Here is a 56,124-nt window from a genome sequence, read left to right as displayed (position 1 = left end):
ATTCACATCGGTCTTGATACGGTAAACCTTAAAGGCGAAGGCTTCGAGACGCACGTCACAGAAGGACAATCTGTCAAAGCAGGTGACCCGCTCGTCACGTTCGACCTCGACTTCATCAAAGCGAACGCTCCATCAACAATTACTCCGGTTATCATCACGAACCATGACAGCTTCGGCGTGAACAAACTTGTCGCAGAAGGCGATACAGTGACAGCTGGATCTTCAGAAGTCGTAGAATTGACGAAGAAATAAGAAAACGATTGATCACTCGGGAGCTCATGCTTCCGAGTATTTTTTTGTGAATACGGGAATTATAATAAAAGAGAGGAAAGGGGGAAATGAGATGGATGGAAAAAATGCACCGTACCGAGGATATGGGGACCGGATTCGAATATTGCGAGAGCGGGCCGGGTTGTCGATTGAAACGCTTGCGGAACGAATCGGCGTGGCACCTCACTTTATTCGTCGCACTGAACTGAGTGAAGTGTATCCGACCATGCCTTACATAGAGGCGCTCGCAGAAACTTTACAGATTGATTCGAATTATTTGGCTCGTCACATTTGGACGGGCGAGTCGCTCAAAGTGTTAATGCGGGGAAAAGTGCCGGAAGTTGAACAGATGAAGCTCGCCTATGAAGAGGCGATGCACGGCAATTCCGTCGAAGAGATGCAACGGCAGCTCGAGGAGCGGATGCGCATCTTTGACTTGATGCATGAAGAAGAGTTGCAGCGCCTCTTCGAAGAAGACGAAGAGCCGACGTCTCACCATGCGCTTGAGGCACTAGTTGATGCGGTACTCGACCTTGGACGTTCTCATGATTCGATGCGCCACATCGTCCCATTCGCCAGATATGTAGAGCGACTCGTTCCCGAACAATTCTCGGACAACTCGTTCCAATACGCAGAGTACGGTGTCGTGGACAAATCCTATAAATTGCAATGATCGGTAGGACATCTACAATTTTTGTGGCAACTAAAAAAGTGACCAGGACATTCCTGGTCACTTTTATGCATCAGCGCATCGGACGCGCTTCGTAGCGTACTTTCGGACGTGTGCCGGCTAGTAAGAAACCGAGCACGATATTCAAGATTGTGAGCACCCATCCGACGTAACCGAATGTGTAGGCAAGACTCGCCAGCATCGTCTGCCAGTCGAGCAATGCTGCTGCGTCCCCGCGGAATGTGAAGCGGATGACGGTGAAGCCAATGAGTGTCGTTGCAGTAATCATGATGCCGATCCATGCGCCACCGAAGCGGGACGTCTGTGAACGTCTGCTGACCGGATACCAAAACGCGAGCGTACCGATGAACGTACTGCCTGCATACGCAAGCAGGATTTGCCATAACGCATCCGCGTCTAAGAAAACGGTGTAACAGATGAACGTCGTGAGCGTCGTCATAAACGTAAAGATTAAGGCTGCGAGTAATCGTGATCGCATAGTTCGTTTTCCTCCTCATTTTGCACATTCTTTAGAGTAAACGAAAACGAATTTGCTGTAAACGTTATTGACGGTTTTGTAATATTTGTCGCCATTGTTTAATGGCGTTCGTACCGTAGAACAAGACACCGCCACGATAGAATTTCGAGCCGATCCACAATGTGACGCCGATTGTCCCAACCAGTAATCCGATGGAAAGCGCCACTTCCCAAACCGCCACATCGACGAGCATGACCCGAAGGAACATGAGCATCGGTGTGAAGAATGGGACGAACGAGAGGATTGTCACGATCGTCGCATCCGGATTGTTCAAACCGAACATTGCGACGAGGAATGCTGCGACGAGGAGCATGATGACCGGCATGACCATCTGTTGTGACTCTTCGACTCGACTGACGAGTGAACCGAGGACGGCGAAAAGCGATGCGTATAACAAGTACCCGAGCAAGAAGAAGACGAATAAATAGATGACGGCCCGTGCGTTCCCGGCGTTCTCGATGACGGTTGATGCCAGCTCACTGCCACTCGCACTCACATAACCGAATCCGAGGAAGATCCCGATTTGGATGAGGGCGAGCGTCCCGATGGCCGTCACTTTCGCAAGCATATGCGTCACCGGATGGGTCGTCGAGATGATGAGCTCCATGACACGTGACGACTTTTCTGTCGTCACCTCTGTCGCAATCATCGATCCATACGTGATGATGGAAATATAAAGGAGCATCAACATGACGTAGACGAGTGCAGAGGACGAGAGGAGCTCATCCGAATTTTCTCCACCGCGTCCGAGGTACGACTCGTCGAGTTGGATCGGTTCGCTGAGGGAAGCGATGACCGCGGGATCGACATCGGATGACTCAATTAGCTCCGCATTTCGCAACTGTTGCAACGACGTTTGCAAGAGGGCGGTGAATTCCTGCTCCGGACGTTCAGAGATGACGCGGGCATCGTATCCGTCAACAAAGGCGACGACACCGTATTCTCCGTCATTAATACCGGCGCGAGCCTCTTCCTCGGTGATGTCACTCGTGGCAACATCTTCATAGCCGAGGGACTGCATCGTATCAACGAGTTCCGTGTTCTCCGAAACGACGAGAGCGCTCGCCTGCTCGGAGTCCTCAAACGTAGACATGATGCGGTCGATGTTCGTGAACGCGAAAATGAACAGAATCGTCAACGCCGTCGAGATGAGGAATGCCTTCGAACGGACTCTAGATTTGAGTGTGAACGCATAGAGCGGTCCAAAATTATGAAACATGCTGCCCGACCTCCTTAATAAAGATGTCATTGAGCGATACGGGCTGACGCATGAACGTCTTCACATTCGCTTGATGTCGGACGAGTGTAGACAGGACGGCGTCGCTGTCTTCGAATGAATGCAGACGAACTAAGTGACCGGACTTGTATGGTTCGATCGCTTCGACGACAGGAAGCGATTCAAGTACTTGAATCTGGTCTGTCTCGATGAAAAGGGCCGGCTCAGCGTAGTGCGACTTGATGGTCGGAACGTCGCCACTCACGACGGCACGTCCGCCTTTTAAGATGCCGACATGTTGACACAGTTCTTCGACATGCTCCATTCGATGGCTCGAGAAGACGATGGTCGTCCCGGCGTCACGCAATGCGAGTACCTCACGCTTCAGAATCTCGACGTTGACCGGGTCAAGTCCGCTGAACGGTTCGTCTAAGATGACGAGTTCAGGGTTATGGAGCAGGGCGGCCACGAGCTGAATCTTCTGCTGATTCCCTTTTGAGAGTTGTTCAACGCGCATCGTCTCATACTGGGGAATCTCGAGGCGTTCAAGCCACGACTTGACCGCACGTTTGGCCTCACTTCCACGCATGCCTTTTAAGCTAGCGAGAAAGACGAGCTGTTCGCGCACCTGTGACTTCGGATATAATCCTCGTTCTTCGGGCAAATAGCCGACGATGCGGTGGTCGACCGCTTTGCCGTTCCACGTGATATTTCCATCGGTCGGCTTCAAGATGTCGAGAATCATGCGGAACGTCGTCGTCTTGCCGGCACCGTTCGCACCAAGCAATCCAAACATTTCACCTTGTGGGACACGAAAGGTGAGATTGTCGACTGCTGTATAGTCACCGAACTCTTTCGTGACTCGTTCGATATGTAATGCCATGTTCATTTACCTCCTTAGGATGTCTCTTCTCTTATCGTACGCCACTATGAGCAAAAAGTTTCACTTTTTCTGGCCAATGATTTATCTTGAAATCAAGATAATAAAAGGAGGATGACAATGAACACGCAGTCTACAGGGATCCATCACATCTCATCGATGGTACAAGACCCGCAACGCACGCTTGATTTTTATGGAGAAGTCCTCGGTCTCCGCTTCGTGAAACAGACCGTCAACTTTGATGACCCAGGCACGTATCATCTCTATTTTGGGGATGAGGTCGGCACGCCTGGTACGGTCATCACGTTCTTCCCAATCTCAGGGTTAGGGAAAGGGCAGGTTGGGAGCGGACAGGTCGGTGTGACGGCCTATCTCGTGCCGGCAGGAAGTTTACCGTTCTGGGAAGAAAGATTACAACAACACGGGATTGCGACCGTCGCCACAGAACGGTTTGAAGAGGCGTCTCTGTTGTTCGAGGACCCGGATGGACTCGTCGTTGAGCTCGTCGCGAGACCAAGCTCGAAACAGACACGTTGGGTCATCGAAGGAATCACGAAGGATGAGGCGATCGTCGGATTCGCCGGCGCGACGTTATTGTCAAAGGATCCGGACGAGACCGTTCGTCTGTTGATCGAACTGTTAGGTTTTGAACGGGTCGCAGAAGATGAGGAATGGGTCCGTCTGATCGGGTCAGCAGATTACGCGAACGTCATCGATGTGAAGAAGACGATTTTACCGAACGGGGTCCCAGGCACGGGAACGGTTCATCACATCGCTTGGCGCGTTGCGGACGGTGAACAGTATCCGACATGGCAAGATGCGATCTTTGACCTTGGGCTAAGACCGACCGAGGTGAAAGAACGTAACTATTTCCGCTCCGTCTATTTCCATGATGCCGGACACATCCTGCACGAACTTGCGACGGACGTACCTGGATTCACTGTGGACGAGTCGATTGATTCACTCGGTGAGACGCTTCGTTTGCCATCATGGCTAGAAGAAAAACGGGACCACATCTCTCGTACATTGCCAACCATTAAACTACCGAAAGGAGAACGAATATGATTCATCAATTCATTCAAGGAACGAAAGAGACGACGCTCGTCTTGTTGCACGGAACAGGAGGAAGCGAGCAAGATTTGATCCCACTCGCGAAAGAATTGTCGACAGAGGCGAACATTTTGACGCTTCGAGGAGATGTCATTGAAAACGGGATGTCCCGTTTCTTCCGTCGTCACGCAGAAGGGGTGCTCGACTTAGAAGATTTAAAGAAGCAAACAGAGCGCTTCTTAAGCTTTTTGGACGAGGCGGCGACAAAATATGGGATTGACCGGGACAAGATGATTCCAATCGGCTATTCAAATGGAGCGAACTTGATTGGCTCGGCACTTTACCGCGCCCCGGCGTTTACCGCATCTCTTTTGTTCCATCCGATGGTACCGGACCGCTCGTTGACGCTCCCTGACTTGACAGGGAGGAACGTATTCATCTCAGCGGGAGAGCGTGATCCGATTTGTCCGAAGGCAGAAACAGAAGAGCTGACAACGACGCTCCGTAGCGCGGGAGCAGACGTCGAGCTCTTCTATCACTCGGGTGGACATGAACTTCGCATGGAAGAAGTCGAGGCGGCACGGACGTGGATTGCCATTTACCTCGACTAAGTCGTTCAAGCCATTTTTTTCGGTTTGTTCGGACGAGAGTAGACGACGAGGACACCTCGGTCAATCAAATAGGCGGCGAATAAACGTTTCGCTTCCTCAGCACGTATGGTTCGGTCGATTTGGATATACAATCGGCCGAGCTTTTTTTGTGAAGTGCGCGTGAGTAGCCAAATCGAGTCGAGCGTATACTGCCAGCTTTGCAACGTGTCACCGCCGATGTATAAGTAGCGGTTTTGAGTGCGCTCAAGCAAATAATTGAGCCACCAAACGTCACGGACCAATTTGGCACAGACGCCGAGCACGAACGTGATCCCGAGGAAAGCCATGCTAGACAATACAGGATGAATGGCAGAGAACCCATTACGGACCGATTCAAAGGCGACAATGAGTAAGCCGACGGAAAAGATGCTGACGAACCACCAGAACCCGAAATTAGAGAATGAACGTTTCGGATCGTGTACCATATGATGTCGATTCCGGATAATCGAAGCCATTCTTTCCACCTCCTTTATTAGAATATTCCGAATATTTAGTAACACCACTATACTATACTGTACCCAATCCCGTCTATTTGAATACGCATACAACGTGTTGAATCTTGAGGATTTTTTGACGTTTCGGCTTGCATTCAGCTAATTGTGGGAATGATGACAGTGAAGACATGAAAATTTTGTTGAAACGTAATTTCACTCTGCGTAGGAATCGATTATGATAGGTGAGGGATTTTTCCATCTGACCTTCCATGCAGTCCGTGTGCGAATTGAACGTGAAAACATGAAGGTCAGCTTCATCGCAATCATCATAAAGAACTAGAGGGAATGTTATGAGAAATTATTGGTATGACAATATTAAAGGTGTGCTCGTCCTGCTCGTCGTGTTCGGCCACTTATTGACCGATGTTCGCGGTGTTTACGATGACATCCTTCCAAAGTGGGTATATCTGTTCTTATATACGTTCCACATGCCGCTATTCATCATGCTCAGCGGTTACTTTTATCGAGAGAACCGTTATTTGCGTGTGATCCAGTTGTTTGTCGTCTATGTCATTTGGCAAGTCATTCTAGGGTCATGGTTTGCCTTCACAGAAGGGATTTCCATATTCTCGCTCGAGAATCCAGGACTGAATCTCTTGAAACCGTACTGGGCGCTCTGGTATTTGATGGCAATTGTCTTCTGGTACATTATTACTCCGTACGTTACACAATTGAAAGGATACGTGTTATACGCACTCTTGTTTGCGCTTCTTTTCGGGTTTCAAGCCGAGGCGACGGGCTACTTCGCATTAAGGAAAGTCATCATGTTCTATCCGTTCTTTTTAATCGGCAACTGGATGTCCGAACGAAATACGCTCAACTTCTTTGAATTGCCGAAACGGGCAGAGCAACGGAACCGTTACCGGATTGGTGGGGCAATCATATTTTTCATGCTTACGGTCGGGCTCTTGATCTCAATGCGTGTCCAACAATCCGATACGTTCTATCATATCGGGAATTTGTTCAAGTTCCGTTTCGCTTATGACACGGCCGTGCCTGAAGCGATGTGGGGTGGACCGTTCGCCTTTTTGATCGTCTACACGGTATCGTTACTCATGTCAATCAGTTTCGCACTCATCATTCCTGGTCGAAGACTCCCGATTTTCTCACGTGCCGGACGATATAGCTTGTATGTGTATCTCGTTCACGTGTTCTTTGTTGTCGCTTGGAAAGCGTTCGTACCTGCAGGGTTCATGCCGACATCTTGGCAACAATTACTCGTCTTGTTTGGAGTCGCTTTCGTGATGGTCCTTGTAATTATCAGTCCGCCGATGGTCCGTCTCTTGCGTCCCCTCGTCGAAATCGACGTGAAGCGGATACAGAATACAAAAGGTGTAAAAGGGTAAAGTCTTTTCTAAATGCTTCATTTCCGCTACACTTTATAGAGAAGAAACGAAATTAGAGTTAAGGAAGTGACCCTTATGCCGTATGAAAATGGAATGCACAGCACGGAAGGCGACGTGAACGTATCGCGTCACGTCGTTGAAATGATTGCCGCAGTCGCAGTTAAAGAAACGAAACACGTGTCTTTCACACAAGAAGATACGAAGTTGTCAGAGCGTTCGCTCATGAAGCATGTGAAAGTGGACGAGTCAGAAGAAGGTATCACCATCAACTTGTCGCTTTACATCGCCTACGGGCAATCGATCATTAAGACGGTGACATCGGTTCAAGAGCGCATCACACAGGACATGGACACGATGCTTGCGATGACACCACGTTCCGTCAACGTGAAAGTCGTCGGGATTCAGCTGTAATCAGGAGAGGGGAGCCTTGAAGCTCTTCTCTTTTTTGATTTTTGCGAAATCGGTTGCATCAAGAGAACGTTTTCATTTATAATAGAAATCGAACAAGTGCAACCGTTTGCATCATTGACCAAACGTGCAACGGGTACTTGTCAAGTTCCCTAAATGTAGTCTGACGACACAAGCATTTGAAGGAAAGGCGGAAAGCAAGTATGTCAACGATTGAAGCAGTGATTTTCGATTTAGATGGTGTCATTACTGACACGGCAGAGTACCATTACCTCGCTTGGAAGCAACTCGGAGAAGAGCTCGGAATTCCTTTTGACCGCGAATTCAACGAAACACTCAAAGGAGTGAGTCGGACCGAGTCGCTTGAGCGGATTCTTACGCTCGGCGGGAAACAGGACGATTTTACACCGGAAGAGAAGGACGGACTCGCACAAAAGAAAAACGAGCATTACGTTGAACTCATTCAACATATCTCATCAGACGATCTTCTTCCTGGCATTGTTTCATTCCTCGATGAAATTAAAGAGGCGGGACTTAAAATCGGAATGGCTTCAGCTTCAAAGAACGCATTTGCGGTCGTTGACGCACTAGGTGTCCGTCATTACTTCGATCATATTGTCGATGCAGCAACTGTCGCCCAGTCGAAACCACACCCCGAAGTGTTTTTGAAGGCCGCTTCTGCCCTTGGCGTGAAACCCGAACTCGCCATTGGCGTTGAAGATGCGGCTGCCGGCGTAACTGCAATCAAAGCGGCAAATATGTTTGCTGTCGCCGTTGGAGAAGAATCGATGCTTGGTCATGCAGACCTCATCGTGGCCTCTACTGACGAACTTTCACTCGAACGCATTCTCGAACGTGTTCACGTGTAAATGACTACAATCATCTTCCGTGAGACGGCGACTGCCCCGAACAGTCGCCGTCTTTTTTGAGCCAAAAGTCCTAAATAGACAATTTTGCCCAAAAAGTGATGACAAACACATTACAAATCCGTTACACTTTTATAGAAGATATAGAGGGATTATTAGGAATTCTTGATTTAAAATAGGGAATTTCTCATTATAATTGGATGTAGAAGGGGATTTGTGTATGGAATCTACGAATGTCAACGAGCATATTTATCGAGAATTGATGGAAATCGAAGAATCATATCGTCAGTTACAGCGACGTGCTGAATATTTGATTGCAGAATTGAGTCGAGAACGAGAAGAAAAAGACTCAACGGCTGATGCGTCTAAACGCCTACGACCACGACGTGTCAATCAACGATATCCTCTTGAAGTATATGTTCATCAAGTAACCGACCTTTTAAAGGAACGTCAAACGATGAGCGTGCGTGATATTCAGATGGAGCTTGAACTTCGCTACCGTCATCACATCAGCAATATTTACCAATTGATGGTGAAAATTGAAGGCGTGAATCCAGAGATCAAAAAAATCGGACGCGGTCTTTATACATACGAACCAAAAGAAGAAGTTGCCGCGACACTTTCATAATGTACAGCCGATGGGGCACGCCCCATCGGCTTTTGTTGTAAACGGACTGATATCAAACCATCGATTCAAAATATGATATAATTCGCCAGAGTCTTATTTTTTTGAGAGAGGAACTGTCGGCCCATGTTATGGATTGCCATGTTGGTCAGTTTTGTGATGGCCATCTTGATTACACCGCTCGTTCGCCGATTCGCATTTTTTATAGGTGCGGTCGATCATCCGAACGCACGAAAAGTACATTTACGGACGATGCCACGTATCGGTGGTCTCGCGATTTTTATCGCATTCTTCATCGGCTATGCCTTGTTACTTCCGACAAGCCGCTATAACGACGCCATCTTGATCGGGGCCGTTGTCATTCTCCTTACAGGACTGATTGATGACCGGTTCCAGTTGTCGGCTCGCGTGAAGCTGATGGGGCAAATGATTGCGACGGTCATCGTCTTGAACTCGGGGATGCGCATCGAACTCGTCAATCTTCCATTTGATCAGCAACTATATCTTGGGTCATGGAGTATTCCGGTCACGGTCCTTTGGTTGATTGGGATCACCAATGCGATCAACTTGATCGATGGGCTCGATGGGCTCGCCGCAGGTGTGTCGAGCATCGCCCTCGGAACGATTGCTGTATTGGCAATCATTCAAGGGAACGTCTACTTGACGATGATGGCATTGTTGCTACTTGCAAGTACGCTCGGTTTTCTCGTCCACAACTTTTATCCGGCAAAGATTTTTATGGGAGATACGGGAGCCTTATTTCTCGGATATATGCTCGCCGTCTTCTCACTCATCGGTTTTAAGAACGTAACCTTGTTCTCACTCGTCGTCCCGGTCTTGTTACTTGGGTTACCCATCTCGGATACGATTTTTGCGATTGTACGTCGACTCGTCCAAGGTCGACCGCCGATGTCACCGGATAAATCACATATGCACCACCAGTTGATCGACATGGGCTTCACGACACGTCAAGCTGTCTTGCTCATGTACGGAATGACCTTATTCTTTGGAATCTCGTCAATCTTGTTTGCCAAGACAACGATGCTTGGCGCCGTCATCACATTTATCGTAGTCTTGATTGTCATCGAATTGATTGTTGAATCGACAGAATTAATTCATCCCAATTATAAACCGATTATCCGCACGTCACGGCGACTACTTGGTCGCCCGAGAACATAAAACAACCATGAGTGGTCGCTTAGCGATACTCATGGTTGTTTTTAGTACGTCGTTGTCTCAGTCATGGAGTCGTCTGTTTCATCTATTTCCGGTTCGTCTGCGGTGACAGGCATCCCCAGTTCGGTTTGGAGGAGGGCTTGTGCATCACGAAGGTCGGTGGGGTCGAGTTCATAATAATAGACACCGTTCAACGTCAAGTCGGTCCCTTCAAGCGTTTCACGATTGAAAGACTTGAGAGATTTTACATAAGGTTGGAGTTGCGAGGCTTCCGATAATGACATATTCGTTCGGATGTTCTCGCCGACTGCGTTCATGATCCGGTTCAACTTCGTGAAAGAGTTGATTGTCGTCGCCTCGTTGATGATGGCCTCAATCACTTGTTGCTGTCGACCGGCTCGGCCGATGTCACCGGCAGGATCTTGTTTTCGCATACGAGCGTATGCGAGTGCCTCTTTTCCGTTTAGGACTTGGACGCCCGGTTCTAACTCGACGTTTCCGGTCGCTTGTCCTGAAATCGGTATGAGTACGTCGATTTCAACACCGCCGACCGCATCGACCAAATCTTCGATGCCATCGAAGTTGATGGTCGCATAGTAGTCGATTGGGATGTCGAGCAAGTTCTCGACGGTCGAAATCGTGGCGTCGATACCACCGTAAGCGTAAGCGTGGTTAATCTTGTCTTTAAAAGGGTCATTGTCGTCGATGATGATATCGACGTACGAGTCGCGAGGGATACTGACGAGCGTCACTTGGCGCGACTCTTTGTTGAACGTCGCCACCATCAAGGAGTCACTTCGTCCTTCCTCGAGCGAGGCGCCGCCATCGACCCCTGCTAGTAGGACGGAGAAGTGGTCTTTCGTCAAGTCGATGGTTTCTTCGCGACGCTCTGACTTGTCGCCGCGCTCCAACTCCTTGTTCGTATTTTCGGCGGTTTCATTCGCTTTGAAGACAAAATACCCGAAAGCGGAACCACCGATTAACAATACGACACCCAACACGATGAGGACGACTTTCCAAGGTGATTTTTTCTTGCGTGGGGGTGTGTCCATGTTGTTTCCTCATTTCAGTTGTTTCTTTTAGTATAGGTGTTTCAGCGTTTGAAATCACGTTCGATGATGCGTTTATCGTTGGTTTGTAACTTACCTTGACCATTTGTTATATCCGTCATCCAAGCGAGCGCCTTATCTGTCTCTTCCACGGGTACTGAGACATGAAACGTGACCAGGTCGGCGTAGACGATGTCATCGAGCAAGTATGTGGACTGTCTCAACTCATGTTCGACTTTGCCGATCCATGTATAGTCGACGGTGAGTGTCAATTGTTGCATCTGCAAGCGCTCGACGATTCCGATCACGTCTAACCCTTCGCTAACGGTCCCGCCATACGCCCGAATGAGACCGCCACCGCCTAACTTTATTCCGCCAAAGTATCGCGTGACGACGACGACTGTGTCTTTTAGATGTCGTTTACGCAATACTTCGAGCATCGGCAAACCCGCTGTACCGCTCGGTTCACCATCGTCATTTGCTTTTTGATGCTCGTTCCTTTCACCGATGATGTAAGCTGAACAATTGTGGTTCGCACTCCAATGCTCTTTTTTGATGCTTTGAATGAACGCTTGGGCCTCTTCTTCGGATTCGACACGTTTGAAGTGAGCGATAAATTTTGATTTTTGGATAAGGACTTCGTATGTTCCACTTTGTTTTATAGTATAATTTGACTCAGTAGACATTTCTGAAAATTCTCCTTTCTATTTTTAAATTTTTTTTTAGAGTTCAAGTAGGCACATACGCTTTACATAGCGAATGGGTTTATAGAAGATCTATCATTACCGCTGTAAACCTGATTTTAAACGACGATATATAAGGATAGATGAGGATTAACTACCGAACTACTAGGGGATGGCATCGTGAATCATATTACCGATCGGACAGCTTTAGAACATATCATAACAAATATGATTGAAACGGTGACGGAAAGTAAAGAGGAAATCGTCCGTATAACCGAAAGTTCAGCAACTGAATATTCAGCAATTCAAAATGAGTTGAAAGAATTGACGGATAAAATCGAGTTCTACATCGAGGAGTCCGATCGACTCGACAAACTCGTAAAAGCTGCAAAGTCAAAGCTCGTTCAAGTCAGCAAGAAGTTTCATATACATAGTGAGCAAGAAATACGCGATGCGTACGAACGAGCGAATCAAATGCAACTTGAACGGTTTCTCGTCCAAAAAGAAGAAATGGCGGCCCAGCAGCGTCGTAACGATTTAGAGCGCCGTTTACTCATCTTAGAGGACACGATTGAACGTGCCGAAAAATTGATCGGTCGTGTTAGCGTCGTCTTGAACTTTTTACGAGACGACTTGCAGCAAGAGTATTCGGACATGATGAAAAAACAAGAGATGGCCCTCGGTGTATTCGAAGCAGCCGAGCGCGAACGGCGCCATCTTGCCCGCGAGATGCACGACGGTCCAGCGCAATCCCTTGCCCATATTTTGATTCGTGCCGATTTGATCGAAAAGACGTTTGACAAACGAGGGAAAGACGAGGCATTTGCCGAGTTACATGAACTGAAAAAGTTGATTCGTGGCGCACTCGTCGATGTCCGTCGCTTGATTTATGATTTACGTCCGATGTCACTTGATGATTTAGGTTTTTTGCCGACGCTCGAGCGCTATCTCCATCAAACAGAGGAGTATACGGCCATTAAGACGCGTCTTAACTATCGTGGGTCACGCGCACGTTTGCCTGAGAAGCTAGAAATCAACGTATTCCGTCTCGTGCAAGAAGCGGTACAAAATGCGATTAAGCATGCTAAGACGTCAGAGATTATCGTCAATGTCGAACAGGGGAACGATGTGATCCATCTTCATGTCCGTGACTATGGTATCGGGTTTGAACCGAGCACGATTGGCGAAGAATCATTTGGGATTGTCGGGATGCGCGAACGAATTGAATTGGTGAACGGGAGTATCACCATCGACTCGGAAGTCGGCAAGGGGACAGTTGTCCGAATGTCGATTCCGATTCCGTGAGAGAACAAGGGGGAAGACAAACATGGATTTGACACAGACACGCATAGCAATCGTGGATGATCACGAACTGTTCCGCGAGGGATTGAAGCGGATTTTTGATTTAGAGGATGAATTTGAGGTTGTCGCAGAAGGGCGGACGGGTCGCGAAGCAGTTCGCATTGCAGGTGAGCAGAAACCGGAGATTCTGATTATGGATATCAACATGCCGGACATGAATGGGATTGAGGCGACGAAGCAACTCTCACTCCTTTCGCCGGAGACACGTGTCCTCATCCTCTCGATTCACGATGATGAGTCATATATCACGCATGCGCTCGAAGCGGGAGCCTCTGGGTTCTTACTAAAAGAAGTGGCATCGACAGAGCTGATTTCAGCGGTTCGTGCCGTCGCTCGGGATGGGGCTTATCTTCATCCGAAAGTGACGACGAACGTTTTAAAAGAGTACCGTCGTCTCTTACAATTCAAAGGAGAACAAGCGGGTCGTGGGGTCGAGAGTCGAACAGATGACCCTGTGTATCAACTGTTGTCACGTCGTGAGGTCGAGGTATTACACCTTCTCGCTGATGGCCGATCGAACCGGGATATCAGTGACATGCTCTTTATTAGTGAGAAGACGGTCAAAAACCACGTCTCCTCCGTCCTTCGTAAAATGGACGTGAACGACCGTACACAAGCCGTCGTGGATGCGATTCGTCGGGGTTGGGTCGAGATTTGAGCGTCACCGATGCTTTACTTCGTTTTTGTGTTACAATATGGAATGGAATCCTAACATAATTGGAAAAATGAAACGACGTAAAGTGAGGATATAGTATGGGAAACATTGCGATTTTAACCGACAGTACCGCCTACTTGTCGGATGATTTTTTGGCGCGACATGACGTCCATGTCGCACCACTCAGTGTCATCTTCGATGGCGCGTCGTACCGTGAGTCGATTGATATGTCGACCGAGGCGTTTTATGAGCGTATCGAGGCGGGCAATTTACCGACGACGTCGCAGCCGGTCATCGGTGAGACGGTCGAGTTGATCGAGAACTTGTCGGATGATGTGACGGACGTGATCGCCATCACACTCTCGAGTGGCATTAGCGGAACGTACCAGGCGATGATTGCGATAAATAATATGGTAGATGTAACCGTTCATGCGTTTGATTCGGAGATTTCATGTATGCCGCAAGCGTTTCTTGTCGAAGAGGCATTGCACCTCTGTGACAATGGTGCGACACCGGAAGAAATCATCGCGCGACTCGAGACGGTTCGTGATTCGATTCGCGCATACTTTGTCGTAGATGACCTCGATCATTTACAGCGTGGTGGACGGTTGAGCGCGGCGCAAGCGCTCGTCGGATCGTTCTTGCAAATCAAGCCGGTCCTTCATTTCCAGGATAAATTGATCGTCCCGTTCGAGAAGATTCGGACATACAAGAAGGCTGTACGCCGAATCGAAGAGATGATGGACGAATCGATTGCCGGGGACGGCGAAGGCTACTGCATCGGCATCATTCACGCCAATTGTCCGGAACGTCAGGCGGAAGAGATCGCTTCGATGAAACAGAAGTTCCCGAAAGCACACATCTCGGGAAGCCATTTCGGTCCCGTCATCGGGACGCACCTTGGACCTGGTGCAATCGGCATCACTTGGTATCGTCGCGAATGGTAATAGAGACGACCGTCTAAGGTCGTCTTTTTCAATGGAGGAGGGAATGTGATGGCGAAATATCGCCAAATATTTGAGCGTCTGGCAGAAGAAATGCGTAACGGCACGAGACCGGCAGACTCAAAACTCCCATCTGAGACAGAGTTGATGTATCAATTCGAAGCCAGTCGGGGGACAGTCCGAAAGGCACTCGACCTGTTGCAGGAGAACGGGTACGTAAGGAAGCATCACGGGAAAGGCGTATTCGTGTTGAAGCGGGATCAAATCGAGTTTCAATTCAACGGTATCGTCAGTTTCTCGGAAATCTATGCAAGTATGCTAGGTCGTTCCATCCAAACCCACGTCGCCTCGTTCGAAGAGATGGAGGCCCCGCCCTGGCTCGCCGAACGAATGAACCTGACACCGGGGACCCACGTGTTTCGCATTGAACGGGTCCGAAACTTTGATGGGGAGAACGTGATCTTAGACATCAATTATTTTGTCAAAGACCTCGTTCCGGGATTGACAGAAGAGATTGCAGCCCGTTCCATTTATGGATACATCGAACGGGAACTCGATCAACAAATCAGTTATGCCAAACGGAAGATTGCGGCCGAGGACGTGACGGAACTTGACCGGGAGCGACTCGACTTGCATGACTATGAATACGTCATCGTCATCACGAACGATACGTTCTTATATGAAGGGCAACAATTTGAATATACGGAGTCGCGCCACCGATTGGACAAGTTCCAGTTCAGTGATGTCGCCCGTCGGTAAACCTCTTTCGAATAGAAGGAGGTTTTTTGTTTGAACGAGTGTGAGCAAGGGAATTTTTCACCTGTATATTTGTCGAATGACGTTCATCAAAACTTATATAGATAAGTTGTTGACTCAACTTATATAGATAAGTTATACTTTGTTTGTAATCATAAGTAACCGTTTTCATAAGCAGTTTTCAAACAAAGGAGGATTATGAACATGAAGGCAGACTATCGTCAAATTGCCGCTGACATTTTAGAAGCAATCGGTGGCAAAGATAATGTAGACAAGGCAGCTCACTGTGTGACACGTCTTCGTCTCTCCCTCAAAGACCAGTCGAAAGTCGATGAGGCACGTGTGAAAGAAATCGATCTCGTCAAAGGGGCGTTCGAGAACTCTGGCGTGTATCAAATCGTCATCGGAGCCGGTGATGTCGATCGCGTCTATGCTGAATTTATCAAGCTCGCCGGTCTTGAGGCGGCAACGGTCGCCGAGGTCAAATCTGCAGGTGGCAAGAAAATGAATCCGCTTCAAAAACTCGTCAAAGTCTTCTCTGACGTCTTTATGCCAATCATTCCAGCCATCATCGTAGCCGGTCTCCTCATGGGGATCAACAACCTACTCGCTTCAGAAGGTCTCTTCATCGACGGACAGACGCTCATCGAGGCATATCCGAACTTACAAGGACTTTGGGATCTCATCAACATGATGGCGAATACGTCATTCGTCTTCTTACCGGCACTCGTCGGATGGTCGGCGACGAAACGATTCGGTGGTAGCGAAGTACTCGGGATCGTCATGGGTCTCTTGCTCGTTCACCCGGACCTCTTGAACGCATGGGGCTACGGGACAGCAGCACTTGAAGGCGAAGTACCAACGTTTGATATCCTAGGACTTTTCGAAATTGAGAAAGTCGGCTACCAAGGTCAAATCTTGCCGGTCCTCGCCGCTGCATATATTTTGAGTCAAATCGAGATGTTCTTGAAAAAACGTGTGCCGAACGCGATTCAGCTCTTGGTCGTTCCGATCACGACAATCGTCGTCACTGGATTCCTCGCACTCGCAATCGTTGGACCAATCACTCGTGGAATCGGTAACTTGATCGCAACAGGACTTGTCAACACGTTTGAAGCCGTACCGGTCGTCGGGGCACTCCTCTTCGGGTTGTTCTACGCACCGCTCGTTGTCACAGGGATGCACCACTTATTCATCGCCATCGACCTTCAGTTGATCGCGGATACAGGCGGTACATTCATCTGGCCGATGATCGCCCTCTCAAACATCGCGCAAGGTTCTGCCGCACTCGCCATGTTCTTCGTTTACAAGCACAATGCGAAACAAAAGAGTATGGCATCGACTTCAGCGATCTCTGCATACTTCGGTATCACAGAGCCGGCCATGTTCGGGGTCAACTTGCCGAATAAATTCCCGTTCTACTCAGCGATGATCGGGTCGGCAATCGCGGCAATCTTCATCACATTGAATGACGTTCAAGCGATCGCCATCGGTGTTGGGGGACTCCCAGGATTCCTCTCGATCTTCACAGATAAAATCATCCTCTTCATCGTCGGCATGTTCATCGCGATCATCGTACCGTTCGCGCTCACGTTCGTCTTGTCGAAACGCTACATGAAGAAGGGTGAAATCGAAGAAAATAAAGTCGCATAAGAAATGATTCGGGAGGGAGGGACGGCAGTTCTTCCCTCTTTCTTATTGAAATGAAAACTCTTACAAAAGGAGATGTCGTCTATGACACAGAAAAATTGGCGCAAATCAGTCGTCTATCAAATTTACCCGAAAAGCTTTTACAGTCCGGAAGGGAATGCGACCGGATCGATTAAAGGGGTGACGGCAAAGCTAGATTACTTGGCAGAGCTCGGCATCGAATACATTTGGATGACGCCTGTCTATCAGTCACCTCAACACGATAACGGCTATGACGTAAGTGATTACTATGCCGTTGACCCGTCGTACGGAACGATGGAAGACCTCGACGAACTGATCCGTGAGGCGGAGGCGCGGGGCATCGGTCTCATGATGGACATCGTCGTCAATCACTCGTCGACCGAACATGTTTGGTTCCAAAAATCATTGTCGGGAGACGAACGGTACCGAGACTATTATATTTGGCGCGATGAACCGACGAACTGGGAGTCGAAGTTCGGTGGGAACGCGTGGGAATATGATGAAAAGAGCGGACAATACTATCTCCACTTGTTCGATGTGACACAAGCCGACTTAAATTGGGAGAACGAACAGATGCGCGAGGACGTCTATGAGATGATGCGTTTTTGGCGCGAAAAAGGAATCAAAGGATTCCGTCTCGACGTCATCAACCTGATTTCAAAAGAACAGGACTTCCCGGAAGACGAGTCGGATGGGCGGAAGTTCTATACGGACGGCCCACGCATCCACGAATATTTGAAAGAGATGAACCGTGAAGTGTTTGACGGTCATGACGTCATCACGGTCGGGGAGATGTCGTCGACGACGCTCGATCACTGTGTACGGTATTCAAACCCGGACGAGAACGAGCTCAGCATGACGTTCAGCTTCCACCACTTGAAAGTCGATTATCCGAACGGTGAGAAGTTCGTCGCGGCACCGTTTGATTTCATTCAGTTGAAAGACATCATGTCGACATGGCAACGCGGGATGCACGGAAAAGGGTGGAACGCCATCTTCTGGTGTAACCACGACCAACCACGCGTCGTCAGCCGTTTCGGGAACGACACGAATCACCGTATCGAGAGTGCCAAAATGCTCGCTACGGTACTTCACGGACTCCAAGGGACGCCATACATCTATCAAGGAGAAGAGATCGGGATGACGAATCCTGGCTTTGACTCGCTTGACGAGTATCGGGACATCGAGACGCTCAATAACTATAAATTGAAGCGTGAGGAAGGCGTGTCACATGAAGACATGATGGCTGCCATCAAACAGAAGTCACGCGACAACTCGCGGACGCCGATGCAGTGGGATGCGACGACGCATGCCGGCTTCACGAATGGTACCCCGTGGATCAACGTGGCGCCGAACTATAAAGACGTGAACGTCGAAGCGGCATTACATGATAAAAATTCGGTGTTCTACCACTACAAGAATTTGATTGCGTTACGAAAAGAACTTGACGTCTTGACGGACGGGGACTACACGCTCCTCACACCTGATTCGTTAGACGTTTGGGCATATACACGGAAGATCGACCGCGAGGAACTCCTCGTCGTCGCAAACTTCTATGGAACCGAAACGACGTACACGATTCCGGAAGGGTTCGAGCGGGTGAACGTCGTCAGTCACAACTACGACGTGCCTGAGCTCGACGGGACGACATTGTCCCTTCGTCCGTACGAGGCGATCATGTTCTACAAACAGAAATAACAGATGGGACCTGACTTTTTTGTCGGGTCCTATTTGTGTGAAGGAGATAAGTTGTGCTATATAAGTCGAGTCGCATTCACGTATCCATTTTGGTAACGTGAGGTCAAAAAGGAGTTCGGTTATGGGAGAACTCATCGTTGCATCAACGGGAAAACGGGCCATCCGCTTCGGCATTTGCCAACGCTGTCTCAGCACGAACGTCCGGACGTTCACCTGTCATCATGGGCGCTGTGCCTATTGTCGAAATTGTCTTTATCTCGGGCGTGTCTGTCGTTGTGATTATCTAGAAGAACGAGACATCGCGACCCCGGCTGAAACGACCGAATTGACGATGCCGTTCGAGCTCGCCCCTGCCCAAACGCGTGTCGCTAGTCAACTGCTCACGTGGTGGGATGAACGAAAGACGGGACTCGTGCATGCGGTATGCGGGGCCGGGAAGACGGAGATGACGTTCCCGGTGATCGAGCGGGTCGTCAATGAAGGGAAGCGGGTATTGATCGTGTCACCTCGGCGGGACGTTGCCATTGAATGGGTAGAACGATTAGAACATGCGTTCACTGTCCCTGTCACGAGAAGATACGGGGGCGGGGAGAAAGCATCCATCGGAATGATCACCGTGGCGACCACGCCGTTACTCATGAATCTACGTCACGTATTCGACTATGTGCTCGTCGATGAATCCGATGCCTTCCCGTTTGCCTTTGACGTGGCCTTGTGGAATACGATACGACGGGCCGGGAGAGGTGTCTTCTTGTTCATTACGGCGACCCCGACCATGTGGCAAAAGACATTTCCGACGATTCATCTCTCTCGGCGTTATCACGGGTTTGATTTGCCTGTCCCGACTCTCGTCAAGCAATCGGATGAACGCATTCTAGACTTTTGTCAGCGACATAAATCCAAACCGCGTCTCTTGTTCGTCCCGACGAAGCCGGACCTCGAACGCTATGAAGCGCAGTTACGAGAAACGGGAATGACATGCCGCACCGTATCCGCTGACACGGAGGAACGGCTCGAGGCGCTCGATTGGCTTCAAGAGACGAAAGGTGTGGTCCTCGCGACCTCGATCTGGGAGCGGGGGATGACGGTGCGGGACGTGCAGGTCGCGGTGATTGAGAGCGAGCATCGGCTCTTTACGACACGCGGACTCATTCAAATGGCAGGACGGGCGGGGCGAAAACCGGACGCACCGACAGGAGAGGTCTGTTTCTTTTACGAGGAGCGCACGTTCCGTCAAGATCAAGCCATCCGGGCAATTAAGGAGGCGAATCGGCGATGAAGTGTCTTCTTTGTCACGAGCCGATGAAGGTCCCGTGGACGCCAGCTACACTTTGGCGGAAGGACTGGGTGTGCCCGGCTTGTGAGACGAAACTCACGCCGCTCGGGACAGGTTGCCCACGTTGCGGTCAACCGAATGAAAACGGTGAGACGTGTGCGGACTGTATCCGTTGGCTTGCGCTCGGATTAGATTTGACCGTTCGTTGTCTGTACGCATATGATGAGGCGGGGATTGACTGGCTGCACCGTTTCAAATTCAGCGGAGATGTCGTGATTGCAGCATCAGTGGCGCCGACATTACGCTCATTACGTACACCGGGTGTAACCTACGTTCCGATTCCGCTGAGTGAAGAGCGACTTCAGACGCGTCGCTTCAATCAGGCAGAGGTGCTGGCCCGATACATCGGTCCGACGCGACAACTTCTCGAAAAATCAGAGGTTTCAAGTCAACGTGAACTCGGGAAAAAAGGAAGACGACACCGAACGAATCCTTTCACTGTACCGACTTCAGTGAAATGTGGGAAAATCATGCTTGTAGACGACGTCTATACGACGGGGACAACGCTTCATCAGGCGGCATTTTCGTTACGTCAGGCAGGTGCGACAGAAGTTTCTGCGATTTGCTTATTTCGGGCGCTAAACAAATCGAAATCGCGTCCGATATAAAGAGCAGAGGTGAAACCAATGGATGCAGCAACTTGCCAAATGTGTGGACGCTTATTTATGAAACAGAGCCGTTCACCGTACTGTCCATCATGTAGTGAGGTTGACTTCCAAAACTTTTTGAAAGTCCGCGACTTCATTCGTGAGCCAGCCAACAAACAAACGACCATCGGAGCCCTCGTCGAAGCGACAGGTGTATCTGAACTTGATATCACGCGATATATCCATGAAGGACGCTTGATTATCAAGGACAATCCGGCGCTTGCGATCCGCTGCGTTCGTTGTGGTCAACCGACGAACGAAGGGAAAGTTTGTTCGAACTGCCAGAGAGATATGCAGAAGGAACTGTCCAGTCTACAGGATAGCTTGACGAAACAATCAAGTATCCGCACTTATCGTTTGGATTAACATCATGAAGAGGGGGAAGACGCATGCGCATCGATTCAGCCAAGTGGGTACATTTACCAAACACTTATGAAAAGAAAACGCAAGTCGAGCCGAAGCCCGCGCCATCTAGCCAAACGGACCAATTGTCAATTTCGGCGGAAGCCCGCGCCCGGTTTGAAGAACCGGTGAAACATCCGGACCGTCTCGCTAAAATCGATGCTTTGAAAGCAGAGATTGATGCGGGCACGTATTCACGGGACGCGCGCGACATCGCTAAACGCTTTCTACAAGGATGAATGGAAGCGAGGTCCGTTTGAGGCCTTCGCACTAAATAACACGGCACGGAAGCTGACTAAATAAGGGGCACCCCTTTCTTTAGTCGGCTCTTTTTTTGAAAAAAGGAGAGACTCATGCTCACATTACATAAACGTTTACTCGAATTGGCCTACGCAAAAGAACAGCAACTCATTGAGAACGACATGGCGGCATTTAGTACACTCGTCAAAGAAGAAGCGAAACTCGTCCGACAAATTTCACAAAAAGAAGCGGAACGACTTCAAGGGACGTATGAATTGGACGATGAAGAGATAGAGGAATTGAGACCGGTCTTGTTCGAGTTGAAGCGACAGAACGAATTGAACGCGACACTGCTCGAACAATCGCTTCGTTATATTACCTGGCATTTGGACATGATCATGCCGGAAGCAGATGATTTCACATACGGACAACAAGCGTTTGAAACACGCTCGTTCAGCCGTGACGTTTAAGGAGGAAGTGGAATGGGTTCAACATTTATGGGATTAGAGACGGCGCGCCGCAGTCTCTCGACACACCAATGGGCGCTTCAGGCGACCGGGAATAACGTGGCGAACGCCTCGAACCCTGGCTATTCACGCCAACGGCTCACACTCGGGATGACCGAGCAGCTCTCGGTCAATTTCGGGGGGGCGAAAGCCGGACAATTCGGGACCGGGGTACGCGGGGAGACACTCGCCCGGATTCGCGATCTCATGATTGACCAACAGTATCGTGACGAGTCGGTGAAGAACGCATTCTATGCGACGAAAGAAGCAGCATTCGGCCGGATGGAAGACATCATCAACGAACCTTCAGAGAACGGACTCGCCAAGTCACTTGACATGTTTTGGGCGTCACTCCAAGATTTATCGGTCAACCCGGACGATACAGGTGCGCGAAGCGTCGTCCGACAGCGGGCACTGACATTGGCTCAAACATTTAACTATATGTCGTCTTCATTATCAAAAGTACAGGATGACTTAAAGACGGAAACGGGCGTCGTCACGAAAAAAATCAACGACTTGTTGACAAAAATCAATGACGTCAACCGTCAAATCGGAGACGCGGAGCCACTAGGTGTCTTACCGAACGAATTATATGACGAACGTGACCGCTATATGGATGAGTTGTCCCAATATATCGAGTTCGAGCGCGTACCCGTTGATTATTTGAACGGAGAGACACGCGGTAACTCGCAACGTGTTGCTGAAGGGCGAGTTGATATTCGCGTTAATATTGGTGGCACTGAAGTGAAACTTGTCGACAGTTTAACAAGTGGGGTCGGTAAGATTGAAGATATGACGCTAACGAATGCCGCTGGGGGAACATCTACGCTTACATTTAATGACTTGCCGAACGGGAAGTGGAAAGCACTTGTCGATATGTATGGTACGTCTACAGGCACAGAAGCCCATGATGGCTCCTTCACGAAAATGCTCGCAGATCTGGATGAAATGGCGAATGTTTTCGCTTCAGCATTTAATACGGCTCATGGCACAAATAAAGATGCAGATGGGGTTGCAGGTCGAACTGACTTTTTCGTAGGGATGACGAGCGCTTCGACGATTACTGTAAACGATGATTTCATGAAGAACTTAGATTTGATTGCCGCATCAAAAGATGGAAACATCGGGGATGGAAGTGGCGCTCTTGAACTTGCGCAATTGAAAGAAAGTGCGCTTAACTTTGCGGGTTCGGTTACGACCTCGACCTCGATTGGCAAATACTATCAAAATGTCATCGGAAACATGGCGGTCGAGGCTAGCCAAAACGCGAACTTGGCAAAGAGTACATTCGCTCTCTTAAGTAGTTCGGACCAACGTCGATTATCGGTCAGCGGAGTCTCGCTCGACGAAGAGATGACGATGATGATTCAATATCAACACGCTTATAACGCGGCGGCACGTAACATCACGGCCGTCGACGAGATGCTCGACAAAATCATTAACGGCATGGGTGTCGTAGGGAGGTAATGACTGATGCGTGTCACACAGACAATGCTCACACAGACGAACTTGAAGCATTTATCAAGTAGCTACAACACACTCGCTCGCGTCCAGGAACAATTCATCAGCGGGAAACGGATTCAAAAAGCATCAGAGGACCCGGTCGTCGCGATGCAAGGGATCCGGTACCGGACGGAGGTGCGTGAAGTCGATCAATTCCGCCGTAACGTCAGTGAGGCGACAAGTTGGATGGACTTGACGGACTCGACGCTAAACGAAGTGACGGAAGCCGTCAAACGGATTCGTGAATTGACGACGCAAGCCGCGAACGATACGTATGAATCTTCGCAACGCGCCATCATCAAGAGTGAGGTCGACCAATTGATTGAACATATCGGCTCCCTCGCAAATTCGAAAGCGGGCGAGAAGTATATTTATAACGGAACGAAAACAGACCAACCGTTGATCGATATCGATAATCTTAAAGCGTACCTTGCTGATTCGAGTGCTACAGCAGACGTGAATACGATTTATACGGACGTTGCGGGAGCCCCGACAACGACTGGAAAAATTGAATTCGAGGTGTCAAAAGGTATCAAAGTGCAAGTGAATATGCAACCGGAGACAATCTTTGGGAAAGAGCTTTTCGAAGGTCTTCACAAATTGACGACGATGTTGAATGATCCAGCGACAGGCGGCGCCGACCTGTCGGCGGAACTCGACACGCTCGACACACTCGGTCAGAGCTTAATCACAGAACGCGCCGAACTCGGTGCCCGGGCGAACCGTTTGGAACTTGTAGATAATCGCTTGCAGGATCATGAAATCATTGCAAAAACGATTATGTCCGACAACGAAGATATCGATGTGGAGAAAGTCATCATGGAACTGAAGTCACATGAGACGGTCCACCGTGCAGCACTCTCTGCAGGTGCCCGCATCATCCAACCGACGCTCCTCGACTTTCTCCGGTAAGCGATTATGAATCTCGCAAGACTTGAGATGCGGCAGACACATGCCGCAATCCAGATGACTTCTAATCGTCCCGTGCTCGAGATGCGTCAAGGGCGTACTGATCTTTCTATCCAGCAAGGGAAAGCCGAAATGACGCAACAGACGATACCGGGGAAGCTCGAGGTCGATTCATCGGTGGCGAGAAGCGAGAGCAACTTGAAAGGTGCGCTTGAACTCGGGAAATATCTCGGTCAGATGGGAGAGCAAGGTGCCCGTGAGGCGATGGCGAACATCGCCCGGGACGGGGACCGCCTCATGCGCATCGAGAACGGGAATCCGATCCCATCGATGGCAGCGGAAAAGGTGAACGACCCATACCCAATCGTCGAGATGGGTTATATGCCGAAATCGATTGACCGTGTCAAGTTGACGTATACGCCGGCGGATGTGAAAATCGAGTGGAATATCACACCACCCCAAATTGATGTATCCCTTACACCGACGGATATCTCATTTACGCCATGGACGACGGACATCTCGCTCCGTCAACAGGCGTCACTCGAGATATGGCCGGTCGGTGGGATGTATGATGAAACGCGTTGAAAGTGAGGACAATCCATGTTCATTGAAACAGATTACTTTGGCAAGGTTGAAATAAATGAAGCGGAGACGATCACGTTCGTCAGTGAGATTCCGGGATTCCCGGATTCGAAGACGTTCGTCTTGATTCCGTATGGTGAAGAATTGCCGTTCTGGTCGCTTCAATCGATTGAGGAACAGGCTTGCGCGTTCGTCGTGACGAATCCGTTCTGGCATAAGTCGGACTATGCGTTCGAGTTGTCAGATGGTGCGAAAGACCAACTTGGAATCGAAGAAGCGGAACACGTATCGGTCTACTCCGTCGTCACGCTTCGTGAGCCGTTCGAGTCGTCGACGCTCAATTTGAAGGCACCGATCGTCATCGAGACGAAAGAACGTCGCGGGAAACAGGTCATCCTAGACGACGCCTTTCCGGCACGCTATCCGCTCGGCGGAACGAAAACGGAGGTGCGCTGATGCTCGTATTGAAACGGAAGCAAGGTGAGGCGATCCATATCGGGGACGATGTGACGCTCACGGTGCTCGCGATCGAAGGTGACCAAGTGAAGCTCGGCATCGATGCCCCGCGTCATATCGATATTCACCGTCATGAAGTCTACGTTCAAATGCAGGAAGAGAACGAGTCGGCAAGAAACAGCGCTAACTTGATGAAGCAAATGATTAACAAGCAGTCGGAAGCGTGAGCTTTCGACTTTTTTGATGAAATCGATAAGTGGTGAATGACATTTCTTGATGAGTTGGGATAGGATAGAAACGGGAAGGGAAGGAGGAGAATTGGTGGGAGCGGTTATTAATCAATTTGTCATCAACATTAGTCTCATCTTTTTATTCATGTCGCTTACATTCTATGTGATGCGGACGGTCTTGCCGATTCAACGAACTTCTCCATTATTTGTCCGATTTTGGTTCGGGGTGTCGAATGGACTGACGGCGATTCTCCTGACGATCAATGCCATCGAACTCGGTGAGGCACGTATTGATCTCCGCCTCATCCCGATTGCGCTATCAGCGACCTACGCTGGGCCATTCGGGGCGATTGTCACGCTCGGACTTATCTTTATCGGACGTATGACAATCCATGGGATGAGTGCCCCGTTCGTTGACGCCATTCTCATGTTTATCGTCTTTTTCTTATTTTCTTTAGTGGTTTCCCGCGTGCTCATTAATCGGGTGAAAGGATACGCCGTCTACATCGGATTTGGTGCGTTACTCGTTTTGATCCAGGTGACGGGTAGTGTCGGGACAGGTGTATTTTTTAACGTGTTTGTCCCTTACTTTCTCATGTTATCGCTTGGTGCCTGGCTCTGTTATTGGGCGGCGAAAAAGCTTGAGACCCATCTATGGATGTTCCTTTTACATACACACCGGGCGACCATTGATGAATTGACGGGACTGCCGAATCGGTACCGAACACTCGAACAGATGAATGACTTAGAGATGTCCGGCAAACCTTGGACGCTACTTGTTATCGATGTCGATCATTTTAAACAGTTGAATGATACATATGGGCATTTGGCCGGCGATGCGGCGCTTCGTCATATTGGACAGACGTTAGAACGGAATTGCCCCCCGTCAGGATTTGTCGGAAGATACGGTGGAGAAGAATTCTTGCTTGTGATTGAGGGAAGTGAGGATGCGAAAGAAGTGGCGGAAGAGCTTGTTCAGACCGTGCGTCACACGATGTTTGAATGTCAAGGAGAGGTCATTCCGATGACCATCTCGATTGGTGCAGCCGTCGCAAGACATGAATCGAGTATGGTCGTGTTCGAACGTGCGGATGAAGCCTTGTATGTAGCGAAGCGAAGTGGTCGAGATCAGGTAAGGTTCGCCTAAAAAATCCCCTATAACCGTTGGCAAATCATGTCCAGCGGTTATAGGGGATTTCACGTTTAGTGAATATTCTTTTTCTTGAACTGTCCGCCTCGGACGTCGTGAATGTTACCGATAGCAAGAAAAGCTTTCTCGTCATAGTCATCGAGGATATCTTTCAGCTTCGTCTCCTCGAGTCGGCTGATGACGGTGAAGACGACTTTCTTTCCGTCTCCGGTATAGGCACCTTCTCCATGCAGATACGTCACGCCCCGACCGAGCCGGTCCATAATCGCTTGGCCGATTTCTTCAGGTGCCGTCGTGATGATCCACGCCGCTTTCGACTGATCAATCCCTTCCAAGACGACATCGATTGTTTTAAAAGCGATAAAATACGTGAGGAGCGAGTACATGGCCCGGTCCCAGCTGAAGACGAAACCGGCTGTCCCGAGAATGAAGATGTTGAAGAACATGACGATTTCACCGACCGAGAACGGTAAGCGGTTCGTAAAAGAGACGGCAAGAATCTCTGTCCCATCGAGTGAACCTCCTGCACGGATGACGAGCCCGATCCCGGCCCCGAGTAAAAAGCCACCGAAAACGGTCGACAACAAGAGGTCGTCGGTGAATGGCTTGATGTCATGAAGGACGATGGTGAAGGCCGACATGAGCAAGATTGCCGTCAATGTGACGACGGCGAACGTCTTCCCGATTTGTCGATACCCAAAATAGATGAACGGCAAGTTGAAGAGGACGAGCCAGATTGCGAGTTTCGTCTCGGTCAAATACGAGACGATAATCGAGACGCCGACGATTCCTCCGTCGATGATTTGGTTCGGAACGAGGAAGGCCTCCAAACCGACCGCGAAGACGAGGGAGCCGAGCAGTAAGAGGACGACTTTCGCAAACAGTTCGGATGCCTTGATCGGATTATGTTCGCGCCTTAAGCGCTGCACTTCCTCCGGTGTCGGGGAAGGCATGGGTGTACGCTGCATACGGGGTGCCCCCTTTCCATTTTCTTTAAGTATAGCAAACCTTCAAGGCATGTGAGCCGTCAAGGCAGGAAATCTGACATGGAAAGTGGAATGAGTCGATGCAAGAGAAAGGGGAAGATGGAGAATGTACGCACTGATTGGCAAGCTCGTCACGAAAGCGGGGCAACGCGACAGACTCGTGGCGATTTTATCGGAAGCAGCGCGTGAGATGGAGGCGACTTCGGACTGTGAATCGTATCGGGTCCACGTGTCGCTTGACGAGGCAGACACGGTTTTCGTATATGAAGTGTGGCGGAGTGAGGATGCGCATGCGGCGTCGTTGTCGCTTGCTGAAGTGAAGGCGTATATCGACCAGGCGAAGCCAATCCTCGAGCGGATGGAGCGAATCGCCGCGCTCGAACTACGGTCATGACAGAGGGTGAATGACGAGACGGATGGCTGAAAGCTGTCCGTTTTTTTGTGAGGAGAATCAGCAATTCGAAAAGAGACATGAAAAATCCCCTCGTTCATTATAAGCGAGGGGATGGTCATCAACTTGTTGTCAAACTGCCTTTGACTTTATCGTAGAAGTCATCCATCATACCGGTACGGCTACCGAGTTGGCAGATGAGTTCAAGTGTTTCTTTATAAAATTTCTTGACGAGCCCTTTGTTTTTGACGCCGTCCATCGATGCGAGCGTCTGATCGAGATTCTCTAAAATCTCTTTGATTTGTGCGTCCGAGTCCGGTTTGACGACCGTCATGTTCTCGGGGATGCTGACGACCTTCTCTTGACCTTGGTGGCGGAACGATGCGCCGAAGCCGAGGTTCTCAATGAAGAGGTGCGGCATCACTTTTTGACCGAAGAAATGCTTGTGCCAGTCAGATGCTTTCATCGTGTCCATATCTTGCTTGAACGTAGATGCTGTCGAGACGTATTGTTTAAACAAATCCGTCATGAATTTCTCGATGACCGGGATTTGAAGGGCGAAGACGTTTTTCAGGAGTGCGTCGAGCTGGGCGCGCGTCAAAGTAGTTTCGTTAGACATGTCAGTTCCTCTTTTCTATAGTACGTTATTACCATCGTATGGGATTGGTGGACACTCGTCAATGTAAGGGGAAACATTTTTTCAGAATATTTAATGAAAAGTTATCAACTTGTGGGATAATCAAGTGAAGACATCAACAAATAGGGAGTGGTTCTTGTGAACAAATCGATGAAGTGGGCGCTCGCGGTCGGTGTGACCGGTGCGTTGGTGGCGACGGTCGGTGTCGTCTCGTCCCGGGGGCGGACAGAGGACACGACTCAGACGATCCGTGACCGTGAGCTCGGTTACGAGATCATTTTGCCGTCGAAGATTGTCTCGGCGATCGAGCGGGGTGACGTCTATATCGAGAAGGCGCAGGACGTCGTCGACATCGGGGACACGAAGAGCTACGGCACGTTCGATTTATACTATAACGTCGAGGGCGGGGACGACCAACTGTTGTTCCACCTGGATTTGATCGACCGTGAGTTGACAGAAGAGACGTTCGCGACAGAGGTCGGCTACGGCAACTACCTCGGAACGAACGATAAGACGTTCTTCTGGGTCGAACCGACCGAGGCCGTCCCGGGTGCCGAGGCACATACGGACGAGATCACCGAGTTGATCGAGACCCTTCCTGAGCTAGAGTTTCGGACGTTATAAGGAACGGGTGGTCGTGTGCGAACAAGGAAACGGGATTATACGGAGGGATTGATTGTAGCCCTTCTGTTTATCGTTGTGGTATATGTGTTTGATTTACCGAAACAAGAAAGTTGGGTCACCTTGATCATAATTGTGGTCATCTCGGTCACAATGCGAGAAGTGACGTATCTTTTTCAGAATAATCGGAATGACTAAGAGTCTGCTCGCTACGGCGGGCTTTTTCCTTTGTGCTACAATACAAATGAGGTGATATGAATGAATTGGACAGTAGAAGAAGTAAGACAGACAGATGACGTCAAGGCGTTAGAACAGGCGGTCAACGCGAACGACAAGATCGATGTCAAAGTCGGGCATGAGTCGGTCGGGCAAAACGATTATGCAGTATATGACGAGGAGACACTCGTCGGCTATCTCATGCTTTTCCCATATCTTCCGACGGAGTATGAAGTGAATGCGCTCGTCCATCCGGAATACCGGAAGCAAGGTGTCTTCACGGCACTGCTTGAGACGGCGAAACAAGATGCGAAGTTGAACGGTTGCGAAGCGTTCACGTTCGTCATCGACCGAAATTCAAATTCCGGGAAAGCAGTGCTCGAGCATCTTCAGGCGGCGTATCAGTTCTCGGAATACAATCTCATCTTGAAAAAGGCGGAGCTCTTCTTGAAGCCGGACGAGGTATCGCTACGTGAGGCGACAGCAGACGACCGTCCGCTCATCATCGCGACGCTCAGTGAGGCGTTCGGTGACCCGGTCGATGTGACGGAAAACATCTATCAACAAATCGACACGCCAGATCGCGTGACGTATATCGGTGAAGTGGACGGCAAACCAATCGGCGTGATTCGCGCCCTTCTCATTGGGGATGATGCGGCAAGCATCCATGCCTTTGGGGTCAAAGCAGGCGAGCAAGGCAAAGGCTACGGCACGAAAATGTTGAAACAGATGGTGCAACAACTGTTCCGCATGGGTCGGACGAAAGTCGAGCTCGATGTCGAGACGGAAAACAAGGCGGCGCTCGATATTTATAAGCGTGCCGGTTTTGCGGAGAATGGCGGCTATGAGTTTTACATGATCGAATTATGAGGTGAACCACATGGTGAAAAATCTAAAATGGCTCGGCGCGGCGTTTGAAGCATTTCTCGGAATCCCACTTCTCGGTGGTCTGTTTATCATCAGTATGGGGTACTCGCCCCTCGGATTCATGTTCGTGTACCACGTGATCGTATTGATTCTTTCGTTTAGTCGACTGAATCGATTCTCGTACGGGGCGGCGGTCGGAATTGCGGCCTCAGTCCTCGGCTTTATCCCATTTGTCGGGATGATGCTACACTGGGCAGCAGCCATCACGCTTGCGATTGATGCGGCGACGACACCACGACGTATGATGCATGTCGAACGTGACGACGAAGCATTTTGACGAAACGTACTCCTTGACGGGGTACGTTTTTTCATTGACCAAACGTTCAACTGAAAACGCTATACATTCTTTGGAAAATGGACGATATAGTAAGTGATGAACACAATGAGGAGGAACAAACAGTGAAAGTATTTAAAAACTTTACGACGCAATTGCTCGCGTGGATTTTGGTCACATCCTTTATCACGGGCGGAGCGGTTGGCTACATCACCCTATTACTCTTGACGGAACTCGAGATGGAACAAGGTCAGGTCATGCTCGTCGGTACGGTCGCGGCGTTACTCATCTCGTCACTCGGCGGCATCGTCATCTACTTGATTGCCCGTCGACCACTGAAAGCGGTCGAAATGGCATCTGAAAAAGCCGTCGAAGTCGGAAACGGCGACTTGACGGTGCACTTCGCAGACGAGAAGACGACGGATCGTTCAGAAATGGGACGTTTACTCTTGTCGATGGACAACATGGTCGAACACCTTCGGGAACAAGGCACGAATATGCGTTACACGGCGGACCAATTGACTGGTTCGGCACAGGAAATCGCAGCTTCCGTTCAAGAAGGGAACGTGGCGGGCGAAAGTATTCGTTCTGCGATGGATTCCCTCAATAAGATGTTAGAAGACAATGTCAGTGCGACGTATAGTTCGATGGACTTGCTTGGAACGGTCGCGCGTACGATGGAGAGTATCCGTCAAGAGATGTCGTCGGCGCTTGATTCGGCGAGCGAGATGCAACAGGAAGCAGAGAGCGGGAAAGGCCTCGCCTCGTCTTCCGTCAACGCGATGCATGCGATTGCTGGGAAAGTCGAACAGTCATCGACGCTCAACAGCCAGTTGACAGAAATGACAGGCGAGATTTCACGTATCACGGATGTTATCAGTGACATCTCGGCACAGACGAACTTGCTTGCCTTGAACGCATCGATTGAAGCGGCACGTGCCGGAGAGCATGGTCGTGGATTCGCTGTCGTTGCGGCAGAAGTGAAAAAGCTCGCAGAACAAACAGCGAACTCGACTCAAGAGATCACGGACCTCATCGTAGACGTGAAGCGTCTCGTTGGCGATACATCGTCTTCGATGGCGAACGTCAAAGCAGAAGTGGAGACAGGTGTCGGTTTAGTTGAAAAAGCGGGTGGTGCGTTCGCGTCGATTCATAACTCAGCGAATGAAGTTTACAGCCATGTTCATTCGGTCGATTCACTCCTCGATGAGTCACGCGGTCAAATCGATTCGGTCGTGACAAACTCGGCAGGCATCGTCGGCATGGTCGAAGAAGCGTCGCGTTATGCGAATGAAGTGACGTCAGCAGCGAGCCAACAAGCGGCTAGTCTTGGTGAGGTGAACGGGGCGATGTCAGAGCTCGTTCGGGTCGCAGAGAGTTTGCAGAATGAGACGGAACAGATGAAGGTGGAAGTGTAAGTTAGAATAGCTCACTCGAGTTGGTCATCAAAAGCCGACGAGAGTGGGCTATTTTTATGCAATTTGAAGATTTCTATTCAAAACGTGTAACTTTTTTCGAAAAAGACTAAACAGATAGGAACGCACTCCGATATAGAGTATGGAAACGATAAAACGTTCCAAAAAAATGTAAGGTGAGGGGCCGGCCTAAACCTTGCATGCTCGGACAAAAGGATTTGGAAGAGCGGAAAAACTTTAAACCTATGGAGGGAAATTACAATGATTATTAACCACAACCTTAACTCAATGAACGCACACCGTAACATGTCGTTCAACACGACTCAAACTGGTAAAGCGATGGAGAAATTGTCTTCAGGTCTTCGCATCAACCGTGCTGGCGATGATGCTGCTGGTCTTGCAATCTCTGAAAAAATGCGTGGTCAAATTCGCGGTCTCGATCAAGCGACACGAAACTCACAAGATGCAATTTCTCTGATTCAAACTGCTGAAGGCGCCTTAAATGAAACGCATTCTATCCTTCAACGGATGCGTGAATTATCTGTTCAATCGTCAAACGATACAACAACAGATGCTGATCGAAATGAAATTCAAAAAGAGGTTTCTCAGTTGAAATCGGAAGTTGATAGAATTTCTAACACAACAGAGTTCAACACTAAAAAATTGTTAGATGGTAGTGTTGCAAAAAATGCGAATTCTACATCGAGCTTTGCTAATACAGGTTTAACTGGTGTGAAAGTAAGTAACGATGATTTAAAAGCAGACACTTACACTGTTACAGTTGCTGCTGGAGCAGATGAAGTATTTACTGAAATTAGTGATACTACAGATGTAACTAGTATTGCAATTACTGGTGGATCAACGGTTGAAATGGGTAATTACACTTTAGAGGCACAGACTAATAGTGGAGATAACACTCAACTTGATTACCTTTTAAAAGATGCGAATGGTAAAGAACTAGCTACTGTTACAGCAGCAAAATCAGCTACAACTGTAGCTATCGGTGGATTTGACTTTACTGTTCCAAATTCAAGCGGTGACACAACTGGTGAAGGAACACTCAAGTTTAGTGTAGGGCAGTCAGCTACATTTACTGTCACTGATTCAACAAGCACTACTGTTGGTACTACTACTCTAGTTAATGATACTTCTGGAAAAGTAAATGTCGGAGGATTAGAGTTTACTTTCAACTCAGATTTAGCTGCCGGAACTAACGATGCAGATATCAAAATTCAGGATAATTCTCTTGAGTTCCAAATTGGAGCAAATGAAAATCAAACTGTAAAATTAGCTTTAGGTGACATGGACACAGCAGGACTTGATATTGCTGACCTCGATGTATCTAATAAAACTGGTGCACAGGTTGCAATTACAAAGTTGGATGAAGCTATTCAATCAGTTTCTGGAGAACGTTCAAAGTTAGGTGCAAATCAAAACCGTCTTGAACACACGATTAATAACTTAAGTACATCTGCTGAAAACCTCCAAGCTGCAGAATCACGTATTCGTGACGTAGATATGGCAAAAGAGATGATGAACTTCACGAAGAACAATATTCTCAACCAAGCTGCGCAAGCGATGTTAGCTCAAGCAAAATCTCAACCGGAAGCGGTTCTCCAACTCCTTCGGTAAGATTTACGGGCGTCTTATCTGGTAACGGATAAGAATATAACTGGGTGAATTGCTGGAACTCCTTAGAGCCCACCTTACGACAACGTGACTGGAAACGGTGAGCGTGAACGTTTGAAAAAAGGAAGGGATTGGACAATCAGCAGCCGAGCATCTGTCAGGAAACTGTGATGAAGGTTCAACGACTAGGATGAACGACCTACCGACATAGCGTCCATGGTTATGAGATCCGTACCTCGTAAACGGCGAGGGAAGTGCCCAGCCCCTACTTTACAATAGTGATTAGTAGTATATTGAAATTGTAAAAGGGTGAAGATATAGTCTAGGCCATATTGAAAAATATGGGTCCCAGCAAGCAAATCAACAGCCTCAGGCTGTACTTCAATTGCTCCGTTAATATAGCAATTGACTATTTAAAAGTTATACTAAAAACCGTGGAGCTTATGCTTCACGGTTTTTCACGTCTTGCCATTTATAGACGACTGACCAATATGTTCGATTCAAGCGTTGTGCAATCTCCTTGTCTGTCACACCCTGCTGTTTCCATTCAATCAGTGATTCGATTTCGTCATGACTATAAGGTCTTGCAGGAATCGAAACGCGAATCGTATATTCAGAGTGTGTTTGCTTATAATGTCTCATCTCAGCGTCTAAACGATTCTCCCAAGACAACTTGTACATAAAATTTGGTAGTTCGGTTTGGTAAGGTTTCAATAAATTTAAGAGATCAAATGTATCCGTTACTTTTGTCGTCTTTAAGTAATAGCCAGTGCCACTTGGAGTTCCAGACGTACGAACGTTGATATTGTAATGGTCTCTCATCCATTCAGCGAGCTGCTCTAATTGTTCTTTCGAAAAGGCTTGTAAATAGAAAGCGATATGTGGTGTGAATTGAATTTCTTTTTTCTTATGGTTAAATCGTTTACTGAGAAGAAGTGAACCGTCGTCTAAGTACAGTGTCAGTATACATGTCGGGTGATAAATGTCTTTCAATAATTCGAATGGGATATGCTTTTTATTGTTCGGATAAAAAAGAGGAAATAGTCTTGTCATGAGTGGAATGGATCTTGATACTAGATTATTTCCACGTAAGTATAGTAAATCTGGCAGTTTTCGCTGTTTCCACTCCCGATAACTCAACTGACCTAAACTAAAATGTTCTCGGTAACTATTATTTTTTCTTCTGTCATACGCATAACACTTTGTAATTTCCCCATCCCCCAAAATACTAGCGACCAAAATAGCGACTTGTTCTTCGGATAGTCCTTCCCAGTCCATGACGTTTCTCTCCTTTATCGATCAGTCACCTCTCTTCAGTTATTCCCAATTTATTCGAATGACCTGAGCCATTAATTCATTGGCTCACATTCAATTTTTGATTGACATGTCGATAAGTAAAACGAGAGAAGGTGTTTTCCGATTGGAGAAGTTGTTAAAAGAATTAGAAGCTATATCTTTTGAACAAAAGCGATTAGCCGAATTAGAAGACTTACTACTAACGATGCGATCGATTGCATATGAAGCGATAACATGTGACAAGAAAAGAAGGAATCATTTACAAAGACAATTTGAAGAGCTACAAGCACAAGTGAAATTTCTTGAATCTGAGAAACGATAATCAATTGATTAAATCACTATAAATTAGGTTCATTCCTACCGATAAAGTCCATGAGAACAATTATAAGAGGAGTAGACCCATATGAACCCGACCATTTCAGAAGTCCGGCTTCACCTACCTTCTTCCGTCTTGCCATATGAACAAACGAAAAACGTGTTCGTCGAAGCGAACCAAGCGAAACTCGCTGACGAAGGCATCGTCATTCTTCCGACGCCTCAACACGTTACCAAGTTAGAGGCAGCTGTCGAGAAGGCGAATCAAGTACTGGATCAACAACGTACTGGCTTAAAATTTATGAAGCATGAAAAATTGAACGATTACTATATTCAAATCGTGGATACGAACAATGAAGTGATCCGCGAAATCCCAAGCAAAAAATCCCTCGATTTCTTTGCGGCGTTCATGGAGTTCAACCAACTCTTCGATGAACGGATATAAAGGAGGATTTTCATGACGACACCAATCCGATTTGGCGGACTCGCCAGTGGAATCGATACGGATACGATTATTAAACAATTGATGCAGGCTGAGCGTGCACCAGTCGATAAACTCGAACAAAAGAAACAAACGACGGAATGGAAACGCGATGCGTATCGCGAAATAAACCGCTCCCTCATGACTTTACGGAACAGTGCGGTCGATTTGATGTTCAGCCGAAACTTCTATGCGAAGACGTCTAGTTCATCTGATGAGTCAAAAATCAGTGTGACCGCCGGACCTTCAAGTGGAAATAGCGCGGTTCGGATCGACTCGGTTACACAGTTGGCCAGTTCGGCGACGACGATTTTAGATGCTGTCGATCGTAATGGACAGAAGTTGACAAGTACAACAAAATTATCAGATATGAATGGGTTTGTCGCCGGTCAGAAGCGAGTCATTCAAGAGACGGCTGGAACTGAGTTAACGATTCCGAAAGATTTGGACTTTTCGACAGTCGTCTTAAAAGATGCGGCAGGAAATGTTTTAAATGCTGCTGACTTCGCGTATGACGCGACGACTGGCAAAGTCACCGCTACCAATACAACGAACTATCCTGGTGGAGTCATTCCAAAAGATGTTTCTGCTTCGTTCTCCTCTGGGACTGGCTTTGAAATTCAGTACAAATCTAGTACAGCCGGGACGTATCAAAAGATTGAATTAGGTGCGGACGCAACGGTACAAGATTTGATGAGTCAGTTAAATAGTAAAGAGACAGGACTTTCTGCTTTCTTTGAATCGTCTACCGGAAAAATCTCCTTGTCGACGAAGGAAACTGGGGCAACCTCTACCATTCAATTTGATACCAACTTCAAATCTGCCTTTAGTATGGGGACAGTTGTTCCAACTGGACAAAATGCGAAGTTCAAAGTAAATGGGATTGAAGTCGAACGTGCTTCGAACACGACGACGATTGATAACATGACCTTGACATTAAAGTCATCTTTTTTAGAAACAGAAGGAGCTGTCACTCTCTCCGCTGCCACAGACACTCAAAAAATCTTTGACAACATCAAAGGCTTCGTCGATAAATACAATGAGACGATTGATCTCATGAACAAGAAGACACGCGAAGAGCGTTTCCGTTCATTCGCACCGCTCACGCAAGCACAGCGTGATGAGTTGTCTGAAGATGAGATCAAGAAGTGGGAAGAGAAAGCAATGAGCGGGATGCTCCGAGGAGACACAATCCTTCGAGGGACGATGGACACTCTCCGCTCAAAATGGTCAGGCGCGACATCAAGCACGAATGATTTAGACATGTCTCGCTTGTTCCAAATCGGTCTCTCCACTGGTTCTGACTTCACGAACGGCGGAAAGATCGAGCTGAATGAAGAGAAGTTAAAAGCCGCTATCGAGAAAGACCCGGAACAAGTGTATCAACTCTTCACGGATGAAGAGACGGGACTTCTTCCTCAAATCCGTGACGCCGCAAAAGATTCACGTGAGACGATCACACGAATCGCCGGTGCGGACGGGGCTGGTGCTCCGACGTATTCAATGGGCCGCGAAATGACGCAGATGGATACACGAATCCAACGACTCAATGATTTACTCATCGATAAAGAAAATGCCTACTACCGTCGCTTCGCCGCGATGGAAACGGCGATGAACCAGGCGAACTCACAAGCCGCTTCACTTCAACAGTTTTTAGGCGGAGGCATGTAAGAGGAGGAATTTAAATGGTAGCCAATCCATACGCAGCTTATCAAAACAATGCGGTCACGACCGCGAATCCACAGGAACTGACGCTTATGCTTTATGACGGGGCGCTCAAGTTCATGCGCCTCGCCAAGCTTGCGATCGACCAGGGAAACCCTGACTTGAAGAACATCAACATTCAAAAGACGCAAGCCATCTTCCAAGAGCTTCGTCTCACACTGAATAAAGACATCGCCATCTCGGCAAACCTAGACTCGCTCTATGACTACATGTGGCGTCGTCTCGTCGATGCGAACGTCAAAAACGATACGACCATCCTCGACGAAGTACTCGACTTCACGACGGAACTCCGTGACACGTGGAAGGAAGCGATGAAACTCGCGAAGCAGTCATGAGACCAATCGATGAAATCATCTTAAAGACACAGCGCTTAAAAGAGTTGCTGGCGAAAGTTCCGGAGGAGCCGACGTATGACACGTGGATGGAACAAATTCATGAGCTCTTGGACGACCGGGAACAGTTGCTCGCGGCGCACGGTCCTGACTTGGAGAAAGCCGATCAGATGGTCCTCCGGCAGCTTGTCGACGACAGTCAAAAGATTGCTCGTCTCATTGAAGCCGAACACCAGCGTCTCGGGATGACGCTCGGGACAGCACGGATGGAACGGAAGACGGTCAAGTCGTACGTCGATCCATATGAAGACGTCGATTCCAACTTTTCCGGTCTATTCGACCAACAGACATAACAAAAGCTCGAAGGCACATGCCTTCGAGCTTTTGTGTTAAGAGGCGTTGACTTGGCGACGCATCCGGATGATGAAATACGAGACGGTAAACAAGATGAGACCACTTACCGTAAAGTTTAAGTAGAGACGTGTAGCATCTTGAAGCAAGGTGATTGGCTTAGCTCCACCGAACCAAAGGAGTGGCAGGATTGTCACGTGCATGACGCTCCAATGAATGAAAATCTGTTTTTTGAACGACCATTGTCGAACCTCGTAAATGACACTCGTCAACCCGAGGAAGAAGGCAACCCCGGCGTAGACGAGCATGGCGTGTACGCCGCCTGTATTTCCTGACACGCCTTGATAGAGGGCGAGAATCGCGAATAGCAGAGACCAGATGAGACTCCGCATGATTCCTTTTTTCAATAATTGCATATGTACCATCCCTTCATTGAATCGGTATGAATATATGCGAACATTATGCAAAAAAAAGGTTCCAGAGAAAAAGCGAGGATGAAATCAGGTCTGTTTTCCGCTATAATCGGGTAAACATCAATGTAGCCGTTGCTTCTTTTCTGGAAAGAGGAGGGAAACGAGATGCGTGAGAAAGAGTCCAAACCGATATCGTCACGGAAGCGCCGTTATTTCGTCTATGGTCCAGAGGGAGCGTACGATGAGTATGTAGAACGTGACCCGAAGCTTGAGGCATACGTCGAGGATGACATGCCAATCGAGGAGCGTCCCGACCCATATGAGGAAGAAGAGCTGAAATCAAGAGGATAAGTATATGTGTCAAGGTTCGATTCCGGACCTTGACTTTTATTTTGCCTGGAACTTTTTCTTAATACGGTACCGTTAGTCAATTCGTTATATTCGTCTTAACCACATCAATTAGATTTTGGAAAGGGAGAGATGAACATGAAAAGATTTGGCTTACTGGTGGCGGTGCCGCTCGCACTGCTTGTCGGATGCGGGGAAGCAGATGAACTGAAGACGACGGCCACGGATATGGAAGAAGTGGCAGAGGCGGAAGCAAGTGCGGCTGAAGAATCGACCACTGGGAATGAAGACGTTCAAGAGAGTGAACTCGGCACAAACAAAATCTACATGAAGAATAAGGCACTTACGATCACGGAGACGATGGGACCGATTCAGTTCACAATCAACAAAGTACAGACGTCACGCTTGCAGGTGAACGAGGTGTATCGTGATTTATTTGATGGAGCTGAAGAAGTGACGGTGGTCGCCATGAATGTGATTGCAGAAAATACAATCGACGATGCGATTCGTTTTTATCCCGATCAAGGTACGATTGTCACAAACTCCGGAGAGCAGGTCGAGGCAGACCTCTTTTTCTCGGATGACGTCGGTGGAGAATTTTTAGGGAAGGTGAAAAAGGAAGGCAATGTTCTCTTCTTCGTCAAAGCGAAACCAGAAGAGTTGACTGAAGTAAAATATTTCACGAATGGACCTTCGAACGAAGCGTTTGAGAGAGTGGCAGAAGAGCGATACGAATTCACCATCAACGTAACAAAATGAAAGTAGGCGTGCCGAGTGATATCGGCACGCTTTTTTGTATGGTCATTGGAAAATAAGTGTTTGAATTATCATAAATGATATGTTTTTTTCTAATTTGATGGGTACATATTCAATATAAGTCATAGTCCGATGATTTGAATAGGAGGGAGCGTGTCATGAGGGTTCGCAATTGGTTGTTCACTTTGCCGCTCGTATTTCTGATTGGATGCGGGGAAACGGATGAGGCGACGACTTCTGAAACTACCGAGCAGACCGAACAGACAACAGAAGAAGAATCCACTTCCTCACCAAAAGGAAATGAATCGAGTAAAGATGAAGAAATGTCAGAAGGGATTGGTGGTTCCGAAGAGTTTGAGGTAGAAGAGGATGAGATTGGTGTTAGACAAATCTACATGAGAGATAGCGATTTAGGCATCGAAGAAAAAATCGGTCCAATCATTTTTCAAATCAATAAAGTGCAGACGATGCGGCTTCAAGTAGCATCTGACTTCCGCTCCGTGTTCGATGATAAAAAGGAAGTGACGCTCGTTTCCTTTAGCGTGGTGGCAGAAAACACGAGCGATGATACTGTCACCTTTTATCCGGATCAAGCACGTCTTGTCACGAACACAGGAGAACAGATTGATGCTGCTTTCTTACTTTCCGATGATGTTGGTGGTGAATTTTTAGGAAAAGTGAGGAAGGAAGGTGGCGTACACTTTCAGGTTGAATCAATGCCAGCAGAATTGACCGAGGTGCGCTTTGTCGTAGAAGGTCCCTATAACAATCAATTCAACACAATCGCGGAAGACCGTTACGAATATACGATTGATGTCACGAAATGAAAAAGAAGCATGTCAATCCATCATTGGCATGCTTCCTTTGAACTCACTTCCGTTGATGTGGTAGCGGGATCGATAAGACGTCCCAGTCGTTTCCGGCAAATAGCTTCGACAGATAGACGATCTGCCCAACATGGTAGCCATAATGCGACATTTGGCGCTCGATCGCGTCAATCACAGAGTGCGCTTCCCCTCGAATCATCACGTCCTTCCCAAGGTCATCTGGTGTCAGATCGGCTAAGATGTCGTCTAACAGCTGCCAACGCTCGTCCCACACCCGCATGAGTTCTTCACGAGACAGTTGCTGGTCCTCGAACTCGGCGTCGCGATTACGGTCCGGCTTCTCACCATCCGTCGTCAAAAAATCGGTCCAGCGCGACTTCATATTGTTCGCCATGTGCTGGATGATGAGGGCAAGGGAGAGCGTGTCGGGTGCAAGAGTCTTGTGCAGGTCCTCGTCACTCACTTGGACGAGCGCACGCTCGGCGAGTTGTTTCTGATCTATTAAACGTGGCACGTACGGTGTCGAGATATTGCGTTTCAAACATGAAAGATTCCTCCTTATCGTATGTATCTGCTTTGACTATACCCGACATGCATCCCGATCAAAAACTATAGTAATATTATAAAATAAGCGTTATAAAATCTTATCGTGCAAGACGCCATCGCGTAGTCGGCATGAGGGTGCCTTGTTTTGGTTTTCACGTGAGTCATGTCGCGTGGTCTCTTTTCGGTTTGAAGGTTCACCCATCAATCGTGTCGATTGCGTTTGTCCGAGAGTGGATGAGCGCAATTTTTTTGTATGCAAAAAGTGTGAGACACGAAGTCCCACACTTCTCGTTATGTATGCTCCAACCGAAAATCTTCCCAATGATCGCGGGCCTGATTCCGGATTCGCTCTGATACTTCCTTACTGCTGAGAAGGATCCCGTACCAGCGACGCGCATCTTCGTAGTAGTCGAGTGCGGCCGACAAATCGGCAATCCGTAGCATAAGTTGGTCGTACGGTAATCCCGTCCGAATCGGGTCCGTATACGCTTCCTGCACCTCATTGTATTTATCGAGCGTTCGCTGCATCCATTCCTTCTCAGAAGCCGCATCCCCAATCAATCGGTACATCCATACGATCCGCATCCCGAGCATGGCGACGACAGACGGTTTTTGTCCGCTCAATTGGGCCGTCATGACCGCGAACTTATACAATAGAATCACGTGTTCAGGTGTACGGTCACCTTTCAATACATCCGCATTCACTTGATTAAAGTAGTGTGTCTCGAGCGCTTCCCGGTTGTGTTTTCGCACTTTGTCGAACGAATCATGGAAGACAAGATGACAGTGATCACAGACGGTCGGTTCGTACAAATACGGGTTCGGTCCGTCATACGTCGTGTATCCGTCCTTCCCGACTTCGAGCGGACGAATGTGACGCGACAAGACACGGTTCGTCTTACTTTCCTGTAAACAATACGGACATTTGACTTTCTTCAAAAACAAATGTTCTGCCATTTCGACACCTCACACATAGACGTTGACGAGCAGTCCGCGAATCTCACCGACCTGGTCGAGAAGGGAGAGGCGAGAGGCCTCTCCCGAGATGACCTGATCCGTCAGCGCGAGGAGCTTTTGGTCGACTTGTTCGACGACCTTATAAATCTTCGCGCGCCCGCGGCGATTGAATCCACGTTTGTCCTCGAGACGGAGTGCCGCGTCAACGGCCTCTTTCATAAAGTCTTTAATCATTTGTTTGTATTCAGCGAGCGCCTCGACGGTCTGACTCTCGGCGAGCAGTTCTCCTTGTTCATGAATCGCGGCGATTTGACGCTGGAAGCGTTCATGTTCACGGTCTTCGCGCTTTTGACCGATCACGTTTTGGAAGGAGACGCCGGGTTCGACTTCGGGGCGTTTCGCCTTACTTGAGCCGAGGAGCGATTGCGTCTCCATGATGCGACGAATGTCCATATGGGCAACCGTCCTTTCTTTAGGTTAGTTCAATAATTGTAACACGCCTTGCGGCAATGCGTTCGACTGGGCAATCATTGCCATGCCGGACTGATTCAAGATGTTTAGACGAGCGAAGTCCATCATTTCACGGGCCATATCGGCATCACGGATTCGTGACTCAGACGCCGTCAAGTTCTCAGAACCGATGGCGACGACACTGACGTTCGCCTCGAGCCGGTTTTGGATGGCCCCGAGTTTTGAACGTTCGAGCGACACTTTGTTGATGGCCGCATCAAATTTCGCGATTGCTTCTCCCGCTTTGTCTGGCGTCAACACGCTCAGCGCGTAGTATGTTTCAGAAGCTGTCGCCTGATCATTGTCGTGATTGACGGCAGGAAGTTCCCCACCACCTGCTGTCGTCGTCGTAATGTCGAGCGCGTGCGCCCGCATGTCTTCGACGTTCAAGATGACGGCCTCGTTATTACCGGCACCGATTTGGAAAAATAACGTACTCTTGCCTTCTTTGTATTCTCCGTTCATGATTTTCTTCGAGTTGAATTCGGTCGTTTCCGCGATTCGCGTCACTTCGGCAGTCAACGCGTTAATTTCTTCCTGGACAGCTTTGGCGTCGTCCTCACTGAGCGTCCCGTTCGCCGCTTGGACAGATAGTTCGCGCATCCGTTGGAGAAGAGCGTGTGTCTCGTTCATCCCACCTTCAAGCGTCTGCGTGAGCGAGATGCTGTCGAGCGTGTTGCGTTCTGCCATCGAGAGCGAGTCGAGGCGCATCCGCATCTTCTCGGAGATGGCGAGACCTGCCGCATCGTCAGACGCCTTGTTGATCCGAATCCCACTCGAGAGACGATCCATCGTCTTTTTCATCGAGGCTTGGTTCAGAGAAAGGGATGAATAGGCTTTTAATGCTTGAACGTTATTGGTAATTTTCATAGCGGTTTCCTCCAGTCGGGACAGGTTGTAATTTCGCACGCTCCATCGCTTCACTCCACGTTTGATCGAGATCGCTTGCGAGCGTATGTAGTTCGGCAATTTTTTGCTTGTCCTGATCGATGATCGCTTCGATGCTGGCGTTCGCCATGTAGAGATAAATCTCATCGAGTTGTGCCGCGATAATCCCACCGCCGTCATGGAGTCCTTGCTGGAGCTTGACTAACAGCTCACGGGCTTGGCGAAGGTGGCGATTCCGTTCCGCGATCGTCGAGTCTTGGGCACGTTCGTAATGATAAACGAGCGCGTGTAACATCGCCTGCGTCAGTTCTTCAGGTCTCATTTCATATAGCTGGGTTGAATTCATCTTTGTTCTCCTTTGATTGAATCAAGTTCTTCTATTAACAACAACACTTCTGCCATCACGTCATATAGCTGTGGTGGGATGGCGTCCCCTAAGTCAAGGTCGAGCAGATGTCCGAGCAAGGAATGGTCGTTCTCGACCGCCACGCCTCGGGCACGTGCTTCCTGTAAAATCTTTTCCGCGACGGCACCGGTCCCGCGGGCGACGACGACGGGCGCTTTGTCCGTCGACTCGTCATAGCGGACGACCGCGGCCGTCTTACGTTTCGTCAAATCCATGCGTTGGTACATCGGGACCTCCTAAATTCTAAAGTCATAACCGATAGTCGGTGCCGCCTTCGGTTCTTCGGTGACACGTTCGGCTTTCGTGAGCGGTTTGAACTGGGTCGTCACACTCTTATATCCAATCGTCTCGAGCGTCTGTTCAATCTTTCCAAGAAGTGGACGGGCGATTTGCTCGACCGTCGCATCGTCGTGTTCGAGCGTGAGTCGGAGGTTCCGATCTTTCGCTTCAAGCTTGACGCCGATTTCTCCGAGGCGCGGTGTCTCTAAACGGATGTAGAGGACGCTATTCTCCCAGTCGACGACGTCTCCTGCTTCCCGATTTTGGATATGGACGTGGATGCCGGTGTCAATCTCTTGTACTTTAGCCGGTAGGGCGAACAAGAGCTGATGGAGCTGACCACCATCGAGGCGATTGAGCGTCTGTTGTACTTGGAAGAACGAGGCGAGTCGTTGTGCCTCGGGGTTCGTCGTATCCGCTCGTACTGACAAAGCCGATGCCGGCGCGTTAGAGGTCGTTTGAGCAAGTTGTTGGGCCTGGACGCGTTGCGTCACTTCCTGGACCTGTCGACCAGACAGCGTCGAGTCGAGTTTGAGCGAAGCAACGGAAGGGATTTCTCCGGCGCGTGTCGCCCCGTGCGGGATATATTCGATGCGCACTTGGTTCGGAGCGTATCGGAAGTCGTTCAACGTCGCCCGTACTTCTTTGACGAGTGTCGCACTTTCTTGTGGCTTAGTCGCAAGTAAAGATAAGGCGAGGTCGAGCTTGGCCGTCATGGTGACGAGCTGCTTCTCTTGAGTGATATCGGTATGCAGTAGGGCGTCCGTCTTTTGGACGAGTTGCGTCAAACGGGTCGATACAGTCTCGAGGGCAGGGCGTGCCGCATGCGGGTTCGTCTCAATCAACGCGGCGACTTGTCCGAGTTGTTTCGTCACCGTTGCCTGTTCGCTTCGGAAATTGTTCGTCACCGTCGCGAGATGGCTCGTCACTTCCTTCACCATGACCTGTCGTCCGTTGACGAGAGGGAGCGTCATCGGTTCAGAACGCTCCATCTTCGGCGGTGCAGGCAGGTCGCGGATGGTACGGTCGACCGTATCTGGTGTCGGTATGACGCGTTCGCTCACGGGACGTGATAGGTTGACGAGCTCGACGTACCGCTCTTTTTGCGGGTACGGGGCGTTCTGTGCCGGTGGTGTAAGCTGTTGTCTCGCTTCATTCAAGGAGAGGACAGCGATCTCCCGTGCCATCTCACGAGGGAGGACTTGCGTGTCGAGCGTCTTCAAATGAAGGATGACGTCTCGCATGTCCCCTTTGAATGCCGTTTCGAGCAGGCGCACCGTATCCTCGTTCATCGGTAAGCGTCCGGATTGTAGCAGGCGACTGACCGCACTTCGCACTTCCGGTGGAAGGGAAGCGAGGAGCGTCTGGATCTTCGCGTCAAGCTTTGACGACGCGGGATCAGGTGGCGCGGATTCAAGCGTCTCTTCCTTTTGGGGAATGACGGTTGCCATCAACATGCCATCCTGTTCGGCAAGCGTCACGTGGAACGGGTTCGTTTTTGGAAGCCCATCTTTGAATGTGACCTCGACTTCTTCACCGTTGATTTTGACGATTGCGGAGTCGGGGCCGGTCTGTTTGACGAGTTCGGCCTTATACGTCCGGTTCGTCTGAATGCCTGGTAAGACCGAACTGACAGCGGTCGCTTGGGCTTGAATTTGCATGTTTGTCACCTCGACCATAATATCGACCTCTTTTTAAAAAAATGAAGCGAACAATAGAAAAAAACCTTCCGTCTTTTCGACGGAAGGTGAGTCATGATTCGAGCACGGGGCCCGCATTCATTTGTTGGAACCGGGCGACGAGTTCGCCTGTCGCTTTCAGCTGGTTCCGAAGGACGTACGGTGTTGCGTTCGTTTGGATTTGATGTCCATTCGTTGTGAGGAGTAGCCCGTTTGGCTCTTCCTCGATGTTCAGTATGTCTCGAATATGGGACCAAGCATACCATTCACAATCGTCTCGCTTCGGAGACTTCGTCGGGAAGAAGACGAGTCCGGTTGTCGGTTCAATCACGACAGGGACTTTCCCTTTTACGCCGGCGACGCGTTTGGCGATGAAGATTCTTTCCTCGATCGAGCTGTTGTACTGGCGGCAAGATAGTTGCAACAACTGGTACGGCCGGAGCGGGGTTGAAATCTCGGTGCCATCCTCGAGAATGATCCGTGACTGCTTCATGATATCAAAGCAAGGGAGAATCGCCACGGTTCGCTTTGTGATGCGATATTTTTCCTCAGAATAGTAGGAGCGCATACGCTGCACCATCCTCCTCGTATTAGATTTTCAGGATCGGCTAAAGACAAACGGCACAAACCTAAATCATCCCTTCAATGATATATCACAAAAAATGTAAATTCAATAAGGCAATATGAAAAGTAGGGAAATATAATTCCAATGAAAGCCAAATGACGAAACGTTTACAATAATTTGAGAAATTGTTTGTCACGCTTCCAAGAAGGTGGTAAGATTAGCCGTAGAGGACAAACCTCTGTATTCTCCAATGGTGAAAGGAATGGATTTACACATGGTAGGTAAAGTAAAATGGTTTAACTCAGAAAAAGGTTTTGGATTCATCGAAGTTGAAGGCGGCAAAGACGTGTTCGTACACTTCTCAGCAATCCAATCTGAAGGTTACAAATCACTTGACGAAGGTCAAGAAGTAGAGTTTGAAATCGTTGATGGCGAGCGCGGCCCACAAGCGGCTAACGTTACAAAATTATAATTTCAGACCACGAAGCCGGTTCCCTTGGGAGCCGGCTTTTTATTTTGTCTATATAATTTAAAAAGGCGTTTAAAAATAAGTGGAATGGGTATTTTCTTTCTATACCTTTCGCTCGTTCTAGGAAATGTTACATTAGGAACAAAATTGTCATTATTTTCTGATGATAACGTTTTCAAATATAGCGATTTCGGGGTATAATATTAATGAGCCACCTGATTCCACTTTCTTTTTAGAAACGAAGCAGGAGATTCCGTTTCGTTTGACGAATCAATGGTTCAAGCGGTTATTTTAAGGAGGAGTTCAGATGATTTATAACATTCGCGGCGAAAACATTGAGGTCACACCAGCAATCAAAGACTATGTCGAGAAAAAGCTGGAGAAGTTGACTCGGTATTTCACAACTCCTACGGATGCACAGACGGCTTACGTCAACTTGAAAGTGTATAACGAGAAACAAAAAGTGGAAGTGACGATCCCGATGCCGAACTTGTTGCTCCGTGCCGAGGACATCAACCTCGACATGTATGCGGCAATCGACCTCGTCGTCGATAAATTGGAACGTCAAATCCGTAAACACAAAACGAAGCTCAACCGTAAAGGACGCGGAAAAGAAGGTGGCGTCGGCGAGTACTTCAAGTCCCTCGAAGGAATTGATGATGCATCGGCCGTCTACGATGAGGACGAGGCAGAACTCGAACTCGTACGGACGAAACGTTTCACATTGAAACCGATGGACACGGAAGAGGCGATTCTTCAAATGGACATGCTCGGTCACAGCTTCTTCGTCTTCTCTGACGCAGAAACGGGCAACACGAACGTCGTCTACCGTCGTAAAGATGGGAAGTACGGCTTGATCGAACCTGAATAATGAACTTGACCTTACACGACCCTCCGGCTTCGGGGGGTCGTTTCATTTTGCCTTTCCTTGAAAGGTGGCACCACTTCGGTTAAACTGTACATTAGGGAAAAAACATGCATTTTTTAGTGAATGCAGAGGAGATATGAGTATGGCGAACTTTTTGAAAGAGTTATTTGCTCCACAGAAACGAGTGTTGAAAAAAGCAGAGAAAGCGGCCGACTTGATCGAGTCGTTCGCCGAACCAACCAAAGCATTGTCAGACGAACAGCTTCAGGCGAAGACAGAAGAGTTCCGAGCCCGTCTCGATAAAGACGAAACGCTCGACGACATCTTGCCAGAGGCGTTCGCAGTCTGTCGTGAGGCATCTGAGCGCGTGCTCGGGATGCGTCATTACCCGGTCCAACTCATCGGGGGCTATGTGCTCCATAACGGTGATATCGCCGAAATGAAAACAGGTGAAGGGAAGACGCTCGTCGCGACACTTCCTGTCTATTTGAATGCGCTCACGGGCCGTGGCGTACACGTCGTAACGGTCAACGAATATTTGGCAAAACGAGATAAAGAACTCATGGAACCGCTCTATTTCGCTCTCGGTCTTTCGGTCGGTCTCAACGTGTCGAACATGGACCGCGTCGAAAAACAAGCGGCTTACAATTGTGATATCACGTACTCGACGAACAACGAGCTCGGATTCGACTACCTCCGTGACAATATGGTCCTTTATAAGGAAGACCGTGTTCAACGTGAGCTCTATTATACGATCGTCGATGAAGTCGACTCGATCCTCGTCGATGAGGCGCGTACCCCGCTCATCATCTCGGGATCGGCACAAAAATCGACCGAGCTCTACACACGTGCGGATGCGTTTGTCCATACATTGAAAGAAGAAGAGGATTACACGGTCGACGTGAAGACGAAATCAGTCCTCTTGACGGACCAAGGGGTCGACCTCGCCGAGAAGTTCTTCGGTATCGATAACCTGTTCGCCATCGAACACGTCGCGGTCAACCACCATGTTGGGCTCGCGCTTCGTGCGAATGCGGTCATGCACCACGATATCGACTATATGGTGCGTGACGGACAAGTCATGATCATCGACCAGTTCACAGGGCGTGTTATGGATGGACGCCGCTACTCGGAAGGTCTTCACCAAGCGATCGAGGCAAAAGAAGGCGTCGAGATTCAACGCGAATCGATGACGCTCGCAACAATCACGTATCAGAACTACTTCCGTATGTATGAGAAGCTTGCCGGAATGACCGGTACGGCGAAGACAGAGGAAGAGGAGTTCCGTAATATTTACAACATGCAAGTCGTTACGATCCCGACGAACAAACCGATTCTTCGCGACGATAAGTCGGACCTCATCTTCAAATCGATGGAAGGGAAGTTCAAAGCCGTCGTCGAAGAGATCTCTTCAGTTCACACGACAGGACAACCGATTCTTGTCGGTACGGTCGCCGTCGAGACTTCAGAATACTTGAGCAAACTCTTGACGAAGAAGAAGATTCGTCACGATGTCTTGAACGCGAAAAACCACGCGCGTGAGGCAGAAATCATCGAGAATGCTGGTCAAAAAGGGTCGGTCACGATCGCGACGAACATGGCCGGTCGTGGTACGGATATCAAGCTCGGAGAAGGCGTCGTCGACCTCGGTGGTCTCTACATCATCGGGACAGAGCGTCACGAGTCACGCCGGATTGACAATCAGCTCCGTGGTCGTTCAGGTCGTCAAGGGGACCCGGGTAAATCCCAGTTCTACTTGTCACTCGAAGATGAGCTCATGCGTCGTTTCGGGACGGACAGCCTCCAAAGCATGATGGAACGTCTCGGTATGGATGACACACAACCGATTGAGAGCCGCATGGTCTCAAAAGCGGTCGAATCGGCTCAGAAACGCGTCGAAGGAAACAACTACGATGCGCGTAAACAGCTTCTCGGTTACGATAACGTCATGGCCGACCAGCGGAAGGTCATGTACAAGGACCGTGCGAGCATTCTCGAGAACGAGTCGGTCACGGATATCGTCCGTTCGATGATGGCCCAGACGGTCGAACTCGGAGTCGGGCAATATACGCCGATCGAACTCGTACCGGAAGAGTGGAACATCGACGAGCTCGCGCACTGGTCAAACCAGACGCTCGCGCTTGAAAAACCGGTCGAAGGCAAAGACTTCTACGGAAAAGAACGGGAAGAAATCGTTGAACTCCTCATGGAACGTGTGAACGAGCAGTATGAAGCAAAACGTGAACTCGCACCACCTGAGCGCTTCAACGAGTTCGAAAAAATCATCGTACTCCGTGCCGTTGACTCGCACTGGATGTCCCATATCGACCATATGGATCAGTTGCGTCAAGGGATTCATCTCCGCGCTTACGGGCAGAACGATCCGCTCCGTGAGTACCAAGCGGAAGGGATTAGCATGTTTGACGCGATGAACGCGGCAATTTCAGAAGAAGTGACAGGCTTCGTGCTTCGTGCCGAAGTCGGGGACAACCTCCGACGTGAGAAAGTCGTCGAAGAGGAAGTTGCCGTCTCTGGAAAGGACGATGCACCAGTCAAGAAAAAACCGGTCCGTCGTTCGAAAGAAGAGAGCATCGGCCGGAACGATCCGTGCTGGTGTGGCTCTGGTAAGAAGTTCAAGAACTGTCATGGTAGACAACAGGCTTAATTATTGAAGAGGCGGGTCCGCTCGCCTCTTTCCTACGGAAAGGTGAATCACACTATGGAAATTTCAGATATTCGGAACGAACTTGAGGCAATGGCGAAGCGCCTCGAAAATTATAGAGCTTCTCTCAACTTGACGGAGAAGGAAGCGCGTATCGCCGAACTCGAGAATGAGATGACGTACCCTGACTTTTGGGACAACCAAGAGAAGGCACAGAAAGTCATCGATGAGTCAAACGGGCTCAAAGCGATGGTCGACAAATATCAAGACCTCGCAAGCAAACATGAGGACGGCGAAGTGACGCTTGAACTCATCAAGGAAGAGCCGGAGGCAGAGATGCAAGAAGAGCTCGGAGAAACGATTCAAGCGCTCAAAAAAGAGTTCGATGACTTCGAACTCGAAATCCTCTTGAACGGACCGTACGATGCGAACAATGCAATCCTTGAATTGCACCCGGGTGCGGGCGGTACTGAGTCACAGGACTGGGCATCGATGCTCCTTCGCATGTACCAACGTTTCGCCGATAAACAAGGCTGGAAAGTCGAGACGGTCGATTACCTTCCGGGTGAGGAAGCTGGTGTCAAATCTGTCACGCTTCGCATCATCGGACACAACGCTTACGGTTACTTGAAAGCGGAAAAAGGGATTCACCGTTTAGTCCGAATCTCTCCGTTTGACTCGTCGGGTCGTCGCCACACGTCGTTCGTGTCATGTGACGTCATGCCGGAGTTCGATGACGACATTGAGATCGAAGTACGGACAGAAGACCTCCGCGTTGACACGTACCGCGCGTCAGGTGCCGGTGGACAGCACATCAACACGACAGACTCGGCTGTCCGGATTACGCACGTGCCGACGGGCGTCGTTGTCTCGTGTCAGACCGAACGCTCACAAATCAAGAACCGTGAATCGGCGATGAAGATGTTGAAAGCGAAATTGTACCAACGCGAACTCGACGAGCAGCAACGCAAACTCGACGAAATCCGTGGCGAGAAGACGGATATCGGTTGGGGTAGCCAAATCCGTTCGTACGTCTTTCATCCGTATTCGATGGTCAAAGATCACCGGACGAACCACGAAGTCGGAAATACAAGTGGTGTCATGGACGGCGACGTCATGCCGTTCATCGATGCTTACCTTCGTAAAACAAATATGTGATGCATGTGGCTCAAAGACACCTGTCTTTGGGCCATGTTGTGTGTAAAGGAGAAATTCTTTAATGAAGCAAATCGTCAAAGACTATCTGTATTTGTTGACCGGTTCGGTGTTCGTCGCCTCGGCCTTCAGCTTATTTCTATTGCCGAACAATTTGGCGTCAGGTGGGGTGAGTGGGATATCGGTTATCACGTATGAACTGTTCGGGATTTCACCGGGGGCATTTCAGCTCGTGGCGAACGTACTACTTCTCATCATTGGGTGGACCATCCTCGGTCTCGGATTCGGGGTGAAGTCGCTCGTCGGCTCCATCTTCTTACCGGGTGTCATTCTTTTCTATGAAGCGATCGATGCAGGGGCTGCCGTGAACGACACGCTCCTCGCCGCCATATTTGGTGGCGTCGGTGTTGGAGTCGGGCTAGGACTCATCTTCCGGGGACGTGCCTCGACAGGTGGAATGGACTTGATTGCGCAAATCTTACATAAGTTCACGCACATCCCGCTTTATTTATGTATCGCGCTTCTCGACGGCATGGTCGTCTTGACCGCCGCCCTCACGTTCTCGTTCTCGACCGGACTTTATGCACTGATCGCCTTATTCATCACGGTCAAGATGATCGACTTCGTCCAGCTCGGATTCACGCAGGACAAGATGGCCTATGTCATCTCGGAGAAGCGGGACTTCATCGTCCGTGCCGTCTTTGAGGAGCTCGATCGTGGAGCGACCGAGATTCAAGCAATCGGGGCTTATTCTCGTCTCGATCGTCCGATGCTCATGATCGTCGTCCGTCAGAGCGAGGTGAGTCGTCTGAAAGAGATCATTCGTCGGATTGACCCCGATGCGTTCCTCGTCTTCAGTGAGGCACATGAGGTGCTCGGACAAGGGTTCACGTCGGACAAACGCTATATCAACGTTCCATAAATTGTGGAATCTTTGTGTACTTTTCGTGAGATTAGGTTAGAAAGTATACGTGAAAGGCTATAATGGTAAATGTAGGTCATTTCTACAACTTAGGAGGGGAACATGGTTATGAAAAAATGGATGATGGCGATTGGCCTTGGTGCCATGCTGACACTCGGCGCATGTGGCGGCGGTGAAGAGGAAGATACGTCGAGCAACGGGGATTCGGGCTCGAACACGGCATCGGTTGACGCGGAAGCGGTGTACGCACAAAACTGTGCGGCATGTCACGGTGCGAACCTTGAAGGAATGAGTGGTCCGTCACTCGAGCAAGTCGGCGCTAATCTGTCGGCAGAAGATATTGAAAACGTCATTCGTAACGGTCAAGGTGCAATGCCTGCGAACGTCATTGAAAAAGACGAAGAAATCACGGCGGTTGCCGCTTGGCTCGCTGAAAAAAAATAAGATAGGCACCACAGGAATAGCGTTGACTATCCTGTGGTTTTTTGATTAATTATTGCAATTTTCTGTTTTATTGGTATGGTAATAAGAGATTACAGAAATGGAGTGATATGGTTTTGAGGACAAAATTAATAGACTGGCCAACATTTATTGGATCAGTAATCTTACTGTTAGCAGTGACGTTACCTCTTATTTTCTTCCCGGAAACAGGTAAGGCTTTAGTCGAGATGGCAAATGAGTATATGACATCAAATTTTGGAATATTATACTTAGCGCTTGGGCTTGGCGCATTCGGATTTTTGATCTACGTTGCCTTCAGTAAGAACGGGCACATTAAGTTGGGCGACGAAGATGAGGAACCTGAATTTAGTAACTTTTCATGGGCGGCGATGTTGTTCGCTGCTGGAATTGGGTCAAGTATTCTTTACTGGTCGGTGATTGAATGGGTTTACTATTACGAAGGACCACCGTTTGGTCTCACACCAGAATCAACAGAAGCCATTCAATGGTCGACGGCATATGGAATGTTCCACTGGGGACCGATTGCGTGGGCGATTTATACGCTGCCTGCACTCCCGATTGCCTATTTCTATTATGTACGACGCATATCCGTGTTGAAGGTGAGTGAAGCGGTCCGTCCGATTCTCGGTGATCGTTCAGACGGTCCACTTGGAAAAGTGATTGATATTTTATTCATCTTCGGTCTTCTTGGAGGCGCAGGGACAACACTCGCCCTCGGTACGCCGATGATTGCCGAAGGAATCAGTGAATTGACGGGAATCCCTGTATCACTCGGGATGAAAGCAGTGATTATGCTAGTCTGTACGGTTATTTTTGCAGTTAGTTCTTATGCTGGATTGAATAAAGGAATCAAATTACTGAGTGACTTGAACATTTGGCTTGCATTAGGAATTTTAACATTTGTATTTGTATTTGGACCGACACGCTTTATCTTAGAGACAACATTCAACGGTGTTGGGATTGTTATGGATAATTTCTTCCGAATGGCGACGTGGATGGAGCCATTTGGTGATTTTGGTGGCTTTACTTCAACTGGATTCCCTGAGTCGTGGACTGTATTCTACTGGGCATGGTGGCTTGTCTATGCTCCATTCGTCGGATTATTCGTGGCACGGATCTCACGTGGTCGGACGATTCGTGGCATGATCATCGGAACGATGGTCTATGGGACGTTTGGGTGTGTACTGTTTTTCGGAGTTCTCGGAAATTATGGACTATACCTTCACCTAAGTGGAACATTCGATGTCATCTCATATATGGCTACTTACGGACCGGCCCCGACAATCATTGCGATTATTAGTCAATTGCCATTTGGAAGTGCGGTAGTTGGGGTGTTCACTGTCCTCGCCATTATCTTCTTGGCGACGACGTTCGATTCTTCGTCATATATTTTGGCATCAGTCACTCAAAAGCATGTGGAAGATGAACCACTCGTATGGAATCGATTGTTTTGGGCATTCGCACTATCGATCATGCCTCTCACACTCATGTTCCTCGGGGGACTTGAAACTTTACAAACAGCAAGTATTGTCGGTGGTTTCCCCTTCATATTTATCATGATTTTACTCGGATGGTCGTTTATGCGTGTCTCAAGCAGCGACATCCGGGCGCAAGATGAATATGAGTCACCGACGATTCATATTCAGTACCGAAAGAAAAAGCGTACCCCGTTCGATGTATTGAAAGACAAGGCAGATTGATAAAAGAAAACATCTGTATAGTGAACCGCCCCATAGAAGTTGGACATGGACATCCAGCTTCTACGGGGTGTTTTTTATCTAAATTATGCGAGAATACTCCCGCTTCTAAACGTTAAGGACAGGGCTTGCGTGAAAGTGGGAGATGAATCGCCAGCCTCTCTTTCGGGTAAAATATCTTCAAAGGGGTGAACGTCACATGGTGAAGCACAAGGGCTATAAATTCCGGATCTACCCGACGAAGGAACAGGAGGTCCTGATCGCCAAGACGATCGGCTGTTCGCGGTTCGTGTTCAACCATTTCCTGTCGAAATGGGACGCGGCCTATGAAGCGAATGGCAAGGGACTGTCGTATGACGCCTGCTCGAAAGACCTTCCCATACTCAAGCAAGAATTCAGTTGGTTGACGGAAGTGGACAGCACGGCCGTCCAGAACAGTGTCAAACACCTGGTCGACGCGTATAAGAAGTTCTTCAGGAAGGAGGGAAATCATCCCTGTTTCAAGTCGAAGCGTAACCCCGTCCAATCCTATACGGCGAACATCCAGGGGAAGTCCCAGCTCCCCGAGGTCTCGATTGTCGGGAACACACTCAAACTCCCCAAGCTGAAATGGGTGCGGTTCGCCAACTCGAGACAGGTCGAGGGTCGCATCCTGAACGCCACGATCCGACGCACGGCTTCGGGCAAATACTTCGTCTCCCTTCTCGTAGAGCTGGAGATCGGTGAACTGCCGAAGACCGGCTCATCGGTCGGCGTCGACGTCGGATTGAAGAACTTCGCCACCCTATCAAACGGAACCGTATACAAGAACGACCGTTACTTCTGCACCCTCGAGAAGAAGCTGGCACGGGAGCAACGCAAGTTGTCCCGCCGTCAGCGCATCGCCCGGAACAAGAAAGTGAGACTTTCCGAGGCGAAGAACTACCAGAAGCAGAAGCGGAAAGTCGCACGCATCCATGAGAAAATCGCCAACAGACGCACCGACTTCCTGCACAAGGTGTCGACCGAGATCGTCAAAAACCACGACGTCATCGGCATCGAGACCCTGCAGGTGAAGGACATTGGATTGTCAACACTAAACTAGACAGTTTTTAAGAGGTGTCTCTGTTTGTACTCTTTCGGCGTCAGGTATCCCAGTGTTCCGTGAATTC

Annotated in this window: 65 protein-coding genes and 1 pseudogene (1 of these 66 only partly in view); 48 read left to right on the top strand and 18 right to left on the bottom strand. The window is 49.0% G+C overall.

All coding sequences use genetic code 11. The features are described from left to right. Together KNO76_RS08420 and KNO76_RS08415 are read left to right on the top strand one after the other, a co-directional pair. Positions 1-252: the 3' portion of a PTS sugar transporter subunit IIA gene (locus KNO76_RS08420; protein WP_026825358.1), read on the top strand. It extends 249 nt beyond the left edge of the window; 252 of the gene's 501 nt are visible here — the last part of the coding sequence; its start codon lies off the left edge, out of view; it ends in the stop codon at positions 250-252. Between the two features lie 91 nt (positions 253-343). After that, the gene (locus KNO76_RS08415) at positions 344-943 is read left to right on the top strand and encodes a helix-turn-helix domain-containing protein (protein WP_214884662.1); all 600 of its coding nucleotides are present in this window, start codon (positions 344-346) and stop codon (positions 941-943) included. Positions 944-1,013: 70 nt separating this feature from the next. Here the strand turns inward: KNO76_RS08415 and KNO76_RS08410 are convergent, their stop codons facing one another. From KNO76_RS08410 to KNO76_RS08400, 3 genes are all read right to left on the bottom strand, one after another. Continuing rightward, complete coding sequence (locus KNO76_RS08410; protein ID WP_026825360.1) at positions 1,014-1,439, bottom strand: hypothetical protein; 426 nt, start codon at positions 1,437-1,439, stop codon at positions 1,014-1,016. Positions 1,440-1,503: 64 nt separating this feature from the next. Beyond that, positions 1,504-2,697, bottom strand: coding sequence for an ABC transporter permease (locus KNO76_RS08405; RefSeq protein WP_214884659.1), 1,194 nt, complete (start codon positions 2,695-2,697; stop codon positions 1,504-1,506). Beyond that, positions 2,687-3,577, bottom strand: coding sequence for an ABC transporter ATP-binding protein (locus KNO76_RS08400; protein WP_214884656.1), 891 nt, complete (start codon positions 3,575-3,577; stop codon positions 2,687-2,689). Before KNO76_RS08400 ends, KNO76_RS08405 begins: the two co-directional genes overlap by 11 nt. Positions 3,578-3,694: 117 nt before the next feature. On the opposite strand from KNO76_RS08400, the gene KNO76_RS08395 reads away from it, so the two are divergent. Further along, positions 3,695-4,639 (top strand): VOC family protein, encoded by a 945-nt coding sequence (locus KNO76_RS08395; RefSeq protein WP_214884653.1) that lies wholly within the window; start codon positions 3,695-3,697, stop codon positions 4,637-4,639. Continuing rightward, complete coding sequence (locus KNO76_RS08390; protein WP_214884651.1) at positions 4,636-5,235, top strand: alpha/beta hydrolase; 600 nt, start codon at positions 4,636-4,638, stop codon at positions 5,233-5,235. Before KNO76_RS08395 ends, KNO76_RS08390 begins: the two co-directional genes overlap by 4 nt. Positions 5,236-5,240: 5 nt before the next feature. Here KNO76_RS08390 and KNO76_RS08385 read toward each other — a convergent pair whose 3' ends face one another. Beyond that, positions 5,241-5,729: a hypothetical protein gene (locus KNO76_RS08385; protein ID WP_214884649.1), complete on the bottom strand. Its 489-nt coding sequence runs from the start codon at positions 5,727-5,729 to the stop codon at positions 5,241-5,243. Positions 5,730-6,058: 329 nt separating this feature from the next. On the opposite strand from KNO76_RS08385, the gene KNO76_RS08380 reads away from it, so the two are divergent. The 5 genes from KNO76_RS08380 to KNO76_RS08360 all read left to right on the top strand — a co-directional run bounded on the left by KNO76_RS08380 (position 6,059) and on the right by KNO76_RS08360 (position 10,192). After that, positions 6,059-7,114, top strand: a complete 1,056-nt coding sequence (locus KNO76_RS08380; protein ID WP_214703376.1) for an acyltransferase family protein — start codon at positions 6,059-6,061, stop codon at positions 7,112-7,114. A gap of 75 nt (positions 7,115-7,189) precedes the next feature. Continuing rightward, positions 7,190-7,525 carry an Asp23/Gls24 family envelope stress response protein gene (locus KNO76_RS08375; RefSeq protein ID WP_026825368.1) on the top strand — a complete coding sequence of 112 codons (336 nt, stop codon included), beginning with the start codon at positions 7,190-7,192 and terminating at the stop codon, positions 7,523-7,525. Positions 7,526-7,725: 200 nt separating this feature from the next. Further along, positions 7,726-8,391 carry a beta-phosphoglucomutase gene (gene pgmB, locus KNO76_RS08370; protein ID WP_214703377.1) on the top strand — a complete coding sequence of 222 codons (666 nt, stop codon included), beginning with the start codon at positions 7,726-7,728 and terminating at the stop codon, positions 8,389-8,391. 217 nt (positions 8,392-8,608) lie between these two features. Beyond that, the gene (locus KNO76_RS08365) at positions 8,609-9,016 is read left to right on the top strand and encodes a Rok-like winged helix domain-containing protein (RefSeq protein ID WP_214703378.1); all 408 of its coding nucleotides are present in this window, start codon (positions 8,609-8,611) and stop codon (positions 9,014-9,016) included. A 123-nt stretch (positions 9,017-9,139) separates the two neighbouring features. Further along, complete coding sequence (locus tag KNO76_RS08360; RefSeq protein ID WP_214699601.1) at positions 9,140-10,192, top strand: glycosyltransferase family 4 protein; 1,053 nt, start codon at positions 9,140-9,142, stop codon at positions 10,190-10,192. 41 nt (positions 10,193-10,233) lie between these two features. Here KNO76_RS08360 and KNO76_RS08355 read toward each other — a convergent pair whose 3' ends face one another. Both KNO76_RS08355 and KNO76_RS08350 read right to left on the bottom strand, forming a co-directional pair. Continuing rightward, positions 10,234-11,241, bottom strand: coding sequence for an LCP family protein (locus KNO76_RS08355; RefSeq protein WP_214884647.1), 1,008 nt, complete (start codon positions 11,239-11,241; stop codon positions 10,234-10,236). 41 nt (positions 11,242-11,282) lie between these two features. Continuing rightward, positions 11,283-11,924: a YigZ family protein gene (locus tag KNO76_RS08350; protein ID WP_214884645.1), complete on the bottom strand. Its 642-nt coding sequence runs from the start codon at positions 11,922-11,924 to the stop codon at positions 11,283-11,285. A gap of 177 nt (positions 11,925-12,101) precedes the next feature. Between KNO76_RS08350 and KNO76_RS14255 the strand changes: the two genes are divergently transcribed. From KNO76_RS14255 to KNO76_RS08265, 17 genes are all read left to right on the top strand, one after another. Then, positions 12,102-13,226, top strand: coding sequence for a sensor histidine kinase (locus tag KNO76_RS14255; protein WP_214884643.1), 1,125 nt, complete (start codon positions 12,102-12,104; stop codon positions 13,224-13,226). A gap of 22 nt (positions 13,227-13,248) precedes the next feature. After that, complete coding sequence (locus KNO76_RS08340) at positions 13,249-13,941, top strand: response regulator transcription factor (RefSeq protein ID WP_026825375.1); 693 nt, start codon at positions 13,249-13,251, stop codon at positions 13,939-13,941. 95 nt (positions 13,942-14,036) lie between these two features. Next, on the top strand, positions 14,037-14,885 hold the full coding sequence (locus KNO76_RS08335) for a DegV family protein (protein WP_214884641.1): 849 nt from the start codon (positions 14,037-14,039) through the stop codon (positions 14,883-14,885). Positions 14,886-14,930: 45 nt separating this feature from the next. After that, a complete protein-coding gene (treR, locus tag KNO76_RS08330) occupies positions 14,931-15,641 on the top strand; it encodes a trehalose operon repressor (RefSeq protein WP_026825377.1) in 711 nt (236 codons plus the stop codon). A gap of 201 nt (positions 15,642-15,842) precedes the next feature. Then, positions 15,843-17,291: a PTS system trehalose-specific EIIBC component gene (treP, locus tag KNO76_RS08325; protein WP_214884639.1), complete on the top strand. Its 1,449-nt coding sequence runs from the start codon at positions 15,843-15,845 to the stop codon at positions 17,289-17,291. An 81-nt stretch (positions 17,292-17,372) separates the two neighbouring features. Further along, entirely contained in the window at positions 17,373-19,007 is a 1,635-nt protein-coding gene (gene treC / locus KNO76_RS08320; protein ID WP_214884630.1) for an alpha,alpha-phosphotrehalase, read from the top strand. A gap of 121 nt (positions 19,008-19,128) precedes the next feature. Then, on the top strand, positions 19,129-20,286 hold the full coding sequence (locus KNO76_RS08315) for a helicase-related protein (protein ID WP_214884627.1): 1,158 nt from the start codon (positions 19,129-19,131) through the stop codon (positions 20,284-20,286). Then, on the top strand, positions 20,283-20,951 hold the full coding sequence (locus KNO76_RS08310) for a ComFC family protein (protein WP_214884624.1): 669 nt from the start codon (positions 20,283-20,285) through the stop codon (positions 20,949-20,951). The genes KNO76_RS08315 and KNO76_RS08310 overlap by 4 nt, the downstream gene beginning before the upstream one ends. Positions 20,952-20,969: 18 nt before the next feature. Then, on the top strand, positions 20,970-21,356 hold the full coding sequence (locus KNO76_RS08305) for a flagellar protein (RefSeq protein ID WP_026825381.1): 387 nt from the start codon (positions 20,970-20,972) through the stop codon (positions 21,354-21,356). A 23-nt stretch (positions 21,357-21,379) separates the two neighbouring features. Next, positions 21,380-21,631, top strand: coding sequence for a flagellar biosynthesis anti-sigma factor FlgM (locus KNO76_RS08300; protein WP_026825382.1), 252 nt, complete (start codon positions 21,380-21,382; stop codon positions 21,629-21,631). A 114-nt stretch (positions 21,632-21,745) separates the two neighbouring features. Continuing rightward, a complete protein-coding gene (flgN, locus tag KNO76_RS08295; protein ID WP_214703386.1) occupies positions 21,746-22,102 on the top strand; it encodes a flagellar export chaperone FlgN in 357 nt (118 codons plus the stop codon). Positions 22,103-22,114: 12 nt separating this feature from the next. Continuing rightward, positions 22,115-23,605 (top strand): flagellar hook-associated protein FlgK, encoded by a 1,491-nt coding sequence (gene flgK, locus KNO76_RS08290; protein WP_214884622.1) that lies wholly within the window; start codon positions 22,115-22,117, stop codon positions 23,603-23,605. Between the two features lie 6 nt (positions 23,606-23,611). Beyond that, positions 23,612-24,553 (top strand): flagellar hook-associated protein FlgL, encoded by a 942-nt coding sequence (gene flgL, locus KNO76_RS08285; protein WP_214884620.1) that lies wholly within the window; start codon positions 23,612-23,614, stop codon positions 24,551-24,553. A 6-nt stretch (positions 24,554-24,559) separates the two neighbouring features. After that, positions 24,560-25,135: a DUF6470 family protein gene (locus KNO76_RS08280; protein ID WP_214884610.1), complete on the top strand. Its 576-nt coding sequence runs from the start codon at positions 24,560-24,562 to the stop codon at positions 25,133-25,135. A gap of 15 nt (positions 25,136-25,150) precedes the next feature. Beyond that, positions 25,151-25,588 (top strand): flagellar assembly protein FliW, encoded by a 438-nt coding sequence (gene fliW / locus KNO76_RS08275; protein WP_026825387.1) that lies wholly within the window; start codon positions 25,151-25,153, stop codon positions 25,586-25,588. After that, positions 25,588-25,815, top strand: a complete 228-nt coding sequence (gene csrA, locus KNO76_RS08270) for a carbon storage regulator CsrA (protein WP_214699578.1) — start codon at positions 25,588-25,590, stop codon at positions 25,813-25,815. Before fliW ends, csrA begins: the two co-directional genes overlap by 1 nt. A gap of 94 nt (positions 25,816-25,909) precedes the next feature. Continuing rightward, entirely contained in the window at positions 25,910-26,965 is a 1,056-nt protein-coding gene (locus KNO76_RS08265; RefSeq protein ID WP_214884608.1) for a GGDEF domain-containing protein, read from the top strand. Positions 26,966-27,021: 56 nt separating this feature from the next. On the opposite strand, the gene KNO76_RS08260 is transcribed toward KNO76_RS08265, so the two are convergent. Beyond that, entirely contained in the window at positions 27,022-27,936 is a 915-nt protein-coding gene (locus tag KNO76_RS08260; RefSeq protein ID WP_026825390.1) for a YitT family protein, read from the bottom strand. Positions 27,937-28,060: 124 nt separating this feature from the next. Here KNO76_RS08260 and KNO76_RS08255 point away from each other — a divergent pair, with 124 nt between their 5' ends. Next, a complete protein-coding gene (locus tag KNO76_RS08255; protein WP_214884606.1) occupies positions 28,061-28,348 on the top strand; it encodes a putative quinol monooxygenase in 288 nt (95 codons plus the stop codon). Between the two features lie 118 nt (positions 28,349-28,466). Here the strand turns inward: KNO76_RS08255 and KNO76_RS08250 are convergent, their stop codons facing one another. After that, positions 28,467-28,964 carry a hypothetical protein gene (locus KNO76_RS08250; protein ID WP_026825392.1) on the bottom strand — a complete coding sequence of 166 codons (498 nt, stop codon included), beginning with the start codon at positions 28,962-28,964 and terminating at the stop codon, positions 28,467-28,469. A 156-nt stretch (positions 28,965-29,120) separates the two neighbouring features. Here KNO76_RS08250 and KNO76_RS08245 point away from each other — a divergent pair, with 156 nt between their 5' ends. The 5 genes from KNO76_RS08245 (at position 29,121) to KNO76_RS08225 (ending at position 34,067) form a co-directional block, all read left to right on the top strand. Then, positions 29,121-29,606 (top strand): hypothetical protein, encoded by a 486-nt coding sequence (locus tag KNO76_RS08245; protein ID WP_214884603.1) that lies wholly within the window; start codon positions 29,121-29,123, stop codon positions 29,604-29,606. Between the two features lie 255 nt (positions 29,607-29,861). Continuing rightward, the gene (locus KNO76_RS08240) at positions 29,862-30,689 is read left to right on the top strand and encodes a GNAT family N-acetyltransferase (protein WP_214884601.1); all 828 of its coding nucleotides are present in this window, start codon (positions 29,862-29,864) and stop codon (positions 30,687-30,689) included. Between the two features lie 10 nt (positions 30,690-30,699). Further along, positions 30,700-31,023 (top strand): hypothetical protein, encoded by a 324-nt coding sequence (locus tag KNO76_RS08235; protein WP_034770911.1) that lies wholly within the window; start codon positions 30,700-30,702, stop codon positions 31,021-31,023. Between the two features lie 122 nt (positions 31,024-31,145). Beyond that, positions 31,146-32,438 carry a methyl-accepting chemotaxis protein gene (locus KNO76_RS08230; protein ID WP_214884596.1) on the top strand — a complete coding sequence of 431 codons (1,293 nt, stop codon included), beginning with the start codon at positions 31,146-31,148 and terminating at the stop codon, positions 32,436-32,438. A 258-nt stretch (positions 32,439-32,696) separates the two neighbouring features. Next, positions 32,697-34,067, top strand: coding sequence for a flagellin N-terminal helical domain-containing protein (locus KNO76_RS08225; RefSeq protein WP_214884594.1), 1,371 nt, complete (start codon positions 32,697-32,699; stop codon positions 34,065-34,067). 438 nt (positions 34,068-34,505) lie between these two features. On the opposite strand, the gene KNO76_RS08220 is transcribed toward KNO76_RS08225, so the two are convergent. Further along, a complete protein-coding gene (locus KNO76_RS08220; RefSeq protein ID WP_214884592.1) occupies positions 34,506-35,342 on the bottom strand; it encodes an endonuclease in 837 nt (278 codons plus the stop codon). 142 nt (positions 35,343-35,484) lie between these two features. Here KNO76_RS08220 and KNO76_RS08215 point away from each other — a divergent pair, with 142 nt between their 5' ends. The 5 genes from KNO76_RS08215 to fliT all read left to right on the top strand — a co-directional run bounded on the left by KNO76_RS08215 (position 35,485) and on the right by fliT (position 38,566). Further along, positions 35,485-35,682, top strand: a complete 198-nt coding sequence (locus tag KNO76_RS08215) for a hypothetical protein (RefSeq protein ID WP_214884590.1) — start codon at positions 35,485-35,487, stop codon at positions 35,680-35,682. An 81-nt stretch (positions 35,683-35,763) separates the two neighbouring features. Next, a complete protein-coding gene (locus KNO76_RS08210; RefSeq protein ID WP_214884582.1) occupies positions 35,764-36,120 on the top strand; it encodes a flagellar protein FlaG in 357 nt (118 codons plus the stop codon). 12 nt (positions 36,121-36,132) lie between these two features. Beyond that, positions 36,133-37,827 carry a flagellar filament capping protein FliD gene (fliD, locus tag KNO76_RS08205; protein WP_214884579.1) on the top strand — a complete coding sequence of 565 codons (1,695 nt, stop codon included), beginning with the start codon at positions 36,133-36,135 and terminating at the stop codon, positions 37,825-37,827. 14 nt (positions 37,828-37,841) lie between these two features. Continuing rightward, entirely contained in the window at positions 37,842-38,216 is a 375-nt protein-coding gene (gene fliS, locus KNO76_RS08200; protein ID WP_012726961.1) for a flagellar export chaperone FliS, read from the top strand. Continuing rightward, positions 38,213-38,566 carry a flagellar protein FliT gene (gene fliT, locus KNO76_RS08195; RefSeq protein WP_214884576.1) on the top strand — a complete coding sequence of 118 codons (354 nt, stop codon included), beginning with the start codon at positions 38,213-38,215 and terminating at the stop codon, positions 38,564-38,566. The genes fliS and fliT overlap by 4 nt, the downstream gene beginning before the upstream one ends. 36 nt (positions 38,567-38,602) lie before the next feature. Here fliT and KNO76_RS08190 read toward each other — a convergent pair whose 3' ends face one another. Next, positions 38,603-38,980, bottom strand: coding sequence for a DUF3021 family protein (locus KNO76_RS08190; protein ID WP_214884574.1), 378 nt, complete (start codon positions 38,978-38,980; stop codon positions 38,603-38,605). Positions 38,981-39,142: 162 nt separating this feature from the next. Between KNO76_RS08190 and KNO76_RS08185 the strand changes: the two genes are divergently transcribed. The 3 genes from KNO76_RS08185 (at position 39,143) to KNO76_RS08175 (ending at position 40,908) form a co-directional block, all read left to right on the top strand. Next, on the top strand, positions 39,143-39,328 hold the full coding sequence (locus tag KNO76_RS08185) for a hypothetical protein (RefSeq protein ID WP_214884572.1): 186 nt from the start codon (positions 39,143-39,145) through the stop codon (positions 39,326-39,328). Positions 39,329-39,463: 135 nt separating this feature from the next. After that, the gene (locus tag KNO76_RS08180; RefSeq protein WP_251127942.1) at positions 39,464-40,084 is read left to right on the top strand and encodes a DUF4352 domain-containing protein; all 621 of its coding nucleotides are present in this window, start codon (positions 39,464-39,466) and stop codon (positions 40,082-40,084) included. Positions 40,085-40,239: 155 nt separating this feature from the next. Next, the gene (locus tag KNO76_RS08175) at positions 40,240-40,908 is read left to right on the top strand and encodes a DUF4352 domain-containing protein (protein ID WP_214884568.1); all 669 of its coding nucleotides are present in this window, start codon (positions 40,240-40,242) and stop codon (positions 40,906-40,908) included. A 43-nt stretch (positions 40,909-40,951) separates the two neighbouring features. Here the strand turns inward: KNO76_RS08175 and KNO76_RS08170 are convergent, their stop codons facing one another. The 8 genes from KNO76_RS08170 to KNO76_RS08135 all read right to left on the bottom strand — a co-directional run bounded on the left by KNO76_RS08170 (position 40,952) and on the right by KNO76_RS08135 (position 46,741). After that, on the bottom strand, positions 40,952-41,449 hold the full coding sequence (locus KNO76_RS08170; protein WP_214884566.1) for a DUF1572 family protein: 498 nt from the start codon (positions 41,447-41,449) through the stop codon (positions 40,952-40,954). Between the two features lie 296 nt (positions 41,450-41,745). Then, a complete protein-coding gene (locus tag KNO76_RS08165) occupies positions 41,746-42,411 on the bottom strand; it encodes a DUF2225 domain-containing protein (RefSeq protein ID WP_214884564.1) in 666 nt (221 codons plus the stop codon). 9 nt (positions 42,412-42,420) lie between these two features. Beyond that, the gene (locus tag KNO76_RS08160; protein ID WP_147538342.1) at positions 42,421-42,864 is read right to left on the bottom strand and encodes a YaaR family protein; all 444 of its coding nucleotides are present in this window, start codon (positions 42,862-42,864) and stop codon (positions 42,421-42,423) included. A gap of 24 nt (positions 42,865-42,888) precedes the next feature. Then, the gene (locus tag KNO76_RS08155) at positions 42,889-43,791 is read right to left on the bottom strand and encodes a flagellin N-terminal helical domain-containing protein (RefSeq protein WP_214884562.1); all 903 of its coding nucleotides are present in this window, start codon (positions 43,789-43,791) and stop codon (positions 42,889-42,891) included. Next, the gene (locus KNO76_RS08150; protein ID WP_214884559.1) at positions 43,775-44,155 is read right to left on the bottom strand and encodes a flagellar export chaperone FliS; all 381 of its coding nucleotides are present in this window, start codon (positions 44,153-44,155) and stop codon (positions 43,775-43,777) included. The genes KNO76_RS08155 and KNO76_RS08150 overlap by 17 nt, the downstream gene beginning before the upstream one ends. Next, a complete protein-coding gene (locus tag KNO76_RS08145) occupies positions 44,152-44,442 on the bottom strand; it encodes an EscU/YscU/HrcU family type III secretion system export apparatus switch protein (RefSeq protein ID WP_214884556.1) in 291 nt (96 codons plus the stop codon). Before KNO76_RS08145 ends, KNO76_RS08150 begins: the two co-directional genes overlap by 4 nt. A 9-nt stretch (positions 44,443-44,451) precedes the next feature. Then, positions 44,452-46,173: a hypothetical protein gene (locus KNO76_RS08140; RefSeq protein ID WP_214884553.1), complete on the bottom strand. Its 1,722-nt coding sequence runs from the start codon at positions 46,171-46,173 to the stop codon at positions 44,452-44,454. Positions 46,174-46,246: 73 nt separating this feature from the next. Continuing rightward, entirely contained in the window at positions 46,247-46,741 is a 495-nt protein-coding gene (locus KNO76_RS08135) for a competence protein ComK (RefSeq protein WP_026825409.1), read from the bottom strand. Between the two features lie 271 nt (positions 46,742-47,012). Between KNO76_RS08135 and cspD the strand changes: the two genes are divergently transcribed. The 8 genes and pseudogenes from cspD to KNO76_RS08095 all read left to right on the top strand — a co-directional run. Beyond that, positions 47,013-47,210 carry a cold-shock protein CspD gene (cspD, locus tag KNO76_RS08130; RefSeq protein ID WP_026825410.1) on the top strand — a complete coding sequence of 66 codons (198 nt, stop codon included), beginning with the start codon at positions 47,013-47,015 and terminating at the stop codon, positions 47,208-47,210. Positions 47,211-47,514: 304 nt separating this feature from the next. Then, positions 47,515-48,078: a ribosome hibernation-promoting factor, HPF/YfiA family gene (gene hpf, locus KNO76_RS08125; RefSeq protein ID WP_026825411.1), complete on the top strand. Its 564-nt coding sequence runs from the start codon at positions 47,515-47,517 to the stop codon at positions 48,076-48,078. Positions 48,079-48,217: 139 nt separating this feature from the next. Beyond that, positions 48,218-50,740, top strand: a complete 2,523-nt coding sequence (gene secA / locus KNO76_RS08120) for a preprotein translocase subunit SecA (protein WP_214884551.1) — start codon at positions 48,218-48,220, stop codon at positions 50,738-50,740. 54 nt (positions 50,741-50,794) lie between these two features. Then, positions 50,795-51,895, top strand: a complete 1,101-nt coding sequence (gene prfB / locus KNO76_RS08115; RefSeq protein WP_026825413.1) for a peptide chain release factor 2 — start codon at positions 50,795-50,797, stop codon at positions 51,893-51,895. A gap of 61 nt (positions 51,896-51,956) precedes the next feature. Then, positions 51,957-52,814, top strand: coding sequence for a YitT family protein (locus tag KNO76_RS08110; protein ID WP_214884549.1), 858 nt, complete (start codon positions 51,957-51,959; stop codon positions 52,812-52,814). A 108-nt stretch (positions 52,815-52,922) separates the two neighbouring features. Beyond that, complete coding sequence (cccB, locus tag KNO76_RS08105; RefSeq protein ID WP_026825415.1) at positions 52,923-53,258, top strand: cytochrome c551; 336 nt, start codon at positions 52,923-52,925, stop codon at positions 53,256-53,258. Between the two features lie 113 nt (positions 53,259-53,371). Further along, positions 53,372-54,976 carry a BCCT family transporter gene (locus tag KNO76_RS08100; RefSeq protein WP_214884547.1) on the top strand — a complete coding sequence of 535 codons (1,605 nt, stop codon included), beginning with the start codon at positions 53,372-53,374 and terminating at the stop codon, positions 54,974-54,976. 196 nt (positions 54,977-55,172) lie between these two features. Then, positions 55,173-56,036 (top strand): annotated as a pseudogene (locus tag KNO76_RS08095) (RNA-guided endonuclease TnpB family protein); the annotation flags it as partial. Positions 56,037-56,124: the final 88 nt, after the last annotated feature.

The organism is Exiguobacterium sp. s101 (assembly GCF_018617835.1).
In the GTDB taxonomy this organism is placed as follows: Bacteria; Bacillota; Bacilli; order Exiguobacteriales; family Exiguobacteriaceae; genus Exiguobacterium; species Exiguobacterium marinum.
This window is presented reverse-complemented; position numbering and strand designations above follow the sequence as displayed.

Excerpts from the sequence above, each read along its gene's own strand:
- KNO76_RS08305 (WP_026825381.1), top strand. The coding sequence starts at position 20,970 with ATGGATGCAGCAACTTGCCAAATGTGTGGACGCTTATTTATGAAACAG.
- KNO76_RS08255 (WP_214884606.1), top strand. The coding sequence starts at position 28,061 with ATGTACGCACTGATTGGCAAGCTCGTCACGAAAGCGGGGCAACGCGAC.
- KNO76_RS08260 (WP_026825390.1), bottom strand. The coding sequence starts at position 27,936 with ATGCAGCGTACACCCATGCCTTCCCCGACACCGGAGGAAGTGCAGCGC.
- KNO76_RS08235 (WP_034770911.1), top strand. The coding sequence starts at position 30,700 with ATGGTGAAAAATCTAAAATGGCTCGGCGCGGCGTTTGAAGCATTTCTC.
- KNO76_RS08395 (WP_214884653.1), top strand. The coding sequence starts at position 3,695 with ATGAACACGCAGTCTACAGGGATCCATCACATCTCATCGATGGTACAA.
- KNO76_RS08385 (WP_214884649.1), bottom strand. The coding sequence starts at position 5,729 with ATGGCTTCGATTATCCGGAATCGACATCATATGGTACACGATCCGAAA.
- KNO76_RS08240 (WP_214884601.1), top strand. The coding sequence starts at position 29,862 with ATGAATTGGACAGTAGAAGAAGTAAGACAGACAGATGACGTCAAGGCG.
- prfB (WP_026825413.1), top strand. The coding sequence starts at position 50,795 with ATGGAAATTTCAGATATTCGGAACGAACTTGAGGCAATGGCGAAGCGC.
- KNO76_RS08250 (WP_026825392.1), bottom strand. The coding sequence starts at position 28,964 with ATGTCTAACGAAACTACTTTGACGCGCGCCCAGCTCGACGCACTCCTG.
- KNO76_RS08410 (WP_026825360.1), bottom strand. The coding sequence starts at position 1,439 with ATGCGATCACGATTACTCGCAGCCTTAATCTTTACGTTTATGACGACG.
- KNO76_RS08355 (WP_214884647.1), bottom strand. The coding sequence starts at position 11,241 with ATGGACACACCCCCACGCAAGAAAAAATCACCTTGGAAAGTCGTCCTC.
- KNO76_RS08180 (WP_251127942.1), top strand. The coding sequence starts at position 39,464 with ATGAAAAGATTTGGCTTACTGGTGGCGGTGCCGCTCGCACTGCTTGTC.
- KNO76_RS08160 (WP_147538342.1), bottom strand. The coding sequence starts at position 42,864 with ATGGACATTCGTCGCATCATGGAGACGCAATCGCTCCTCGGCTCAAGT.
- flgL (WP_214884620.1), top strand. The coding sequence starts at position 23,612 with ATGCGTGTCACACAGACAATGCTCACACAGACGAACTTGAAGCATTTA.
- KNO76_RS08340 (WP_026825375.1), top strand. The coding sequence starts at position 13,249 with ATGGATTTGACACAGACACGCATAGCAATCGTGGATGATCACGAACTG.
- KNO76_RS08390 (WP_214884651.1), top strand. The coding sequence starts at position 4,636 with ATGATTCATCAATTCATTCAAGGAACGAAAGAGACGACGCTCGTCTTG.
- KNO76_RS08185 (WP_214884572.1), top strand. The coding sequence starts at position 39,143 with ATGCGTGAGAAAGAGTCCAAACCGATATCGTCACGGAAGCGCCGTTAT.
- fliW (WP_026825387.1), top strand. The coding sequence starts at position 25,151 with ATGTTCATTGAAACAGATTACTTTGGCAAGGTTGAAATAAATGAAGCG.
- cspD (WP_026825410.1), top strand. The coding sequence starts at position 47,013 with ATGGTAGGTAAAGTAAAATGGTTTAACTCAGAAAAAGGTTTTGGATTC.
- KNO76_RS08400 (WP_214884656.1), bottom strand. The coding sequence starts at position 3,577 with ATGGCATTACATATCGAACGAGTCACGAAAGAGTTCGGTGACTATACA.
- csrA (WP_214699578.1), top strand. The coding sequence starts at position 25,588 with ATGCTCGTATTGAAACGGAAGCAAGGTGAGGCGATCCATATCGGGGAC.
- KNO76_RS08190 (WP_214884574.1), bottom strand. The coding sequence starts at position 38,980 with ATGCAATTATTGAAAAAAGGAATCATGCGGAGTCTCATCTGGTCTCTG.
- KNO76_RS08165 (WP_214884564.1), bottom strand. The coding sequence starts at position 42,411 with ATGGCAGAACATTTGTTTTTGAAGAAAGTCAAATGTCCGTATTGTTTA.
- treP (WP_214884639.1), top strand. The coding sequence starts at position 15,843 with ATGAAGGCAGACTATCGTCAAATTGCCGCTGACATTTTAGAAGCAATC.
- KNO76_RS08315 (WP_214884627.1), top strand. The coding sequence starts at position 19,129 with ATGGGAGAACTCATCGTTGCATCAACGGGAAAACGGGCCATCCGCTTC.
- KNO76_RS08225 (WP_214884594.1), top strand. The coding sequence starts at position 32,697 with ATGATTATTAACCACAACCTTAACTCAATGAACGCACACCGTAACATG.
- KNO76_RS08300 (WP_026825382.1), top strand. The coding sequence starts at position 21,380 with ATGCGCATCGATTCAGCCAAGTGGGTACATTTACCAAACACTTATGAA.
- treC (WP_214884630.1), top strand. The coding sequence starts at position 17,373 with ATGACACAGAAAAATTGGCGCAAATCAGTCGTCTATCAAATTTACCCG.
- KNO76_RS08110 (WP_214884549.1), top strand. The coding sequence starts at position 51,957 with ATGAAGCAAATCGTCAAAGACTATCTGTATTTGTTGACCGGTTCGGTG.
- KNO76_RS08415 (WP_214884662.1), top strand. The coding sequence starts at position 344 with ATGGATGGAAAAAATGCACCGTACCGAGGATATGGGGACCGGATTCGA.
- KNO76_RS08175 (WP_214884568.1), top strand. The coding sequence starts at position 40,240 with ATGAGGGTTCGCAATTGGTTGTTCACTTTGCCGCTCGTATTTCTGATT.
- KNO76_RS08280 (WP_214884610.1), top strand. The coding sequence starts at position 24,560 with ATGAATCTCGCAAGACTTGAGATGCGGCAGACACATGCCGCAATCCAG.
- secA (WP_214884551.1), top strand. The coding sequence starts at position 48,218 with ATGGCGAACTTTTTGAAAGAGTTATTTGCTCCACAGAAACGAGTGTTG.
- flgN (WP_214703386.1), top strand. The coding sequence starts at position 21,746 with ATGCTCACATTACATAAACGTTTACTCGAATTGGCCTACGCAAAAGAA.
- KNO76_RS08335 (WP_214884641.1), top strand. The coding sequence starts at position 14,037 with ATGGGAAACATTGCGATTTTAACCGACAGTACCGCCTACTTGTCGGAT.
- KNO76_RS08135 (WP_026825409.1), bottom strand. The coding sequence starts at position 46,741 with ATGCGCTCCTACTATTCTGAGGAAAAATATCGCATCACAAAGCGAACC.
- KNO76_RS08350 (WP_214884645.1), bottom strand. The coding sequence starts at position 11,924 with ATGTCTACTGAGTCAAATTATACTATAAAACAAAGTGGAACATACGAA.
- fliT (WP_214884576.1), top strand. The coding sequence starts at position 38,213 with ATGAGACCAATCGATGAAATCATCTTAAAGACACAGCGCTTAAAAGAG.
- KNO76_RS08155 (WP_214884562.1), bottom strand. The coding sequence starts at position 43,791 with ATGAAAATTACCAATAACGTTCAAGCATTAAAAGCCTATTCATCCCTT.
- KNO76_RS08310 (WP_214884624.1), top strand. The coding sequence starts at position 20,283 with ATGAAGTGTCTTCTTTGTCACGAGCCGATGAAGGTCCCGTGGACGCCA.
- KNO76_RS08210 (WP_214884582.1), top strand. The coding sequence starts at position 35,764 with ATGAACCCGACCATTTCAGAAGTCCGGCTTCACCTACCTTCTTCCGTC.
- fliS (WP_012726961.1), top strand. The coding sequence starts at position 37,842 with ATGGTAGCCAATCCATACGCAGCTTATCAAAACAATGCGGTCACGACC.
- cccB (WP_026825415.1), top strand. The coding sequence starts at position 52,923 with ATGAAAAAATGGATGATGGCGATTGGCCTTGGTGCCATGCTGACACTC.
- hpf (WP_026825411.1), top strand. The coding sequence starts at position 47,515 with ATGATTTATAACATTCGCGGCGAAAACATTGAGGTCACACCAGCAATC.
- pgmB (WP_214703377.1), top strand. The coding sequence starts at position 7,726 with ATGTCAACGATTGAAGCAGTGATTTTCGATTTAGATGGTGTCATTACT.
- KNO76_RS08150 (WP_214884559.1), bottom strand. The coding sequence starts at position 44,155 with ATGAATTCAACCCAGCTATATGAAATGAGACCTGAAGAACTGACGCAG.
- KNO76_RS08380 (WP_214703376.1), top strand. The coding sequence starts at position 6,059 with ATGAGAAATTATTGGTATGACAATATTAAAGGTGTGCTCGTCCTGCTC.
- KNO76_RS08360 (WP_214699601.1), top strand. The coding sequence starts at position 9,140 with ATGTTATGGATTGCCATGTTGGTCAGTTTTGTGATGGCCATCTTGATT.
- KNO76_RS08375 (WP_026825368.1), top strand. The coding sequence starts at position 7,190 with ATGCCGTATGAAAATGGAATGCACAGCACGGAAGGCGACGTGAACGTA.
- flgK (WP_214884622.1), top strand. The coding sequence starts at position 22,115 with ATGGGTTCAACATTTATGGGATTAGAGACGGCGCGCCGCAGTCTCTCG.
- KNO76_RS08220 (WP_214884592.1), bottom strand. The coding sequence starts at position 35,342 with ATGGACTGGGAAGGACTATCCGAAGAACAAGTCGCTATTTTGGTCGCT.
- KNO76_RS08145 (WP_214884556.1), bottom strand. The coding sequence starts at position 44,442 with ATGTACCAACGCATGGATTTGACGAAACGTAAGACGGCCGCGGTCGTC.
- KNO76_RS08140 (WP_214884553.1), bottom strand. The coding sequence starts at position 46,173 with ATGGTCGAGGTGACAAACATGCAAATTCAAGCCCAAGCGACCGCTGTC.
- fliD (WP_214884579.1), top strand. The coding sequence starts at position 36,133 with ATGACGACACCAATCCGATTTGGCGGACTCGCCAGTGGAATCGATACG.
- KNO76_RS08405 (WP_214884659.1), bottom strand. The coding sequence starts at position 2,697 with ATGTTTCATAATTTTGGACCGCTCTATGCGTTCACACTCAAATCTAGA.
- KNO76_RS08365 (WP_214703378.1), top strand. The coding sequence starts at position 8,609 with ATGGAATCTACGAATGTCAACGAGCATATTTATCGAGAATTGATGGAA.